This window comes from Mucilaginibacter sp. (assembly GCF_028288225.1).
Classification (GTDB): Bacteria; Bacteroidota; Bacteroidia; order Sphingobacteriales; family Sphingobacteriaceae; genus Mucilaginibacter.
In genome coordinates, this window is the sequence record NZ_JAQBOC010000017.1 from 1 (window position 1) to 57,671 (window position 57,671).

General features: G+C 39.7%; 51 protein-coding genes (1 of these 51 running past the window's edge). 25 read left to right on the top strand and 26 right to left on the bottom strand.

What is annotated here, in order from left to right; genetic code table 11:
• The 6 genes from JWQ54_RS04385 to JWQ54_RS04410 all read right to left on the bottom strand — a co-directional run.
• Positions 1 to 151 (bottom strand): bL21 family ribosomal protein (locus JWQ54_RS04385; RefSeq protein ID WP_299581394.1); only part of this gene is annotated, 151 nt, incomplete at its 3' end.
• Positions 152 to 223: 72 nt separating this feature from the next.
• On the bottom strand, positions 224 to 730 hold the full coding sequence (locus tag JWQ54_RS04390; protein ID WP_299580792.1) for a hypothetical protein: 507 nt from the start codon (positions 728 to 730) through the stop codon (positions 224 to 226).
• Between the two features lie 61 nt (positions 731 to 791).
• Positions 792 to 2,165 (bottom strand): dicarboxylate/amino acid:cation symporter, encoded by a 1,374-nt coding sequence (locus JWQ54_RS04395; protein WP_299580795.1) that lies wholly within the window; start codon positions 2,163 to 2,165, stop codon positions 792 to 794.
• A gap of 125 nt (positions 2,166 to 2,290) precedes the next feature.
• Positions 2,291 to 2,611, bottom strand: coding sequence for a YbjQ family protein (locus JWQ54_RS04400; protein WP_299580797.1), 321 nt, complete (start codon positions 2,609 to 2,611; stop codon positions 2,291 to 2,293).
• Between the two features lie 46 nt (positions 2,612 to 2,657).
• A complete protein-coding gene (locus JWQ54_RS04405; protein ID WP_299580799.1) occupies positions 2,658 to 4,379 on the bottom strand; it encodes a GMC family oxidoreductase in 1,722 nt (573 codons plus the stop codon).
• 111 nt (positions 4,380 to 4,490) lie between these two features.
• A complete protein-coding gene (locus tag JWQ54_RS04410; RefSeq protein WP_299580803.1) occupies positions 4,491 to 5,357 on the bottom strand; it encodes a sugar phosphate isomerase/epimerase in 867 nt (288 codons plus the stop codon).
• Between the two features lie 136 nt (positions 5,358 to 5,493).
• Here JWQ54_RS04410 and JWQ54_RS04415 point away from each other — a divergent pair, with 136 nt between their 5' ends.
• Complete coding sequence (locus JWQ54_RS04415) at positions 5,494 to 6,321, top strand: MOSC N-terminal beta barrel domain-containing protein (protein WP_299580806.1); 828 nt, start codon at positions 5,494 to 5,496, stop codon at positions 6,319 to 6,321.
• A gap of 21 nt (positions 6,322 to 6,342) precedes the next feature.
• On the opposite strand, the gene JWQ54_RS04420 is transcribed toward JWQ54_RS04415, so the two are convergent.
• On the bottom strand, positions 6,343 to 7,629 hold the full coding sequence (locus tag JWQ54_RS04420) for a hypothetical protein (RefSeq protein WP_299580809.1): 1,287 nt from the start codon (positions 7,627 to 7,629) through the stop codon (positions 6,343 to 6,345).
• A gap of 168 nt (positions 7,630 to 7,797) precedes the next feature.
• Between JWQ54_RS04420 and JWQ54_RS04425 the strand changes: the two genes are divergently transcribed.
• A complete protein-coding gene (locus JWQ54_RS04425; protein WP_299580812.1) occupies positions 7,798 to 8,235 on the top strand; it encodes an Rrf2 family transcriptional regulator in 438 nt (145 codons plus the stop codon).
• A gap of 123 nt (positions 8,236 to 8,358) precedes the next feature.
• On the opposite strand, the gene JWQ54_RS04430 is transcribed toward JWQ54_RS04425, so the two are convergent.
• Entirely contained in the window at positions 8,359 to 11,133 is a 2,775-nt protein-coding gene (locus tag JWQ54_RS04430; protein ID WP_299580815.1) for a TonB-dependent receptor, read from the bottom strand.
• A 492-nt stretch (positions 11,134 to 11,625) separates the two neighbouring features.
• Between JWQ54_RS04430 and JWQ54_RS04435 the strand changes: the two genes are divergently transcribed.
• The 6 genes from JWQ54_RS04435 (at position 11,626) to JWQ54_RS04460 (ending at position 19,023) form a co-directional block, all read left to right on the top strand.
• Positions 11,626 to 13,719, top strand: a complete 2,094-nt coding sequence (locus JWQ54_RS04435) for a nitrite reductase (protein WP_299580818.1) — start codon at positions 11,626 to 11,628, stop codon at positions 13,717 to 13,719.
• The gene (gene cobA, locus JWQ54_RS04440; RefSeq protein ID WP_299580821.1) at positions 13,716 to 14,507 is read left to right on the top strand and encodes a uroporphyrinogen-III C-methyltransferase; all 792 of its coding nucleotides are present in this window, start codon (positions 13,716 to 13,718) and stop codon (positions 14,505 to 14,507) included. The genes JWQ54_RS04435 and cobA overlap by 4 nt, the downstream gene beginning before the upstream one ends.
• A complete protein-coding gene (locus tag JWQ54_RS04445) occupies positions 14,485 to 15,990 on the top strand; it encodes a TSUP family transporter (protein ID WP_299580824.1) in 1,506 nt (501 codons plus the stop codon). The genes cobA and JWQ54_RS04445 overlap by 23 nt, the downstream gene beginning before the upstream one ends.
• 4 nt (positions 15,991 to 15,994) lie before the next feature.
• Positions 15,995 to 16,714, top strand: a complete 720-nt coding sequence (locus JWQ54_RS04450) for a phosphoadenylyl-sulfate reductase (protein ID WP_299580827.1) — start codon at positions 15,995 to 15,997, stop codon at positions 16,712 to 16,714.
• Positions 16,711 to 17,616, top strand: coding sequence for a sulfate adenylyltransferase subunit CysD (gene cysD, locus JWQ54_RS04455; protein ID WP_299580829.1), 906 nt, complete (start codon positions 16,711 to 16,713; stop codon positions 17,614 to 17,616). The genes JWQ54_RS04450 and cysD overlap by 4 nt, the downstream gene beginning before the upstream one ends.
• A gap of 153 nt (positions 17,617 to 17,769) precedes the next feature.
• Positions 17,770 to 19,023 (top strand): GTP-binding protein, encoded by a 1,254-nt coding sequence (locus JWQ54_RS04460; RefSeq protein ID WP_299580831.1) that lies wholly within the window; start codon positions 17,770 to 17,772, stop codon positions 19,021 to 19,023.
• Between the two features lie 88 nt (positions 19,024 to 19,111).
• Here the strand turns inward: JWQ54_RS04460 and msrA are convergent, their stop codons facing one another.
• Positions 19,112 to 19,765: a peptide-methionine (S)-S-oxide reductase MsrA gene (gene msrA, locus JWQ54_RS04465; protein WP_299580834.1), complete on the bottom strand. Its 654-nt coding sequence runs from the start codon at positions 19,763 to 19,765 to the stop codon at positions 19,112 to 19,114.
• Positions 19,766 to 19,975: 210 nt separating this feature from the next.
• Complete coding sequence (locus JWQ54_RS04470; protein WP_299580837.1) at positions 19,976 to 20,212, bottom strand: DUF3820 family protein; 237 nt, start codon at positions 20,210 to 20,212, stop codon at positions 19,976 to 19,978.
• Between the two features lie 134 nt (positions 20,213 to 20,346).
• Between JWQ54_RS04470 and JWQ54_RS04475 the strand changes: the two genes are divergently transcribed.
• Entirely contained in the window at positions 20,347 to 20,574 is a 228-nt protein-coding gene (locus tag JWQ54_RS04475) for a hypothetical protein (protein WP_299580840.1), read from the top strand.
• Between the two features lie 122 nt (positions 20,575 to 20,696).
• On the opposite strand, the gene JWQ54_RS04480 is transcribed toward JWQ54_RS04475, so the two are convergent.
• Positions 20,697 to 21,428: a hypothetical protein gene (locus tag JWQ54_RS04480; RefSeq protein ID WP_299580843.1), complete on the bottom strand. Its 732-nt coding sequence runs from the start codon at positions 21,426 to 21,428 to the stop codon at positions 20,697 to 20,699.
• Positions 21,429 to 21,837: 409 nt separating this feature from the next.
• Here JWQ54_RS04480 and JWQ54_RS04485 point away from each other — a divergent pair, with 409 nt between their 5' ends.
• Both JWQ54_RS04485 and JWQ54_RS04490 read left to right on the top strand, forming a co-directional pair.
• Positions 21,838 to 23,130 carry a PQQ-dependent sugar dehydrogenase gene (locus JWQ54_RS04485; protein ID WP_299580846.1) on the top strand — a complete coding sequence of 431 codons (1,293 nt, stop codon included), beginning with the start codon at positions 21,838 to 21,840 and terminating at the stop codon, positions 23,128 to 23,130.
• Positions 23,130 to 23,558 (top strand): cytochrome c, encoded by a 429-nt coding sequence (locus tag JWQ54_RS04490; protein ID WP_299580849.1) that lies wholly within the window; start codon positions 23,130 to 23,132, stop codon positions 23,556 to 23,558. The genes JWQ54_RS04485 and JWQ54_RS04490 overlap by 1 nt, the downstream gene beginning before the upstream one ends.
• Positions 23,559 to 23,640: 82 nt before the next feature.
• On the opposite strand, the gene JWQ54_RS04495 is transcribed toward JWQ54_RS04490, so the two are convergent.
• The gene (locus JWQ54_RS04495; RefSeq protein ID WP_299580852.1) at positions 23,641 to 24,162 is read right to left on the bottom strand and encodes a hypothetical protein; all 522 of its coding nucleotides are present in this window, start codon (positions 24,160 to 24,162) and stop codon (positions 23,641 to 23,643) included.
• A 436-nt stretch (positions 24,163 to 24,598) separates the two neighbouring features.
• On the opposite strand from JWQ54_RS04495, the gene JWQ54_RS04500 reads away from it, so the two are divergent.
• The 6 genes from JWQ54_RS04500 (at position 24,599) to rseP (ending at position 31,586) form a co-directional block, all read left to right on the top strand.
• On the top strand, positions 24,599 to 25,549 hold the full coding sequence (locus tag JWQ54_RS04500) for a glycosyltransferase family 2 protein (protein WP_299580855.1): 951 nt from the start codon (positions 24,599 to 24,601) through the stop codon (positions 25,547 to 25,549).
• Positions 25,550 to 25,765: 216 nt separating this feature from the next.
• The gene (locus JWQ54_RS04505; protein WP_299580858.1) at positions 25,766 to 26,734 is read left to right on the top strand and encodes a glycosyltransferase; all 969 of its coding nucleotides are present in this window, start codon (positions 25,766 to 25,768) and stop codon (positions 26,732 to 26,734) included.
• A gap of 6 nt (positions 26,735 to 26,740) precedes the next feature.
• The gene (locus tag JWQ54_RS04510; protein WP_299580861.1) at positions 26,741 to 27,442 is read left to right on the top strand and encodes a hypothetical protein; all 702 of its coding nucleotides are present in this window, start codon (positions 26,741 to 26,743) and stop codon (positions 27,440 to 27,442) included.
• Between the two features lie 2 nt (positions 27,443 to 27,444).
• Positions 27,445 to 28,950 (top strand): GH3 auxin-responsive promoter family protein, encoded by a 1,506-nt coding sequence (locus JWQ54_RS04515; RefSeq protein WP_299580864.1) that lies wholly within the window; start codon positions 27,445 to 27,447, stop codon positions 28,948 to 28,950.
• 76 nt (positions 28,951 to 29,026) lie between these two features.
• On the top strand, positions 29,027 to 30,241 hold the full coding sequence (locus tag JWQ54_RS04520; RefSeq protein WP_299580867.1) for a 1-deoxy-D-xylulose-5-phosphate reductoisomerase: 1,215 nt from the start codon (positions 29,027 to 29,029) through the stop codon (positions 30,239 to 30,241).
• A gap of 13 nt (positions 30,242 to 30,254) precedes the next feature.
• Positions 30,255 to 31,586, top strand: coding sequence for an RIP metalloprotease RseP (gene rseP, locus JWQ54_RS04525; RefSeq protein ID WP_299580870.1), 1,332 nt, complete (start codon positions 30,255 to 30,257; stop codon positions 31,584 to 31,586).
• 96 nt (positions 31,587 to 31,682) lie between these two features.
• On the opposite strand, the gene JWQ54_RS04530 is transcribed toward rseP, so the two are convergent.
• The 5 genes from JWQ54_RS04530 to JWQ54_RS04550 all read right to left on the bottom strand — a co-directional run bounded on the left by JWQ54_RS04530 (position 31,683) and on the right by JWQ54_RS04550 (position 36,949).
• The gene (locus JWQ54_RS04530) at positions 31,683 to 32,237 is read right to left on the bottom strand and encodes a DUF4199 domain-containing protein (RefSeq protein ID WP_299580873.1); all 555 of its coding nucleotides are present in this window, start codon (positions 32,235 to 32,237) and stop codon (positions 31,683 to 31,685) included.
• Between the two features lie 93 nt (positions 32,238 to 32,330).
• Positions 32,331 to 32,912 (bottom strand): DUF4199 domain-containing protein, encoded by a 582-nt coding sequence (locus JWQ54_RS04535; RefSeq protein ID WP_299580876.1) that lies wholly within the window; start codon positions 32,910 to 32,912, stop codon positions 32,331 to 32,333.
• Positions 32,913 to 32,934: 22 nt separating this feature from the next.
• A complete protein-coding gene (locus JWQ54_RS04540) occupies positions 32,935 to 33,603 on the bottom strand; it encodes a hypothetical protein (RefSeq protein WP_299580879.1) in 669 nt (222 codons plus the stop codon).
• A gap of 4 nt (positions 33,604 to 33,607) precedes the next feature.
• Complete coding sequence (locus JWQ54_RS04545; RefSeq protein WP_299580882.1) at positions 33,608 to 34,861, bottom strand: dihydroorotase family protein; 1,254 nt, start codon at positions 34,859 to 34,861, stop codon at positions 33,608 to 33,610.
• Between the two features lie 33 nt (positions 34,862 to 34,894).
• On the bottom strand, positions 34,895 to 36,949 hold the full coding sequence (locus JWQ54_RS04550; protein ID WP_299580885.1) for a BatA domain-containing protein: 2,055 nt from the start codon (positions 36,947 to 36,949) through the stop codon (positions 34,895 to 34,897).
• A 429-nt stretch (positions 36,950 to 37,378) separates the two neighbouring features.
• On the opposite strand from JWQ54_RS04550, the gene JWQ54_RS04555 reads away from it, so the two are divergent.
• Positions 37,379 to 38,131: a DUF72 domain-containing protein gene (locus JWQ54_RS04555; RefSeq protein WP_299580889.1), complete on the top strand. Its 753-nt coding sequence runs from the start codon at positions 37,379 to 37,381 to the stop codon at positions 38,129 to 38,131.
• A gap of 106 nt (positions 38,132 to 38,237) precedes the next feature.
• On the opposite strand, the gene JWQ54_RS04560 is transcribed toward JWQ54_RS04555, so the two are convergent.
• The 9 genes from JWQ54_RS04560 to JWQ54_RS04600 form a co-directional block, all read right to left on the bottom strand.
• On the bottom strand, positions 38,238 to 38,984 hold the full coding sequence (locus tag JWQ54_RS04560) for a hypothetical protein (RefSeq protein WP_299580892.1): 747 nt from the start codon (positions 38,982 to 38,984) through the stop codon (positions 38,238 to 38,240).
• A 7-nt stretch (positions 38,985 to 38,991) separates the two neighbouring features.
• Complete coding sequence (locus JWQ54_RS04565; RefSeq protein ID WP_299580895.1) at positions 38,992 to 41,298, bottom strand: family 20 glycosylhydrolase; 2,307 nt, start codon at positions 41,296 to 41,298, stop codon at positions 38,992 to 38,994.
• 143 nt (positions 41,299 to 41,441) lie between these two features.
• Positions 41,442 to 41,567 carry a 30S ribosomal protein THX gene (locus tag JWQ54_RS04570; RefSeq protein WP_299580898.1) on the bottom strand — a complete coding sequence of 42 codons (126 nt, stop codon included), beginning with the start codon at positions 41,565 to 41,567 and terminating at the stop codon, positions 41,442 to 41,444.
• 180 nt (positions 41,568 to 41,747) lie between these two features.
• Entirely contained in the window at positions 41,748 to 42,704 is a 957-nt protein-coding gene (gene trxB / locus JWQ54_RS04575; protein WP_299580901.1) for a thioredoxin-disulfide reductase, read from the bottom strand.
• Positions 42,705 to 42,858: 154 nt separating this feature from the next.
• Positions 42,859 to 43,884 carry a hypothetical protein gene (locus JWQ54_RS04580; RefSeq protein ID WP_299580904.1) on the bottom strand — a complete coding sequence of 342 codons (1,026 nt, stop codon included), beginning with the start codon at positions 43,882 to 43,884 and terminating at the stop codon, positions 42,859 to 42,861.
• The gene (locus JWQ54_RS04585) at positions 43,884 to 45,059 is read right to left on the bottom strand and encodes a dipeptidase (RefSeq protein WP_299580907.1); all 1,176 of its coding nucleotides are present in this window, start codon (positions 45,057 to 45,059) and stop codon (positions 43,884 to 43,886) included. The genes JWQ54_RS04580 and JWQ54_RS04585 overlap by 1 nt, the downstream gene beginning before the upstream one ends.
• Before the next feature lie 25 nt (positions 45,060 to 45,084).
• On the bottom strand, positions 45,085 to 45,669 hold the full coding sequence (locus tag JWQ54_RS04590) for a hypothetical protein (protein WP_299580910.1): 585 nt from the start codon (positions 45,667 to 45,669) through the stop codon (positions 45,085 to 45,087).
• A gap of 21 nt (positions 45,670 to 45,690) precedes the next feature.
• Positions 45,691 to 46,122, bottom strand: a complete 432-nt coding sequence (locus JWQ54_RS04595) for a DUF3592 domain-containing protein (RefSeq protein ID WP_299580912.1) — start codon at positions 46,120 to 46,122, stop codon at positions 45,691 to 45,693.
• A gap of 128 nt (positions 46,123 to 46,250) precedes the next feature.
• Positions 46,251 to 47,879: an acyl-CoA carboxylase subunit beta gene (locus tag JWQ54_RS04600; RefSeq protein ID WP_299580915.1), complete on the bottom strand. Its 1,629-nt coding sequence runs from the start codon at positions 47,877 to 47,879 to the stop codon at positions 46,251 to 46,253.
• Positions 47,880 to 48,072: 193 nt separating this feature from the next.
• On the opposite strand from JWQ54_RS04600, the gene JWQ54_RS04605 reads away from it, so the two are divergent.
• The 7 genes from JWQ54_RS04605 to JWQ54_RS04635 all read left to right on the top strand — a co-directional run.
• Positions 48,073 to 49,560, top strand: coding sequence for an MFS transporter (locus JWQ54_RS04605; protein ID WP_299580918.1), 1,488 nt, complete (start codon positions 48,073 to 48,075; stop codon positions 49,558 to 49,560).
• Positions 49,561 to 49,672: 112 nt separating this feature from the next.
• Positions 49,673 to 50,404, top strand: a complete 732-nt coding sequence (locus JWQ54_RS04610) for a polyprenol monophosphomannose synthase (protein WP_299580921.1) — start codon at positions 49,673 to 49,675, stop codon at positions 50,402 to 50,404.
• A gap of 106 nt (positions 50,405 to 50,510) precedes the next feature.
• The gene (ruvB, locus tag JWQ54_RS04615) at positions 50,511 to 51,533 is read left to right on the top strand and encodes a Holliday junction branch migration DNA helicase RuvB (protein ID WP_299580924.1); all 1,023 of its coding nucleotides are present in this window, start codon (positions 50,511 to 50,513) and stop codon (positions 51,531 to 51,533) included.
• 138 nt (positions 51,534 to 51,671) lie between these two features.
• Positions 51,672 to 52,235 carry an RNA polymerase sigma-70 factor gene (locus JWQ54_RS04620; protein WP_299580927.1) on the top strand — a complete coding sequence of 188 codons (564 nt, stop codon included), beginning with the start codon at positions 51,672 to 51,674 and terminating at the stop codon, positions 52,233 to 52,235.
• 364 nt (positions 52,236 to 52,599) lie between these two features.
• A complete protein-coding gene (locus JWQ54_RS04625) occupies positions 52,600 to 53,061 on the top strand; it encodes a hypothetical protein (RefSeq protein WP_299580930.1) in 462 nt (153 codons plus the stop codon).
• Positions 53,062 to 53,483: 422 nt separating this feature from the next.
• Positions 53,484 to 54,641: a FecR family protein gene (locus JWQ54_RS04630; protein WP_299580933.1), complete on the top strand. Its 1,158-nt coding sequence runs from the start codon at positions 53,484 to 53,486 to the stop codon at positions 54,639 to 54,641.
• Positions 54,642 to 54,957: 316 nt separating this feature from the next.
• Positions 54,958 to 57,671 carry the 5' portion of a TonB-dependent receptor gene (locus JWQ54_RS04635; protein WP_299580936.1) on the top strand. Its footprint extends 688 nt past the window's final position, so only the first 2,714 of its 3,402 coding nucleotides appear in the window; its start codon is at positions 54,958 to 54,960; its stop codon lies beyond the right edge, outside the window.

Sequence of the window (57,671 nt, forward strand, 5' to 3'; positions counted from 1 at the left end):
AACCTAATTTAAATTTACCTTCGTTTTCAGCTAACAATACATTGTCAAATTCAATACTAGCGCCCTCATCACCCTGTAACCTGTGTACAAAGATCTGCTGGTCTTTTGCAACTTTAAATTGCTGTCCTGCTATACTTACTATTGCGTACATTGTTTGTTAATTATTGTTTTAAAATTCGAGGTGCAAATATAGGAATACATATTGCAATAAACAACACCTCAATTACTTTTTCTTTCTATCTTCAGCATCTGCCAAAACGTGCATAATTTCATTTATCAGGTTTTTATTGGCGTCCTTTAACCGCGAGTCGCCATCAAATGCATCATCAAACAATACCTTTTTACTTTTACGCTGGTAGTTGAACTCAATGTAGTAACGCACCGGTTTTGCACTTTTGTATTTTGAAGTATCGCCAAGTTCATTTGAAGGAAAATCCCAGAAACCAAGGTCGGCAGCTTTTCTGTGCAAATAAAGCAGATCGCTTTTTGTGAGTAGCAGGTTCATTTTCACCAGCGAATCATGCTTGTTTAAATATTGGTATGCCCCTGTTTTTGAATCGTACTTATTTAAAAGGCTATCGCTTGTGCCATATTGAATAACGAATGAATTAAACTCGGTAAATTTATAAGGCGCATTTTTTATCATCCGGCCATAATAGTACACGCAATACATCAAAAATGGCACAGCTATGGTTAAAATAAGGAATATTTTTTTTGCTTTATCAGACATGGATATTAGTTGATTAGAGATTAGTTAATTAGAGATTAGATATATTGTTATTAAATTAATGTCATTCTTTCAATTCGTTTTCCCATTTACTCACTACTGCAGTAGCCATGGCGTTTCCTAATACATTGGTTGCTGATCTTCCCATATCAAGTAAGGGATCGATACCGATAATTAATGCCAACCCTGCTTCGGGGATGTTAAACATGGGCAATGTACCCGCAATAACAACCAGAGACGCCCTTGGAACACCTGCTACGCCTTTGCTGGTAAGCATCAGTATAAGTAGCATGGTTACTTGTTGTCCTAATGATAAATGCATGTTATATGCCTGCGCCAGGAATAATGAGGCAAAGGTCATATACATCATAGAACCATCAAGGTTAAATGAATAACCGAGCGGCAAAACAAAACTTACTATTTTGTTATTGCAGCCAAAACGTTCCAGTTCAAGCAATACTTTTGGATAGGCTGCTTCGCTGGTTGATGTACTAAAAGCTATCAGCATGGCATCTTTTATTCTGCTCACCAAAGTAAAAACCCGCTGGCGCAATACCAAAAAACCGGCAAAAATAATCACCATCCAAAGTACTGTGAGCGAGAAATAAAACTCTCCTATAAATATTGCATAGGTTGATAAGATCCCCAATCCTTGCTTCGCTATAATGGCCGTAATGGCCCCAAATACAGCTAAAGGCGCAAGCATCATTACATAACCGGTTATTTTTAATATTATGTGTGCTATGGCATCCATAGCTTTAATAACAATCTCGCCTTTTTCACCAATTGCGGCAGTGGCTATCCCAAAGAAGATAGAGAACACAACAATTTGCAGGATCTCATTATTAGTCATCGCCTCAAAAAAGCTTCTGGGGAACACATGATCAACAAAATCTTTTAAAGAGATCCCTGATTTTTTAATGCCAGTGGCTAAATGACTATCGGGTAAACGCAAATGCATTTCTATTCCAGGCTGAAAAAGATTTACCAGTAGCATACCTAATAGTAACGAAACCAATGTGGCACTTAAAAACCACAACAATGTTTTGCCGCCTATCCGGCCAACAGCTTTAATATCACCTACCTTTGCCACCCCAACCACTAATGTAGAAAACACCAGCGGGCCAACAATCATTTTTATCAGGTTCAGAAAGATCTTACTTAAAATATTAAACCCTTCCAGTTTATCTTCGCGCAGATCGTCACTGGCTTTACGAAGAGAGACCTGAACTGTCCGGTTGGATTTTAACAGCTTAAAATCAGCTGTTGTACTATCCTTTAAAGTAGCTAAGCGAGCATCAATAACTTTGATATTAGCTTCGGCAGCGCTTATGCGGGTATTAATGGTATTTATTACGTACACATTATACAGGTAACCGGCTATTACCCCCGAAATAAGAGCAATAAAAATATAGAGCGTAAGTTTGCTTTTTTGCATAGCGCTTATTGAGCCTGCAAAAGTAGCAATTTGAGTTGATTAAGTTGATTAGGAGAGTGGTTGATTAAGTTAATACTTTCCTAACTCAATCAACCTATTCAACTTAACCAACTCAATCAACTAAACTATATCTTCTCCACAACTACAGCAGTTCCATAAGCCAATACCTCTGTTACACCCTGCAATACCTCGTTGGCATCATAACGCATATTTATAACAGCATTGGCGCCATGCTGCTGTGCATGCTGGATCATAAGCTGATAGGCTTCTTCCCGGGCGGTTTCGCAAAGTTCAGTATAGATGGTGTTCCTGCCGCCAAATATGGTTTGAAGTCCACCCATAAAATTGCCGCCCAGACCGCGCGATCGAACAGTGATCCCTCTTATAATCCCTAATTGCTGGGTTATTTTATATCCTTCTAAGGTTGTACTTGTGGTTACTAACATGTTTTTGAGGTTTATTTAGTTTGATGCGTTTTGATCAGAATTGTTTCTAAAGATTACCTTTTTTTATTTCATTAACTGCATAATTTGCTGCACGGGCAGTTATTGCCATAAAGGTAAGCGACGGATTTTGTGTTCCGGTTGATGTCATACAAGCACCATCAGTAACAAAAACATTCGGACAGGCATGCAATTGGTTCCACTGGTTTAAAAGCGATGTTTTAGGGTCGCGCCCCATCCGCACGCCACCTACTTCATGGATGTCAAGTCCGGGAGCTTGCCTGCTATCATTAGGATTAATGTTTTTACAGCCAGCTTTGTCGAGCATTTCCGCCCCCTGCTGCAAAAAGTCTTCCATTGATTTTTCGTCATTATCATCATAATCAACAGAGATGGTTAGCAATGGGATCCCCCAATCATCTTTCTGATCCTTATTTAAATAAACACGATTCGTTTCCTTCGGGATGGTTTCTCCCTGCATCATCATATAAATACCCCAGTCCCCCGCTTCTGAAATTGCGTCTTTGTAGGCCCCTCCTACCTGTTGCCCTTCGGTATGATGTCCCCAACCCCCTCGTGTAGCAGTATAAAATACCATATATCCCCTCAAAAAATCTGTTTCCTGCTTTCGCACATTCCTAAAATTAGGCATCATCACAGCAGTAGGCCGCCTTCCGTAATAGTAAGAATCTTCATACCCTTCCATCCTGGCTGATAATGAACCCCGGTAGTTCTGAAATGCGATGTATTTACCCAGCAAGCCATTATCATTACCTAACCCATTTGGGAAACGTGATGATTTGGAATTGAGTAATATTAAATTGGTATTTAATGCCGCCGCGTTAACAAAAATTATTTTGGCAAAGTATTCGGTTGCCTGTTTGGTATGTGCATCAATCACCCTAACTCCTGTGGCTTTCTTTTTTTTATCGTCGTAAATTATGGAGTGCACTACAGAATCAGGCAAAATAGTCAGGTTCCCGGTTTTGTTTGCTGTGGGCAAGGTTGATGAGTTTGAGCTAAAATAGCCACCAAACGGGCATCCCCGCTGGCAAAGATTCCGGGCCTGGCATTGCCCTCTGCCCTGTTCCAGGTGCACTTCTTTAGGTTTTGTTAAATGTGCACATCTTCCAATAATTACATTCCTGTCTTTGTAATTATCCATTATTCTTTTCTGCATCACTTTTTCTACAACATTCATTTCCCACGGGGGTAAAAATTCACCATCCGGCAAGGTTTCCAATCCATCATGATTACCGCTTATCCCGGCAAAACTTTCAACATAGCTATACCATGGTGCAATGTCGTCGTATCTTATGGGCCAGTCGACAGCAAAGCCATCACGGGCGGGGCCTTCAAAATCATACTTGCTCCAGCGCTGGGTTTGCCTTGCCCATAACAGCGACTTACCCCCAACCTGGTAACCGCGGATCCAATCGAATGGTTTTTGCTGGATATACGGGTGCTCCTTATCTTTTACAAAAAAATGCTCCGTACTTTCATCAAAGGCATAACAGCGGTTAACCACTGGGTTTTCTTCTTTTACCTTTAAAGGCATATAACCATGGTGTTTAAAATCCCACGGATTTTTAGTGGCCGTTGGGTAATCCTTTAAATGCACCACATTTTTGCCGCGCTCTAAAACCAGCGTTTTTAACCCACCCTGGCAAAGCTCTTTAGCAGCCCAGCCACCGCTAATACCTGAGCCAATAACAATGGCATCATAAGTATGATCGGGTGTAGCCTTATAATTAAAATCGGATGATATCATAAGCAACGTATTTAGTAAATGGGCGGTTTAAAATAGGAAAATAGTCTTATGTTCTAAGATAAAAGGTTTTTTTGTTAATAACCACAGGTTAAATGGTATATAACTAACAACCTATTCGGTTAAACTTTTTAAATAGGCAATACTTGCAGGAACTTGCTCTATAATATTATTACTCTCATCTTCAATATAATAATGTTGTATTCCGGCTTTTTTTGCTGCTTTTAATATTGCAGGGATATCCATTTGCCCGGTGCCCAGTGCAACATCATTGTCCTGTGAGGTGCCGCCGGAAAGATCCCCTTTTACGCCTTTTTTAAGATCTTTTAAGTGCATCAGTTTAAAACGGCCGGGGTATTTATAAAGCAATTTCGCAGGATCCTGTCCTGGGAAAAATGCCCACAAAACATCCAATTCAAAACTCACATATTCAGGGTTGGTTTGCTCAACAAGCAGATCGAACAGCGTACCGGTTTTGTATGGTTCAAATTCAAACCCGTGGTTGTGATACACAAACGATAAACCATATTGCTCTTTAAGTAACTTTCCGGTTCTGTTAAAATCGTCGATTGCCCGTTGTGCTTCTTCTGGCGTAAATGTGCCTTTATGTGGGATTCCTGCAACTCTAACATAATCAGCGCCTAAAGCTTTTGCGTTTTGAGCAACCTGCGTAGTTTTATTAATAAAATCTTCATAACCCACTCCAAATGAAGAACATTTTAAACCTCTCTCATCAAGCAACACCCTTAGTTCGGGAGCGGTTTTGCCAAAAAGATTTGAAAACTCAATATCTGTAAACCCATTTGCTTTAATCATATCAAGGGTTGACGGCACATCCTTTTCAAAATATTTGCGATAGGTGTAGGAAACTACTCCCGGTTTTTGAGGGAATAATAATTGTGCATAGATCTTATCCGTTGAAAAGAAACAGGCAAGCAAAACAGCTATCAGTTTGATGCGATTTAAAGAGTTGGTTTTCATAAATTGGATTGAAAAAGAATGATCAAATATAAAATAATCTTAAAATGCAAGGCATACTTTACTTTATGAAATTGAAATATTCAAACTAAATTATTTAGCGCAGTTAATTTTAGACGTCCTTTTTATAAATTTGAAAATGTTGCAGGTAAGCGAACTATACATTTATCCAATAAAGTCACTTGCGGGAATTGCTGTTAAAAAAGCACGGATCACCGCGAAAGGTTTTGAATACGACAGGCGATATTTGCTGGTTGACAAAAACAATCGCTTTTTAACTCAACGGGAGTATCCGCAAATGTCCCAATTGCAGCCCTCAATTGAAAATACCGGATTACGTATAGCCCATAAAACAAATAATACGTCAATAACAATTCCTTTAACACCTTTGCCTTCCGCAAATCGTACTGAGGTGGTTATTTGGGATGATACATGCATTGCCGAATTTGTAAGCGATGAAGCAGACAGATGGTTTAGTGAAATGCTGGAAATAAATTGCCGTTTGGTTTATATGCCTGATGATACTAAACGCATAGTTGATCAGCGGTACGCGCCCGAAAATGCAGTCACTTCTTTTTCGGACGCTTATCCGTTTTTAATTATTGGGCGGGCATCGCTTGATGATCTTAATAGCCGCCTTGCTGAAGCTTTACCCATGAACCGTTTCAGGCCAAATATAGTTTTTACTGGTGGTGAGCCTTTTGAAGAAGATCAGTACGGCCATTTTTCAATTGGCAATGTTGATTTTTATGGAGTAAAACTTTGTGCCCGATGCATTATTACCACTATTAACCAGGAAACCGCAAAAAAAGGAAAAGAACCTTTAAAAACTTTGGCATCTTATCGGTTTAGAGATAACAAGATATTGTTCGGGCAGAACCTTGTACATGAAGGCGAAGGAGAGATTGGTGTAGGTGATGAACTGATGCTTTTGCAGGAACATGTTGAGGAACGATTTTTTATATAAAATTCCCATCCCTTGCTAAACTTATTTTTTGAAAAAGTAAAGATAATTGTTATTGCCGGCAACAATGTTACCATTATTTGCCACTATATAATCACTGCTAGTAGATCCATTACTGGAGAACAATTTAATAAAGCTGTTAACACCGTTAATCGTGTATAATTGATAACCATCACTAAAATATACAACGCCATTTACAACTTCAATGTTTTTTATAGGTAAGTTGTTGGTTATAAAAAGATGATTAAATGACGTGCCATTGTTTTTAGAAAAAAACACGCCGTTATTATTGTCATTTCTGCCTTTGTATATCCATCCCGTCGTATTATCGATGTAGAGTGATTGGATTACCTCGCCATAATGGCTGTCGGTGTCATATTGCCTTGTCCAGGTGGCACCCTTGTCTGTTGATTTAAAGGCACCCAGAGCGTCGGCGTTTATCCAAAAATCGCCATTATTGGCCTCACAGGGGTCTGTAAGCGGGGCTATAGGTTCCCCTAAACGCAGTTTACTCCAGGTTGTTCCGTTATTTTCTGACAAATAGATAGTTCCGGTGTTAGCGGTGTAAAACAACTTGCCGCCCGGTGTATAATTCATATCTACAAATGATTCAAATGAGGCCAGGGGCGATCCTATAAACTTCCAGGTGTCGCCAGCATCTCCGGAATAATAAATCCCCTCGTTCAACGCAGCGGCTACCAGTTGTGTTTTACTGTCTGATTTTATCGATACAATGTTATGTTTATTCCCTAAACTCTTGGCGGCATTCCAACTGATGCCGTTATCGTCTGAATACCTTAAGTACTGCCCTTCTGTAAAACTGGCAAATAATCTACCGCTGCTTAGCCTACAAAATTTCATAGCGCTAACAAATGGCACACACGCTACCGGATGCCACCCCTGTGCAGGGGCAACCCCGGTAAAATTAAGCACTAGCGAATCGATCCTTTTTTTATCAGGATCAAGCAACGTAGCTTTTAAGGTTTGAGCGCCTGTATTCCCGGCAAGGCGGTACATATACCGGCAAATACCATCTGAATTCATATACCCCTGTATTGGCAGATCATCATTACATCCCGAGCCGCGGAACTCAATAAAATAAGTATTTAATGCGATCCCGTTTTTAGTTGCCTTCAATTTTATTGTATCAGAAAGAATCCTTCCAATCGTATCTTCCTGATTATTTCCACCTGCTATTTCAAATTTCACTTTATTGTCATCCCCGGTTGTGATTGGCCCTGGTATCTTGCTTTTTGAGCATCCTGCAATAATTGAAACTAATAAAATTAAGGCGGGTAGATACAACTTCATGCAATAGCGGTTTAGCATTGCAAATATAATATTAATTTTGAGCCGCAAATCATATTCAAAACTTAGCTTAAAATAAAACATTTATCTTTACGTGACAGGTATGGAGGTATTTGCAATATTAAACAACACAAATTCTTTTACTTATCTTTGTATGCGCTATTTTTAAATATGCTATCGAAAAAAACAAAGTATGCAATTAAGGCCCTGGTAGTACTGGGGAAAAATGCAGATAAACCGCCAATGCAAATATCAAAGATTGCAGAGGAGGAACGGATCCCCAAAAAATTTCTTGAACAGATCCTTCTGGATTTGCGCAATGCAGGTTTCCTTTACAGTAAAAAAGGTGCGGGCGGTGGCTATAGCCTTAATAAAGACCCCAAGGACATATATCTTGTCCAAATAATGCGGATTACCGATGGCCCTATAGCTATGGTACCATGCGCCAGTCTTAACTTTTACCACAAATGTGATGAGTGCCACCAGGAAACAACCTGCGGCATCCGCGATGTATTTATTGAGGTTAGGGATGCTACCGTAAAAATATTATCAGAAACCAGCATTGCTGATGTAATAAGCCGCGAGAGTACGCTGCTGTTGAATGTGTGAGCTTAAGTAAACTTAGTTCATCCTAAAATTACGAGATCAACCGATAACCATAAAAGACTTATAAAAAAGCAAAGCCGCCCAATAATTTTGTGCGGCTTTGCTTTTACTATTTATAAATAATTCCTAAAAGTTAAATCCGATCCTTGCAAATAAACGGCGTCCATTTTGTCCCATTTGCACAGCATCAAAAGGTCCGCCGGTCTCATTATTATAAGCATAGCCCTTAGCAGCAAGTACAGCCCCAAGTTCAGGATGTACATTGAATATATTATCGCTGCCTATTGAAACATGAGCTGATTTACTTAATTTATAAGTAAAATAAAGATCACTGACAACCTTCCCGCTATAATTATACTGATCAGGCACTGTTGTGTTGGCATCAGCGTCCAAAGGCACAACGGGATGGATCCCATCAAAGTTTTGACCGTATCCAAGCAATACTATTTTACCAAAATAAGTAAAACGTGTGCCAACGGTTAAGCTCTTATACCCATATTCCGGGTTTAATGAAAGCTTTTGCGGAGGCGCTGACGCTAAAATAAATTTCTGCTCCCTGTCGCTTAAAAATGTTTGCTTTAACAGATCAGTACCACTCAATTTTGAGGGATAATTAATTTTATTGATCTTCATGTGCTGAAAGTTGCCTGCGAACAAGACCCGGATCCGGTTATCCCCTATTTTTTTGTTATACTCAATTACTACATCCAAACCGGTATTTGTAGTATTTACAGCGTTAGCAAAAAACTGGGCTGCAGAAACGTGCAAGGCATTAAGCGCAGCTAAAAGTGTTGGGTCGAGCGTATTGTCGCTTGCGCTAAATTGCCCCGAAAGAACAACACGGTCTTTAACTTTTATTAAATAGCCATCGGTAGTGATACTTAATTCAGGGATGGGTTTATAGGTAAACCCTATCCCGGCGTTGGTTGATGTTTCCTGTTTAAGGTTGGGAATGCCGGCTGCCTTTGTAATAGGGCTATAATTTGGTGCAATTTTCACTTCAGAAATAACGCCGCCCTGGACATTGGTAAATGACGAGCTGTAGTTGATCTGTTGCAAAGATGGCGCACGGAAACCTGTACCCACAGAACCGCGAATGTTAAAATTATCAGTTATTTTATAACGTGTAGCAAACTTGGTGCTGTAGTTAAATCCAAAATCGCTATAATGTTCAAGCCTGTTTGCATAATCTATTAGCCATTTTTTGGTAATATCCGCTTCCAGATCAAGATAAATACCTTCAACAGACCGATGGGCATTTACAGCATCCGTTGGCTGATAGCCCGGGAATCCCTGTGAACCTGTAGCTTTGGCTTCATTATAATTTGAATAGGAATCTGGCTCACCTGCGTTAATTTTATAACGCTCGTACCTGTATTCGGCGCCTGCGCCAATATTTAAACCTGCAAATACATCATTCAAATGTTTGCTAAAGTTTAAGTTGGTTGTATTTTGCAAAAACTGTGAACCGCCATCGTCAAAATGGGTCTTATCAGCACCTAATGAAGCATTAAAGGTTTTATCACCAAAAAAATGAAATGAGTTATTACCTATATTATTACTCAGGTCCCAGTCTACATCCTTCCCGACAGTTCCTTTTAATCCCAATGCCAAAGATGCATCAGTGTTGTGTGTTTGTATAATAGGATTGTAATAGCTATCGCCATCAGGTGTATTAATTATGATACCCGGTACAGGTATAAGATTTCCACTTGCATCAGTTGGAAAACGCCCCGGCGAACCCGAAAAGTTCCTGGTAAATGCATAGTCATCAGAATTTTTACGGCTGTATCCGCCAAAACTGTAAAAAGTTGTACGGGTTCCGGCAATTGGCAACTCATTATTAAAAAACAAATCAAAACTATTTGCCGAACCATCACCATTGGCGCGTCTTACATTATTAAGCGGTAGTGCTTTAGGGTTTGAAAAAGCGGTGTCATGCGTTTGGCGGTAGGTTTTGCCGTTGTTGGCATAGTCCGCAGAGAAATTTATGAATCCATTGTTTTTTCCTAATGCTATGCCATAGTTAGCGTCAAACGCAACAGCATTGCCATCAATTGCTCCGCCATGCGGATACTGGCCTTTTGCAAGCGCATTGCGGCTGTTAAACTCCGGATCGTAGTAACCTGAATAACCACCATTTATGGTAAACTCATTTACAGTCTTTTTCAACACAAGGTTAATTACACCGGCAATTGCATCTGATCCATATTGTGCTGATGCGCCATCGCGAAGAATTTCAACCCTGTCAATTGCAGCAGCAGGGATCGAGCTAAGGTCGGTACCAGAATTACCGCGACCTCTTGTGCCGAATACCGAAACAAAAGCGGTTTGATGCCTGCGTTTACCGTTTATCAGCACTAAAGTTTGATCGGGGCCCAAACCTCTCAATGTTCCTAACTCAACGTGATCGGCACCATCTGAGCCGGATTGTTTGTTATAATTAAAGGACGGCGCAGAGTAATTTAAAATGTCCGTTATATCAAGCCTTCCTGTACTCACCGATGCCTTTGCAATATTAACTACATCAACCGGCACTGCTGTTTCAAGCTTAACTCGCCCGGCGGAACGTGTGCCTATCAAAACAACTTCGCTAAGTGTATTAATATCCTTTTCCATTTTAATATCAACAGTAAGGTTGTTACCCACAGTAATGGTTAAAGGTTTATACCCCGTGTATGAAAATACCAATTGGTCACTGGCAGAAGCCGAAATTGTAAACTGTCCGTTTGCGTCCGTAGAAGTACCGATTGAACTTCCTTTAATTCGTACAGAGGCGCCTGGTATAGCCTCTTTACTGGCGGCATCAGTAACAGTGCCTTTAATAGTTGATTTTTGTGCAAAAGCAACTCCTGTTCCCAAACAGATAATTGCAAGAATAATAAGTAAATGTTTTTTCATAAAAATAATTAATAATAGACGAGATTGATTTTTATGTAAGATAGGGATAATTATATATTTTTTATAATAGTAGCCTTTTTATTAAATTATTGACAAGACGTTTTAAATATATCTGTCAAGTTATAAAAACGACAGGCTTATTTATTTTATAGAACAACTGAAATCAACAACTGCCTTTTAAAGAAATAATTCATAAAAATATATTATGCCTCTATTATTTAATAGCTTCATAATACTATCCGGAGGCAGAGATTATGTAATATAAAGGTAAAAATCACCTTTTTTTAAATAAATACTACAACTTCCGTATAGTATATCTATATTTGTCCATACAAAAAGATGAGAACGACAATTTATAACTACGGTAAGGCTATGATGTATTGTCATATGTACGGCAATTAATAGGGCTTATTGCTATTTATATTTAAAATATAAGCCTCTTTAGCCCAAGCCAAAGGGGTTTTTTTATACTACAAAACTAATAACAGTATTATGCAAAGCTTTCGAACCGAATTGGAGAACCCGGTAGTTGAAAAAGACATCATCGATCTTGAAAAAAAGATCAGGGCTTTTCGCGAAGGTAAGATCCACGACGAAAAATTCAGGAGTCTGCGTTTAGCGCGTGGCATTTATGGGCAAAGGCAGCCGGGTGTGCAAATGGTACGCATTAAGCTTCCTTTTGGTAAAGTAACTTTTAAACAACTGCTGCGCATTGCCGATATTTCTGACAAGTATGCAAGTCACAACCTCCATTTAACCACCCGCCAGGATATCCAGATCCACTATGTAAGTCTTGACCGTACGCCGCAATTATGGGCCGAATTGGAGCAGGATGATATTACCCTGCGCGAAGCTTGCGGCAACACGGTAAGAAACGTTACCGCCTCGCCTACTGCAGGTATTGACCCGCTTGAGCCTTTTGATGTATCGCCTTACGCGCACGCTACATTCGAATATTTTTTGCGCAACCCGGTTTGCCAGGAAATGGGGCGTAAATTCAAGATCGCTTTTTCGTCAAGTGAAGCGGATACTGCTTTTTCGTATATCCATGATATTGGTGTAATTCCTAAAATAAACGCAGCTGGTGAACGTGGCTTTAAAGTAATGCTTGGTGGTGGTTTAGGTGCACAGCCATTACTGGCGAGTATTGTTGAGGATTTTTTACCGGAGGACGAACTGATCCCTTATATAGAAGCTATAATCCGTGTTTTTGATCGACATGGCGAACGCAACAACCGCAATAAGGCCCGTTTAAAATACCTTATTCAGAAAATAGGATTAACAGAAGTGTTGACATTGGCCGAAGCAGAAAGGACAGCATTAAAAGTAAAAAGATATGTAGTTAACAGGCATGCTTTAACTGAGCCGTCCATCCCCGCAGAATCAACCTTTAATGATGTTACTATAAATAATCCATTGCGGTATGAACAATGGCTCATAACTAATGTGTTTGAACAAAAACAACCAGGTTTTTACGGCGTATACATAAAAGTACCTGTAGGTGATATCCCTTCTGATAAGGCCCGTAAGCTGGTTGCCTTGCTTGAGCCATTGGTAGCCAATGAGATCCGCATAACTCAAAACCAGGGCTTGTTGCTCAAATACGTCCGGAAAGAAGCGTTGCCTGTATTATATAATGGCTTAACTGAGTTAGATCTGTCTGCACCGGGTTTTGATAGCATTGCTGATGTAACCACGTGTCCCGGTACTGATACCTGTAACCTGGGAATTTCAAACAGCATGACACTTTCGCGCGTGCTGGAAGATGTGATCTATAACGAATATGAAGACCTGATATATAATCGTGAAATAAAAATAAAAATAAGCGGTTGTATGAACTCATGCGGTCAGCATGGTTTGGCACACATTGGTTTTCATGGCAGCTCATTAAAAGCCGGAGTTAAAGTATTACCATCTGTACAAGTACTTTTAGGCGGCGGCACCGTTGGCGATGGCGTTGGCCGTGCGGCTGAAAAAGTAATAAAGGTTCCGGCTAAACGTGCAACGCATGTTTTAAGGGCTGTGCTTGATGATTATAAAGTGAATGCCCTACCCGATGAGACCTTCCACGCCTATTACGACAGGAAAACGAAGGATTATTTTTATCAGTTATTAAAACCGCTTGCTGATTTGACTACCCTAACCGAAGATGAATTTGTTGATTGGGGCCACCAGGAAACTTTTGCAACCGCTATTGGTGTTGGCGAGTGTGCCGGGGTTATTATCGACCTTGTAGCAACTTTGCTTTATGAGTCTGACGAAAAATTTGGATGGGCCAATGAAGCATTTGCCGACGGCAGGTGGGCCGATGCCATCTACCATGCTTATAACACATTTATAAGTTCTGCCAAGGCATTATTGCTTGATAAAAGCATTAATACCAGCACACAGACAGGCGTTATAAAGGAATTTGATAATAACTATATAAGCACCGGCGAAATACAAATAGATGGCAGTTTTAGTGACCTGGTATTACAGATCAATAAAAATGAACCATCAGAAGCGTTTGCAACTGCATATTTGCAGCAAGCTGGCGAATTTTTAAATACCGTTAAAATAAAAAGAGAGGAATTGGTACAGTCATGATTACAACATCCACAGGGAAAAATATAAACGAACCACGTATTACACTTGTTGGCGCCGGCCCCGGTGATACAGAGCTGATAACCCTTAAAGGAGTTAAAGCGTTGCAAACTGCTGATGTTGTTTTATATGATGCATTGGTTAACGAAGAACTACTGGATTTTGCACCCGCACATGCTGTGAGAGTATATGTAGGCAAGCGTTCCGGCGATCACTCCTACTCGCAGGACGCGGTTAATAAGCTGATGATTGACTATGCTATTAACTATGGGCATGTAGTCAGGCTTAAAGGCGGCGACCCATTTGTTTTTGGGCGCGGTTTTGAAGAATTGGATTATGCAGCCTCATACAGCATTCCGGCGCAGGTTATACCTGGCATTTCCAGCTCAATTGGCGTTCCGGGCATGCAGCAGATCCCGGTAACACACCGCGGCTTAAGCGAAAGCTTTTGGGTAGTGACAGGTACTACTGCCAGTGGAAATGTTTCAAATGATGTTTATGAAGCTGCCCGTACCAACGCTACCGTTGTTGTTTTAATGGGGATCCATAAACTGGAAGAAATTACTGCTATCTTTAAAAAAGAAGGCAAAAACAAACTGCCGGTTGCCGTAATTCAAAGCGGAACCACCAAAGACGAAAAAGTTGCTATTGGTATAGTAGATACTATTGTTGAAGTTGTAGAAGAGAAGAAGATCACATCTCCCGCCTTAATTGTTTTTGGCGAAGTAGTATCTTTACATCCGGCATATCAACCTATTAAAGAGTTTTATGACATTATTGCCGAAGAATAGCAGGTTAACCGTTCAGGATGAAAGTACAATAGGCAACCCGTTGTTTCCCGTATTTTTAAAACTGAATGATTTGCATACGGTACTTATTGGAGCCGGTAATGTTGGTTTAGAAAAACTGACAGCCATACTGCACAATAGTCCGGATGCGACTGTGACTGTTATTGCTTTGGAAATTTTGCCGCAGATACATGTGCTGGCTTCTGAATATAGAGACCTGAAGATTGTGCAAAAATCTTTTTCTGATAATGACCTGGACAACGCCGACCTGGTAATTGCGGCTACTAACGATAGTGAATTAAATAATTTTATCAGGCAATCGGCACATGACAGGAAATTGCTTATAAATGTTGCCGATAAACCTGAGCTTTGCGATTTTTATCTTGGCTCTATTGTTCAAAAAGGTGACTTGAAAATTGCCATCTCAACAAACGGAAAATCTCCAACTATTGCTAAGCGCATTAAAGAGGTTTTAAATGAAGGATTGCCTGATGAACTGGATACTACCTTGCAGCAAATGAGCAAACTGCGTAACTCGCTCAATGGCGACTTTGCTTACAAGGTGCGTAAATTAAATAAAGTAACTTCGGTACTGGTTGCGCCTAAAGCAGCTGAGAAAAAGAATTTTATATGGCTGATATGGGGTACAATTATTTTATCCCTGGTAATTGCCGTTACCGCTTTATGGTTTAACGAGCCTGGTTTCCGGACGTATGCACAAACAATTAACCCAATTTTTTATTACTTTTTGGGAGCAGGTTTTGTTTTTGCCCTAATTGATGGAGCCATAGGTATGTCATACGGAGTAACGTCAACAACGTTTTCTTTATCAATGGGCATCCCCCCTGCTTCGGCAAGCATGGGTGTGCATTTATCAGAGATAATGAGCAACGGAATTGCCGGCTGGATGCATTACCGCATGGGTAACATCAATTGGAAACTTTTTAAAATGCTGCTGATTCCGGGAATTATAGGTGCGGTAACAGGTGCCTACTTACTTTCATCGTTAGAGCATTATAGTCGGTATACAAAACCGTTTGTATCCTTGTATACCTTAATACTTGGTTTTGTTATTCTTTCAAAAGCATTTAAAACCGGTGTTAAAAAATCGCACGAAAAAATAAAAAAGATCCCCTTACTGGGTTTGGGTGGTGGTTTTATTGATGCGGTTGGCGGCGGCGGCTGGGGTTCAATCGTATTATCAACTCTAATTGCCGGTGGCAGACATCCCCGTTTTTCGTTAGGAACGGTTAAATTATCAAGGTTTTTTATAGCTCTGATGAGCTCTATAACGTTTATTACTATGCTAAACAGCAACCATTGGGAAGCGGTTGCCGGCCTGGTAATAGGGAGTGCCGTAGCATCACCTATTGCAGCAAAGATCTCGAACCGTATTTCGGCAAAGGCCATTATGATTGCGGTGGCGGTGATAGTAATAATAATAAGTATAAAAAGTATAGTGGCCTTTATAACTAAGGTTTTATAATAAGATGAGCAAGCTGGCAGAACATATAAAGCAGGAAATAACAGGACTTAACCCGGTGGAAGCATTAACGCTTTTGTCTGACATTTTTCATGATGAAATAGTTTTTTCAACTAGTTTTGGCTGGGAAGACCAGGTGATAACACACATGATATTTGCCAATAACCTGCCCATTAAAGTTTTTACGCTCGAGACAGGAAGGCTGTTTCCTGAAACTTATTATGTTTGGAACCGCACTATGGAGATTTACGGAAAGCCTGTACATGCTTACTATCCGCAAACCCAACTGGTTGAACAAATGGTGAGCACAAAAGGGCCAAGCAGCTTTTACGAGTCTGTTGAAAATCGTAAGGAATGTTGCGGGATCCGTAAAATAGAGCCATTAAAGCGGGCTCTGGCAGGTAATAAATGCTGGATAACAGGGATCCGTGCAGAGCAATCGAAAAACCGGCATTTTATGGAAAATGTGGAATGGGATGACCAAAATAATCTTGTAAAATTTCACCCTATTTATAGCTGGACTTTAGACGAAGTAAAAGAATATATTAAAAAATACAACATACCTTACAACACCCTGCATGACAGGGGGTTCCCAAGCATTGGTTGCGCTCCATGCACAAGAGCTGTTCAACCGGGCGAAGATTTCAGGGCAGGCAGATGGTGGTGGGAAGACCAGAGTAAAAAAGAGTGTGGATTACATGGGGTTAATGAAGTTATTGAAAAATGAGTAAACATCAGTTAGATTATTTGGATGAGTTGGAGGCAGAAGCCATTTATATTCTGCGTGAGGTAGCCGGTCAGTTTGAAAAACCTGCCCTGCTGTTTTCGGGTGGAAAAGATTCTATTACATTGGTACGCCTGGCAGAAAAAGCGTTCAGGCCAGGAAAATTTCCCTTCCCATTGGTACACATTGATACCGGCCATAACTTTATCGAAACCATTGAATACCGTGATAAAATGATCAAACGCATTGGCGAAAAGCTGATCATTGGCCATGTGCAGGATTCAATTGACGAAGGTAAAGTGGTTGAGCAAAAAGGTAAAAATGCCAGTAGGAATGCACTGCAAACGGTTACCCTTCTTGATACCATTGCTAAACATGGTTTCGACGCCTGTATCGGTGGCGCCCGCCGGGACGAGGAAAAAGCCAGGGCAAAAGAACGTATTTTTTCTGTAAGGGATGAGTTTGGCCAGTGGGACCCAAAACGCCAGCGCCCCGAGCTTTGGAATATTTTTAACGGCAAGATCCATAAAGGAGAAAACGTTAGGGTGTTCCCTATCAGCAACTGGACCGAGCTTGATGTTTGGAACTACATTCGCAGGGAAAAGATTGAATTGCCATCTATCTACTTTGCACATGAGCGCGAGGTAATTACCCGCAATGGACAGTTGATGGCCGCATCTCCATTTTTAAATATGGATGATGAAGATATTATTGAAAAACGCAACGTGCGATTCCGTACCGTAGGCGATATGACTTGTACTGCAGCTGTAGAATCGTACGCCTACCAGATTGATGATATTATCGATGAGATAAGCGAATCGAAAATTAGCGAGCGAGGTGCCCGCATGGACGATAAAGTAAGCGAAGCCGCCATGGAAGACCGTAAAAAAGGCGGATATTTTTAATGTCTGATTTCGGATGTTCGATTTCGGATTTAAAGAGTGGTAATATAATTTACTAAATCAACTTAAATTGAAAATCGAATTCCAAATCAAAGACAAATTTCAAATCAAGAAAAATAAATCCGAAATCGAACATCCGAATTCCGAAATAATACAATGGATATATTAAAATTTATAACAGCAGGCAGTGTTGATGATGGTAAAAGTACCCTTATAGGGAGACTGCTTTATGATAGTGAATCTATTTTAGCCGATCAGTTAGAGGCATTGCATCGTTCAAACCGTAAAAATGATGATGGAAGCATCGATCTTGCCATTTTAACCGACGGTTTGAAAGCCGAACGTGAGCAAGGTATTACTATTGATGTTGCCTATAAGTACTTTCAAACAGACAAACGTAAATTCATTATTGCCGACACCCCGGGCCATATACAATATACCCGCAATATGGTTACTGGTGCTTCAAACGCAAACCTTGCTATTATTTTGGTTGATGCCCGTAAAGGTGTTATTGAGCAAACTATCCGCCACTCTTACCTGGTTTCTTTATTGGGTATTCAGCAAGTGGTAGTTTGTATTAACAAAATGGATATGGTTCAATATAGTGAAGCAACCTATGAAACCATTGTAAATGATTATAAGGCGCTTGCTTACAAAGTTGGACTAAAAAATGTAAAATATATCCCTGTAAGTGCCTTAAAAGGCGATAATATTGTTCATGCGTCATCAAACATGAAATGGTACGAAGGCAAGAGCCTGTTGCCATTTTTAGAAACCATTGAAATAAAGGTTGATGACAGCACTGCACATGCACGTTTCCCTGTTCAATGGGTTGTGAGGCCGCAAACCGAAGAACTGCATGATTATCGCGGCTATGCAGGCCGTGTTTCAAGCGGATCATTTAAAGTAAACGATAAGGTAACTGTGTTACCATCTGGCTTTCACTCAACTATTGAAAAAATAGAGTTGCTTGATAAAGAGCCATCTGAAGCTTTTGCAGGCATGTCTGTTACTATTCATTTAAAAGACGAGATTGATATTAGTCGCGGAGATATTTTGGTAAATACAGGATACCAGCCAGAAGTTTCACAACTGATTGAGGCCGATCTGTGCTGGATGGATACCCGCGCTTTGGATCCTACGCTTACTTATTTTATACAGCATAATAGCAAAGTAACCCGCTGCAAGATCCGGGAGATCCTTTATAAGGTGAACATCAATACCCTTGAAAAAGAATTTAATGAAGATTTTAAGCTGAATGACATCGGCCGCGTCATCCTCAAAACGGCCGAGCCATTAGCCTTTGATCTTTATCAGAATAACAAAGCTAACGGCGGCGCCATAATTATTGATAGCCGTACCAATGTAACTGTTGGTGCTTTGATGCTGAGGGCAATTGCTGAGGATTAGTTGAGAGGATTAGTTAATTAGAGATTAGAGACCAGTTAAATTTAAGATACCAACTGATCTCTGATCTCCAGCCTCTAATCTCTGACACTTACTTCTGAAACTCCGGTTTTAACTCAGCTTTTTCTGCTTTCCTGAATTTCAAAACTTTCGGCACTGATACGTTGGCAATGTATGAACTGCCCTGGTTAAGCCTGTAATAACCCTGGTGATATTTCTCGGCGGGATAAAATACCTTATACTGCACTACCTGGGTTACAATTGCAGCAGGGTAATGCTTGCTTTCATTTATCTTTTTTATAGTAGCCTGTAAAATATTCTTTTCTTCGGGCGTACGATAAAATGCTATTGAACGATAATCAGTTCCTTCATCCGGCCCCTGGCGGTTCAGCTCTGTTGGGTCGTGCGCAAAAAAGAACGCATTTGCCAAAGTTGCATAGCTGATCACTTTAGGATCATAATAAACCTGCACACTTTCAGCATGCCCTGTTTGCTGGGAGCTTACATCCTCGTAACTTGGGTTTTTAGTTGTACCGCCCGCATAACCGGAAACTACCTTGTTTACGCCTTTAAGCTCTGACATCGCCTCGCTCATGCTCCAAAAACAGCCTCCGCCAAATGTGGCTACTTCCTCGTCTGCTGCAGGCTTTGGTAAATTTGCAAATTCCTTGCCGCTCCCTGGCTGGCCATTAACACAGCCGGCAAATAATAATACTGCGGCTGCATATAAAATAATTCGTTTCATACAATTTTAAAGTTAATAAGTAAATATACGTTAGTGCTTGTTGGTTGGATGGTCATTGTTGAGTAAAGTTGATTGAGTTAGATTATGTTGAATGAGCTTTTGATAGTCTGTCGTAAAAAATTAAAAAAACCTTACAACAATTAATAACTTTCATATCAATGCCTCAATTTAGGCCAACTCAATCAACCTAATAAACTCAATCCAACTTAATCAACCCCTCACCGCCCTCTTCACTTTAAAAATAATATCGGTCAGCCCATTGATCTTTATCTCATAAACGGTAGCCAGCATCATACCTAACTTTCCGGGCGGAAAACCTTTGTTGTGCATCCATTCCAGGTACGATATAGGTATATCACTTATCAAAGTGCCTTTATATTTGCCAAAAGGCATTTTTGTTTGTACTATCTCAACAAGTATTTTAGAATCGGGCCTGATATTTTCCACTTTGTAAAGATAGATATAATAGTTAATGGCATAACCTTGTCAAATACCATCTGCATCATAAACGGATAATAACCCAATTGTGACACACAATTTGAATTAAATAAAGTTATACATGATACACTTATAAACTAATTATGAAACAACAATTTGCAGCAATACTTACAGGTTCTGATTCGCCGGTTGATGGAATAGTAAAAAAAATTGATTTTGATGGATTTCCAGATGCTTATAAATTTGAATCGATCGACAACAGCCTCCATCTCATCATTGCCAAAGATGATGATGATAAATGGATTCGTCTTGCGGGTACTGAACCTTATTTAGGCAGCTGGATTGAGGAGCTTGCCCGGCAAATAATTTAATACGATTTAAGAATTTAAAGGATTAACAAGATAAAGAAAGAAAAAGAAAACTTACGAAGCTTTAAAAACTTCGCAAGTTGATTGCCAAAAACCTTACTAATCTTTCAAATCCTTAAACCGTGTTAATACCTGGCCTGCCTATGCGACATACCGATTGGTCGTGAATTACCGGCAAAGTGCTCATTACCTCCCCTGTTATCCCAGTTTTGGGTTGATGGCCTGGCAGACCTGCCCCGTCCATCATAACGTCCGCCATTGTTTTGACCTGACTGGTCGAAGCTACCCTGCCCACTGTTTCCATAATGATTCCCCCTGTTATAATTACCACCACGATTATCAAAATGATTATCATTTCTACGGTAAGCATCACGATCAAAATGATTATTACGGGTATAGCCGCCGCCATAACCGCCATAATGGTTGTTGTTATTAAAATGTCTCCATTCAGCTACTTCACGGCCATTATATCTTGATCTGTAATAGTCATTGCGAATAAACGGGCGGTGCTCACGTATTGCAAACCGGCGTCCGCTTCTCCAACTGTAATTACGGTATGTGCCGGGTAAATATGCACAGGTTATCCAGTTATCACCGTTATAATAGTAATAGCTTTGTGCGTTAACATTATAATAAGCGTCAACATCAGGCAGGTAATAGTAATCATCATCGTTACTATCGTCATAAACTTGTTCTGGTTGGTCATAAACCCGCTGTTGAACCAGTACCGGAACGCGGGTATAAATTACAGGACGAGGCTCAAAATTTAAACCTACACGAATCCTTATTTGTGCATTTGCTGTATTATAAATTAAGCCACTTAATGCTATTGCTGATAATATTGCTAATTTTTTCATAGTGCTAATTGTTTTTTGGTGATGAATAGATCATTAGCTTGTTTTCTCATCTGCTGCTAATGATTTTTTCATATCGTTAATTTTTATATAGCTAGGACAGCAAAATCAGGCTATGGTTTAATTGTTATCAAATAACCTATTACACCCCAGTATATGTTTAAAATTAAATTTTGATTATTATCGATTTCAAATGATTTAATTTTGTTTACAACGCTATATTCCAGTTCAAGCCATATTTTATATTTCATTATTTGAACTTTTATTTAACAAACAACAAGGCGGCTAATTAAATAATTAGTATTGTTTTCCCTTATTATAAGGATGTTGTCACACCAATTCTACAAAACAGGTTTACCATTTTACAGTTGTTTATTTTAACTTTGATCAACTAAAACTAACTCTTATGAAAATGAAGAAATTATTTATCTTTCTATTGCCTGCGATTGCAGTAGCAGGATTAATACTATTTAACGCATGTAAAAGTCCGGATACTAAAAACACCAGTGCCGATAGTACCAATACTGCAGGAAACACTGGCAACCCTCCTTCAGCCAATGCCGGTTTAACCTTGCCAACTGGCTTTAGCGCTGCTGCAATAGCCGAAAACTTAGGTAGCGCGAGGCACCTGGTAGTAACCCCGCAAAATGATATTTATGTTCACTTAGCCGATGCCAAAAATGGTAAGGGAATTTTAGTTTTACATGAAGATGGCAGTAAAGCCACAGAAAAATCAAGTTTCGCTAATTATGGCGGTACCGGGATCGCAATTAAGGGTGGATACCTTTATGCATCTTCAAATAGTGATATCTATCGCTATAAATTGAATGATAAAAATGAAGTAATTGATCCGGCTAAGCCTGAAACGATAGTAACTGGTTTAACAAATAAACGGATGCATAATTCAAAATCTATTGTGCTTGATAATGATGGCAATATTTATGTTAACATCGGCGCCTACTCCAACATTTGCAGCGATTATGATAAAGATAAAAAGGGTTGCCCTGTTTTAGTGGATGCAGCCGGGATCTGGCAGTTTAAAGCTGACAAGCCTGATCAAAAACAAAGTGATGGCATCCACTATGCCACCGGACTAAGAAATGTGGTTGGGCTTGACTGGAACCAGCAGGATAACCAGCTTTTTGTAATGCAGCATGGCCGCGACGCCCTGCATGATCTTTATCCTAATTTATATACTGCAAAGCAATCTGCCGACTTGCCTGCAGAATGTATGTTTGCACTGAAAAAAGGTGATAATGCAGGCTGGCCATATTTATATTATGACTGGATGCAACACAAAAAAATGGTTGGTCCTGAGTATGGCGGCGATGGTAAAAAAGAAGCAGACAGCAAATACCTGGAACCTGCAGCGGCTTACCCAGGTCACTTTGCCCCTGATGGTTTATTATTTTATACCGGCAATCAATTCCCCGAGAAATATAAAAATGGCGCTTTCATAGCTTTCCATGGCTCATGGAACCGCGCACCTGAACCACAGGAAGGTTACTGCGTGGCGTTTCAGCCTTTTAAAGATGGAAAGCCCGATGGTAAATATGAAATTTTTGCTGACGGTTTTGCAGGCCCGAACAAATCACCCGACGGAGCGCTTCACCGCCCATGCGGATTGGCACAAGGCCCGGATGGTTCACTTTATGTAACAGACGATCAAAAAGGAACACTTTACAAAATCAATTACAAAAAATAATGAAGTTTAAAATAATCTATTTAATATTAGCGGCATCCTTATTTGTATTTAATTTAAATGCGCAGGTAAGGCATGCTAAAAAAAGTATTAGCCCAGGTTCAGCCATGGCGAGGGGTAAAATTATTTACACCAGTATTTGTTTAAGCTGCCACATGGCTGGCGGTACAGGCGTTCCGCACCTTAATCCACCACTAATAAATACAACATATGTATTAGGAGATAAAGCAAAGCTGATAAAAATTGTGTTGAATGGCTTTAATGAAGATGTTGAGATAAACGGCCAAACCTACTCAAACACGATGACCCCGCATAGCGATTTAAAAGATCAGCAAATTGCCGATGTTTTAACATATGTGCGTAAAAGCTTTGGTAATAAGGCAAGTGCAATAAGCGCCGTTGAAGTAAAAAAGGTTAGGGCAGCTAAATAAATTGATTTCACTGAATTATGGAAGACGATTACACCGGTAAAAAAATAAATCGGTGTAATCTTTTTCAATCAGTGAAACCACTTTACTCCACTAAAGTATACCGGTATGCATTGTTTAGCTGCATTTTGGCGGTTACACGTTTAATGCTATCCTCAATTTTTTCCCTGTCGCTTTTTTCGGTCACTATTTCAAAGGCTTTGTTATAGGCTTTTAGTGCTTTTTCCAGGTGTCTGTTTTTCTCTGCAGATAAGCCAAGCAAATCATATATTTCAGCAATATCAACCCCCGGAGTTATTAAAGCTTTTTCGGCAATAAGGGCTACCTGTTTTTCCATATTTAAAAAAACAACAAGGTGCAGGTAATGAAAATAATTACCAGGAAAAGCAGGCTCAATCTCCATGCAGGTTTTAAAATGATAACCTGCTGTTTGGTAGTCTTCTAAGTCGTAATAATATATTTTTCCAAGCTGATGATGCGCCCGGGCGTACAAAGGGTCGTTACTTACAATTTCATTTAGCAGCTGCAAAGCTTTAGGCGTTTTGCCATAGTTTAGCTTATCGGTAGCCTGTAAATACTTTTCTTCAATTGTATAATAGGTGTTCATAAAATCTTAATAATATCTTGAGGTTCACAGTTAAGTAAACCCTTAAGTTTCTGTCTAATGTCTAAATAATAATTTTGTCTTTGCAGGTTGATGTAAACCAGGACTAGAAAGGCGTATTTAATGCACTCCTCTTCTGCTGTGCACCCACGGGCCGCATAAAGTTTTTATTGCAGAAATAATTAAGGCGTTGCATCGTTTTAATTTTTACAAAGATAGCCACAATTTATAAAAATCACAAGATTGAAGATCATAGAGCAACTACTGAAAATTCTATTAACATAATCCCTAAATAGTCGGAAGCCGAAACAAACCGGCGCAATCATAAAAATCAAATCGGTGCAATCATTTCAACAATCAGTGTAATCAAACTAAACTCTTTTTTATATTTTTGCGGATGATACGGAAGATACCTTATCTCCGGTCCCATCCCTAATAAATGGATATATCAGTAGTAGTACCGCTTTTCAACGAAATAGAATCATTACCCGAGCTTACCTCATGGATAAGCAGCGTGATGGACGATAACCGCTTTACTTACGAGGTGATCCTTGTAGACGATGGTAGCAACGATGGTTCCTGGGAAATGATCAGGAAGCTTAATACAGGCAATCCCTTTATTAAAGGCATTAAGTTCAGGCGTAATTATGGCAAGTCGGCGGCTTTAAATACCGGCTTTGAGGCTGCAAATGGCGATGTAATTATTACCATGGATGCTGATCTGCAGGATAGCCCGGATGAGATCCCTGAACTTTACCGGCGCATTGTAGAAGAGAAATATGATCTTATTTCAGGCTGGAAAGCAAAAAGGCATGACCCATTAAGCAAAACCATCCCAACAAAATTATTTAATGCCGCAACGCGCCGTATGTCGGGCATTCATAACCTGCACGATTTTAACTGTGGTTTGAAAGCTTACCGCAAAACTGTAGTTAAAAACATTGAGGTTTATGGCGAAATGCACCGGTACATCCCGGTTATAGCCAAGTGGGCAGGCTTTAGTAAAATTGGTGAACAGATAGTTGAACACAGGCCCCGTAAATATGGTAAAACTAAATTTGGCATTAGCCGTTTCATAAACGGGTTGTTAGATTTAATGTCGATATTTTTTGTTGGCAAATTTGGCAAACGCCCTATGCACTTTTTTGGCACAATGGGTACCTTGAGCTTTTTTGCAGGTATGATCTGCGCAATTTGGATTATATGGGAAAAGCTTTCAAACTTAGCTCACAACATAAAACCACGACAGCCTACTGATAACCCCTTGTTTTATATAGCCCTGGTTGCCGTAATATTAGGTGCTCAACTATTTTTAACCGGCTTTGTGGCCGAACTGGTAGCCCGCAGCGCCCACGAACGGAATAAATACCAGGTAGAGGAAGTTATTTGATGTGCGAATTTGCAGATATGCAAATGTGCGGATGAGAAAAACGAAATCGATGTGCGAATGTGCAAATATGCAAATGTGCGGATGAGAAAAAATATCTTGATGTTAAAAAAATTAATTTGGCTGTTTATGTTTGCAGTAATAAAAATCGATCGATCTATTCTTCATTACTTTTTCATCCGCACATCCGCACATCCATAATCCGCACATTAACAAAACATGTTTTTCTCCATCATCATACCATTATACAATCGTCCGCAGGAGATAAAAGAACTGCTGGAAACCCTTACGCTGCAAACATATAAGCGGTTTGAGGTTTTAGTGATTGAAGATGGTTCGAAAGATGATGCTGCAGATATTGTTAAAAGCTTTGCCGGTAAGCTTGATGTTAAATATTTTGTGAAGCCAAATGAAGGTCAGGGTTTTACCCGAAACTACGGTTTTGAACGTGCCAAAGGCGATTATTTTATAATTTTCGATTCGGATTGCCTGATCCCTGAGGATTATTTACAGATAGTTAACGATTCGCTTACCGTAAATCCTTTAGATGCCTACGGTGGCCCGGATGCTTCACACCCCTCTTTTACCCCTGTTCAAAAAGCCATAAGTTACTCCATGACATCTCCATTTACAACCGGGGGCATTCGTGGTAATAAAAAAGGAATAGGTCAATTTCATCCCCGCAGCTTTAATATGGGCATCTCCAGGCAGGTATGGGAAAAAGCAGGAGGTTTTATCATCACCCGCTCTGGTGAGGATATTGAGTACAGTATCCGCATTCATTCTATGGGGTTTAAGATCGGCCTGATACCCGAGGCTAAAGTTTATCATAAACGACGCACTAACTTTTTACAATTTTATAAGCAGATCCACTTTTTTGGGCGCGCGCGGATCAATGTTTACAAATTCTTCCCGGGCGAACTTAAAGCGGTACATTTTTTCCCGGCAGTATTTACCCTGTCATTATTATTTACATTAATTGCAAACATATTTAACTGGCAATTAGCACAGTTATGTAATTTTGTGTTGTTGCTTATAATTTTGTTGATATTTTTTCACTCCTGGGTTAAAAATAAGTCAGCAAAAATTGCATTTTTGAGCTTAATAGCTTCCTTCATCCAGTTAATAGCCTACGGGTTAGGTTTTATGCAGGATTTTTGGAAACGGATAATATTAAAATTGTCTTAATTATATATGTATCATCCATTTTCGGTAACCGAAACACTAAGTATAGCATGGCATATTCTGAAAAAGAATTTTGCCACTATTGCTGTGTATACCTTGGTCGTCTTCGTTATAGTTGGTGGTTCGGGTTTTGTTATATACAACTTGTTAAATGATGAAGTTTTAACGTCAATAGGTATTGTACTTTTACTAATTGGTATCAGCTTCCTCTTTTTAGGTTTTATCAAGCTGATCTTTCAACTTATTGACAAGGAGTTTTATGATTTTGATTTTGCCGATATTGTACCAAAAGTAAAAATGCTGATTAGCTATATTATTTTATTGGTTATTGTAAGCACACTTGCCGTATTTATGACAAATGCAATAAAATACCTGGGCGATGGTATTGTACAGAGTATTTTAGGGATAGGCATTTTTTTATTTATACAGTTTTTCTTTCTTTTCTATTTCCCCATTTGCGCCTGCTTTATCGTTGATGATCAGTCGGGTCCTTTTGAATCGGTCGCGCAAAGTTTTAACCTGATAAAAGGAAATTTCGTTAAGTACTTTTTATTATTTTTGTTAATTGAAGCGATGGTGTTAATAGGCTCACTTACCCGCATAGGAATGATATTTGTTATACCATTTGTAAACATTCTCTTAGTAGTGGCCTATCGCAAACTGGTTTACAGCCATTTGGATGTAGACGATGAAATTACCGAAACGCTTTAATTATGGGATTAAAGGCAGCATTAAGCAAACCTTTTGCCGCAATAGTAAATAGCCGGTTAAACAAGCTCCGCAAAAACGCAGTAGCACTTCAGCAAAAAACGTTAGGGCAACTTATTGGCAAAGCAAAACATACTGCTTTTGGTAAGGATCATCATTTTGGGCAGGTCAGCAATTATGATGATTTCAAAAAAAATGTACCAATCCGCGATTACGAACAACTAAGGCCATATATTGACCGGATTACCAAAGGCGAAGAAAATGTGTTGTGGCCGGGTAAGCCCGCTTATCTTTCAAAAACCTCAGGCACAACATCGGGTGTTAAATATATCCCCATTTCAAAAGAGAGTATGCCCGAGCATATTAAAGCTGCCCGTAATGCCTTATTGAGTTATATTCATGAAACCGGCAATGCTGATTTTGTTGATGGAAAACTGATCTTTTTGCAGGGCAGCCCGGTGCTTGACGTTAAAGCAGGCATTGCTACCGGAAGGCTCTCGGGTATTGTTGCCCACCATGTACCCGCTTACCTGCAAAAAAACCGCATGCCCAGCTACGGGATTAATTGCATTGATGACTGGGAGCAAAAGGTAGATGCCATAGTTGAAGAAACCAGGAACCAGGATATGCGCCTGATCTCGGGCATCCCGCCCTGGTGCCAGATGTATTTCGACAGACTTTCGTCAGTATCGGGTGGTAAAAAAATAAAAGACATTTTCCCGAACTTCAAATTGTTTGTACACGGCGGCGTTAACTACGAGCCCTACCGCGCGCGTATGGAAGAAAGCATAGGTTTTAAAATTGATTCGATTGAAACCTACCCGGCATCTGAAGGCTTTATTGCCTTCCAGGATTCGCAGAAGGAAAAAGGTTTATTACTGATGGTGGATTCAGGGATCTTTTATGAGTTTATCCCTACTGATGAATACTTTAACGAAAGCCCAACCAGAATCAGCTTAAAAGATATTGAACTTGATAAAAACTATGCTTTAATACTTAACACCAGCGCCGGTTTATGGGGTTATAGCCTGGGTGACACCATTAAGTTTGTATCAAAAGATCCCTATAAAATAGTTGTCACCGGGCGTATTAAACATTATATCTCGGCTTTTGGCGAGCATGTAATTGGGGAAGAGGTTGAGCAAGCATTAATGAGCGTAGCTAATGAGCAAGGTGTTGATATCACTGAGTTTACAGTTGCGCCGCAGGTAAACCCGCCACAAGGTGGACTGCCTTATCATGAATGGTTTGTTGAGTTTGGGACAGCCCCTAAAGACCTGGAAGCCTTTTCGTTAGCGGTAGACAAGGTATTGCAGCAAAAAAATATTTACTATTTTGACTTAATTAAGGGTAACATTTTGCACCCTTTGGTAATCCAAACACTTAAAAAAGATACCTTTATAAACTATATGCGATCGCAGGGTAAACTTGGCGGACAGAATAAAGTGCCAAGGCTCTCAAATGACAGGAAGATTGCAGATGAGTTGAAAGAATATATAAATAAAAACTAAACAAAAGGGATGTCATTGGCAGACATTCGAAGGGTGAGCGGAGCGGCCTTTGTCCGCGTGCTTCGAGTGCTTCAGCATGACATCCAATTACATTAAAGATATAGTATTGAGTAATAAAAAAAACATAGCCATATTAGGCTCCACTGGCAGCATCGGTACGCAATCCCTTGAGGTTATTGGCAATAATCCTGAACTTTTCAGGGCTTATTTGCTAACAGCCCAAAGTAATGCTGATCTGTTAATTGCACAAGCACTGCAATTTGACCCGGAATATGTTGTTATCTGTGATCAAAGCAAATATCAATATGTAAAAGATGCACTTGAAAATACTACTGTAAAAGTATTAGGCGGGATTAAAGCCATTATAGACACAGTTACCCATCCCGATATTCATATTGTGTTAACAGCTATGGTTGGTTTTTCCGGGCTTGAACCAACTATTGCAGCAATAAAAGCCGGAAAAGACATCGCGTTAGCAAATAAAGAAACCCTTGTTGTAGCAGGTGAGTTGGTTACGGGACTCGCCAAAAAACATGACGTTAAGATCTTGCCTGTAGATTCTGAGCACTCGGCCATATTTCAGTGCCTTGCGGGTGAAGAAGACAATAAGATAGAAAAGATCATATTGACTGCATCCGGTGGGCCGTTCAGGAGCAAATCTTTGTCGTTTTTAGAGCATGTTACCCGCGAAGATGCCCTTAAGCATCCAAATTGGGTAATGGGCGCTAAAATAACTATTGACTCTGCATCGTTAATGAATAAAGGGCTTGAAGTAATTGAAGCTAAGTGGCTGTTTGATTTGGAAGCCGGTCAGATTGATGTAATTGTTCATCCTCAATCCATTATCCATTCAATGGTACAGTTTCAGGACGGATCTATAAAGGCGCAAATGGGTTTGCCCGACATGAAACTGCCCATACAATATGCGCTTACCTATCCTAAGCGGGTAAAAAACGATTTTAAACGGTTTGACTTTTTAAGTTACCCAAATCTTACGTTTGAAAAACCAGATTTGGAAACATTCCGTAATTTAGCTTTAGCATATGAAGCATTAAAACAGGGTGGCAATATGCCTTGCATAATTAATGCCGCAAATGAGGTTGCCGTTGCTGGTTTTTTAAACAAAAGCATTGGCTTTTTAGCTATGAGTGAAGTAATTGAACAATGTATGCAACACATTGCCTTTAAGAAGAGTCCTGATTTGGACGACTATTTGAATACTGATAAAGAAACACGCATCTTTGCGCAAAATTTAATACATCAAATGCCGTTAAAAGCATTGCAATTTTAATATAAATATATAAATGAGTATAGTGATCATGGTAGGCCAGTTAATCCTGGGCCTGTCTATTTTAGTAATCCTTCATGAACTTGGCCATTTTTTGGCTGCCCGTGCTTTCGGAATTAAAGTAGAAAAGTTTTACCTGTTTTTTGATGCATGGAACTTTAGTCTTGTTAAATTTAATTATAAAGGTGTTGAATATGGCATCGGCTGGCTACCACTTGGCGGCTATGTGAAAATTGCCGGTATGATTGATGAATCAATGGATACTGAACAACTTGCAGGTCCGCCGCAGCCCTGGGAGTTCCGTTCAAAACCGGCATGGCAGCGCTTAATAGTAATGCTTGGAGGCATAATTGTAAATATATTCCTTGGAATCCTGATATTTTGGGTACTAACCATCAAATATGGGGAAAGCTATACGCCAAATAATGATGTTCAATACGGTATTGTACCCGGAAAAATAGGTTTAAGAATTGGTTTGCTCCCCGGCGACAAAATAACGGCTATAAACGGCAAAACAGTTGTACGTTTTGAAGAGCTCACCAGCACCGAAGTAATATTGGGCAATACAGATCTGACGGTACAACGCGGTGACCAAACTTTACATGTTAAAGTTCCGGGTAATTTGATAAATGATCTCTCTGATATGGGGATGGAGCAATTTATCAGCAGGGCACCACGGTTTAAATTTTCAGTTGAATCGGTTTCCCCTAAAACTGGGGCGCAACAGGCCGGTATACTTAAAGGTGATAGCATAGTTGCCATTAATTCAACCAAAATTGCTTTTTTTGACGAATTGCAGGCACAATTACAGCAATACAAAAACAAGCAGGTTCAATTAACGATAAAACGTGGAGATAGCGTTTATCAAAAAAATGCACATATTGACCTTTCTGGTGTTTTAGGATTTTTTCCTAAGGCTGACCTTCCCCCGCAGAAAAGGTTAACCTATGGTTTTTTTGGCTCATTGCCGGTAGGCGCAACAAAAGCATGGGGTACGTTTACTGATAATGCCAAAGGCCTTGGTAAAGTATTTAAGGGCGAAGTTAAGTTTAACAAAGCTGTTAGCGGCCCTGTAGCTATTGCAACCATGTTTGGTTCGCATATAGACTGGATCCGTTTCTGGAGCCTGGTTGGCTTTTTATCAATGGTACTGGCTTTAACCAATTTATTGCCTATCCCGGCGCTTGATGGCGGCCATGCATTATTCCTGGTAATTGAAATGATAAAAGGTAAGCCGCTTAGTGATAAGTTTTTAGAACGCGCACAGATAGTTGGCTTTGTAATACTTATAACCTTAATGGTATTTGTATTTGGCAACGATATAGTGAAGCAGATTGTGAAAAAATAAGACGATCGATTTCTATAAGATATATTACCCAAAAATACAAAACCGGCCGCTTCAATCGAAACGGCCGGTTTTGTATTATAAACTTTATTGCAATCGCTAAACAACCGGATCTGTATAATTATCGCTGCTTTGCTCAATATCTAAAATTGAACGTTCTTTTTTAAATATTGCAGCGCCTATCAAAGCAATAATTGCACCTATAAAAATTGAACCAATTACTGCTCCGATAGCACCAAACAAGGTTCCATATTTTTTGGTGATAGCCATTGCGCTGTCAACCTGTTCACTTGACAAACCTTTACTCTCCATTTTTGTCTGTGCATCAGCCAAACTTTGTTCAAACACTTGCGGGCTTAAAAAGGTGAGGTAAACATAAATAAATATAGCACCCAATAATCCTGCAAATATCGAAAATAAAAATCCCCCCATAAACCCTTCGCCATAAGTTAAAAAACCTCCTAATTGATCCCGGTATTCCTTTTGTGCCATTAATAAAAACACAATAAACGGGATGAAAGCTAAATATCTTGCCGGGGAGTTTTGATCAATGTTTAAAAATTGAAAGGCATAAGTAATTACAATTGAGGTTAACACGTTGATGATTGCCCACTTAAATGCTAAATTGGTTGAACTTGGTTTTACATTTTCCATTTTGAATTGGTTTGGTTATTTTTTAATAAAATTAAACAATAATTCCAAAATGGAATATAAAATCATTGATTGATAAGTAATTAATTTTCGTGATTATTGGTTGGGATTGATGTATTCAGGCGGGTCCTTTTTAAAAAGCGACCCAAAGATCAGCGCTAAAAGAAATATAAATAAGATAGAGATAACTATTCCCTGGATAGTACTGCCTACAGATGTATTTTGCTGTTGGGTAAAATCCTTTTTCATCTCAGCTATATCTTTATCAATAATCTTTTGATCATTACCCCTTTGTTTTAAAATATCAGCCTTCGCATTTATCGCAGCAGTTTGTGTTTTTTGAATACCGTTAGGTTCAACAAACCTATCAAAAATTATACTTTTACCTATAAATTGCACCAGGTATGCAATTAAAAACATTGTAAATATACCTGTGGTGGCCTGTTTGAATGTCCAATATCCTCCAACGCTTTTCCTTGCATTAAAGCAGATGAATACAACACAAAAGATGGGTATAAATACAGAGAAAATTATTGGGACAGCTACAAAGAGTACTGGTGATTTTGTAATTGATGTAATAAAATAATAGGATAGTATGCTAAGCCCGGTTATGATAAGGCCTAATAGTAAACCGCTTTTAACCCCGTTTATTTTTATTCGTTGTTCAATATCATTCATTATTATAATGGGTTTATACAGCTTATCTGAAACTGATCAATATTTCTAATACAGCCATGTCAAATTCCTTGTCTACTGCATTATCAGCTATGTTATTTTTCACTTCTGTTGATGGAGCGGTATTTTGAAAAAAGCACATGATAGGGTAAAATAATTCTTTCAATTCTGAATCTTCCGGAAGCTTTACGGCTACTTTATGGATTTCATCAACCGGGCTTTCCATTAAAACCTGGTGCGCTATAACCGGCTCATAGATCCTGTATTCATCCTGAAACTCATCCTCATCAACTAATAAAAATTCTTTTAAGTAATCTTCCAGTCCGGGTTCAATTTCTTCGTCCTCACACTCATTTAAATAAAGCAGCAGGTTTAAAAGCTCGGTACCCCTGTCAAGTGTATCCTCTTCAATGGCTTCCCATTCGGGTGTATCTAAATAGTCTTCTTCCAGCTTTTTAACATCAGCGCTAAAGAAATTTATCATCAACAAATCAAAAAACACTTCGCGTAATGCTTCCAGTTGCTGGTAATCGTCAAATACTTCATCCAGCATGGCCACTTTGCTCATAAAGTCTTCTTCCGAATCAAACACTTCGCCAAGTACATCGGCAAATGGAGCAGCATTAAAGCTGCTATATTTCGAAAAAGCCGTTAAAGCGGCTTCAATGGCTGTTTCTACTTTTTGGTCTATCATGTTTTTATTGTTTATACAGATGATTGTTATTACAGGTTAACAATACTTTCCCTTTTAAGTGCTGCCCTATAAAGGGCGAGTTATATGATTTTGATCTGTTATTTTTCTTGTTGTATTCCCATTCTTCGTCCGTGTCAAACAACACCAGGTTGGCATCTTGTCCTTCAGCAATAATCGCTGCATCAACATTTAATATTTCACGGGGATTCACCGCAAGTTTTTGAATGATGAGCTCAAGGTCCAGCCCTGCTTTCAGTGCAAGGGTAAGCGCTGTTTGCAAGCCTATGATCCCAAACTCGGCCATTTCAAATTCAACATCTTTAAATTCTACCTCATGTGGGGTATGCTGTGAAACTATAGCATCGATGGTGCCGTCTTTAAGGCCTTTCAGCAAAGAATTTACGTCATCGCGGGTACGTAATGGCGGTTTAACCTTATAAAGGCTGTCGAAGCCCATAAGCGCCTCATCCGTAAGCACCAAATGATGTGCGGCAACATCGCAGGTTACTTCCAGGCCTTTCCGTTTGGCTTCTCTGATCAGCTCAACCGAGCGGGTTGTTGATATGGTAGTGAAATGAATGCGTGAACCTGTATACTCGGCAAGGTAAAGGTCCCTTGCAATCATTAGCTCTTCTGCCAATGGCGGGATCCCTTTCATGCCCAACAGTGTGCTTATCTCGCCCTCATTAACTTTTGCTTTTCCTGCTATAGCAGTATCTTCCGGATATGATAGTATCAGCGCATCAAAGCCTTGTGCATATAATAAGGCCCGTTCCATAAGCCCTGCGTCCTGTACGGGCCTGTTACCATCAGTAAATGCTTTGGCTCCGCTTAAAAACATATCATACATTTCGGCCAGGTCTTTGCCTTCGCGCTTGTGTGATATGGCGCCCAACGGATACACATCAACCAAATTCCTTTTGGCCCGGTTCATTAAATATTCTATCTCGGCTTTTGAATGTACCGGCGGAATAGTATTTGGCATTAGGGCTATCCCTGTAAAGCCACCGGCAGCCGCAGCGGCGGTACCCGTATGCAGATCTTCTTTTGTTTCAAGGCCAAGCTCACCAACATTACAGTTCAGATCAAAAAAACCGGGAGATACGTATTTACCTTCTGCTTCTACTAATTCCGCATCGGCTTCCAGTCCGGGGGCTATTTTGCTGATCACTCCTTTCTCAATTAAAATATCAACAACCTGTTGATTAAAGGGTGAGTTAGGATCAATAATTGTTGCGGATTTAATAAGCAAATTCATTTACTATGCTTTAAAAGGTGGGTTTTTATCCATTTAAACCGGTTGCTTAACACTGCGCTGATCTGTTTTGTAAAACCTTACCAGCAGTATTTCGGCGCCCAGAAAAATCAATGCCAAAATTATACAAAGTTTCCATAATTGTAAGCCGAAATTTGTTTCAGTTACATTCCCCTTTAATGAGGCCTTGCCACCCTCTATTATTTCGTCAGCTTGCGGTATCAATTTAGCCAATTCAACGCTGCTTAAATAGCTCAGGTCTGATTCGCTCCTGTTATCATTAAAGGCTATCACAGCTACAGTGCTATCAACTTTTTTCAGGTCGTAAATGCCGGTCTCATGCAATTGGTCGGCAACGTAAATCAAGGTGCTTCCCTCCTGTTGTTTGGTATCAGGGATTATACTTTTTGTATCCTTAACCAGCTTAAGCAATTGTTTTTCATTAGTTTGAACCGGCAGGGTTTCTATAGTTTCATCACGCCCCAAGGTATAAAATAAAGGCTGATCATGCCCGCTTAACAGTGCTATCCTGAACATTAGGGGCACGAACAGCGCATGCCTGGACAGATTGCTAAAATCATCATTTAATGCAACGGCTGAAATATATACCTTTCCTTTGCCGCTGGTATATCCTGCCCAAAAGATTTTACCTCCGGGTAATGTCATTAAATTTTCGGCCCGATTAACAGTTGATGAACTTACCTGGTAATATTTTTTTACAACCGGCAGATTGGGATTTTGCGGGAAGCCTTCAAATATGTTTTTAAATACCTGGCTTTGCAGGTTCAGGCTGGATACTTTGATATCTTCAGTTAATAACTTTTCGGGATAGGCAGCATTCATAGGTTGTAATAACGATTGATAACTGCTTAAATCAGCATCTTCTGAAGGAAAAACAACCAGCGTTCCTCCCTTGCTCACGTAAGTTTTTAGTTGCTGCGATAAGCCCGTTGATATTGCATCTATATCGCTTAAAATAATTAATGGAAAAGTGTTTAAAGCAGCATAATCTATATTACCATCGGGTACCCGTTTAGCCGCAAAAAAAGGATCGGAAGCAAATATTGCTTTTAAATATGGGTTTACCGTGCCACCATCTACCAATAAAACAGGCATTTGCTGTTTTACATTAAATGAGAAGTAAAATTGGTTATCAAAAGTAACCGGGTTATCCTGCAGGGTTATTTCGGCACGCTGCCAGCCAGCCTTTAATCCGGAAAACACCAGTGTATCATATTGTACCGACCGTTCTTTGACCGTATAACTGCCCAAAGCTTTTTGCTCACCATTTATTGAAAGTTTAAGCGGAATCTTTTCTGCTTGTTTATCTGCATAATTATGAAGCCGCACAACCAACTTTTCACTTTCACCCGGGCGGTGTATAGCACTTAGCAAGGCGACAGAGTCAACTGCTACATTCGGCAGGGTACTGGCCTTTAGCTGTACCAAACTGAGGTGTAAACTGGTATCAGCTTTAACAGCTTGTGGCGCTGACATGTTTTTTTGAAAATCGGATATTAAATAAACCGACCTTACCCCATTCCTATGCATGTCCAGCAAGCTTTGCTGCCGGCTGATTATTTGTTGCAAACTGCGGCTTTGCGGACTTATCTTAACAGCATCAACCGCATCATTAAATTCATCACGACTCAATAAACGCTGGTGCTTGCCTTCAAAATCCTGGGTAAGTAGTTGAAAGCTATCGTTAATATTATAGGCTGATGCTATTTCCTTAGCGCGGCGTTTAGCTTCGTCAAGCAAGGTACCTTCACGGTTAAGGGTTTGCATGGAGTATGAGTTATCAACAAATATGCTTACCGTTTGCAATTTGCCTGCATTAACCGCGTTTTTACCGGGAATATAAGGCCTTGCAAATGCAAAAACCAAAAAAGACAAAGCCAAAAGTCTTGAAGCGAGGATCAGACGTTCTTTTAAGTTTCTGCGGTGCGATTGCTGTTCCTGTACATCCTTTAAAAACTGCACATTACTGAAATATACTTTATGATACCTGCGAAAATTAAACAGGTGCACAAGTACAGGTATGGCCAGTGTGAGCAATGCAAATAAGAAGACGGGATATAAAAAATGCATATTCTGGCGCTGGATTGGCACTACACAAATTTACAAAAAATATAAAAAACTTTACCCATAAATACCCTGAATGTGAATAAATACTTTCTTTTTTAGCGCAACTTTTTTCTTTCTTTGTAGTATTCCAAACGGCGTTTAGGCGATTATTGGTTTAATAAAATATCGACCTAAAAAAAATCTATCGCTCTGTATTACTACTACTTGTTTTGGTTTTGGTTTACTGTTTTTATTTAGTGTATCACTACCCGGAACAAAACCTGTATCAATACCCGTATCACTACCTGCATTTAGCATTAGCGCAAATTGTTATTAATCAACACTTTATACACCTTAAATCAATGCTCAAAAAACGGATTGATTTATGTACCGTTTTGTATACCGTTTAAAACAAAATTTGCCTCTGTTTCTTTTTATAAAAAAGGCTAAATTATGGCGGATTGGCACATTGGCTGTTCAGGGTTTCATTATAAAGACTGGAAAGGGCCATTTTATCCGGTGGATCTGCCTCAGCGTAAATGGTTTGATTATTACTGCGAACACTTTAGCACCATTGAGCTTAATGTTACTTTTTACCGTTTTCCGCAACTATCATTTTTACAAAACTGGTATCAGAAAGCACCGGCAGATTTCCGGTTTGCAGTAAAAGCGCCGCGGGCAATTACCCATTATAAAAAGTTTAATGATACTACCGACATGATCACCAGTTTTTACGATACTATTAATGATGGTCTGCAGGAGAAACTTGGACCTGTTTTATTCCAGATGCCGCCAAGTTATAATTATACAGAAGAAAAACTTGATAAAATTATAACCAGCCTCAATCCATCATTTAAAAACGTATTGGAGCTACGTCATGTAAGCTGGTGGCGCGAGGATATTTATAAAAAGCTGGCTGAACACAACATCACTTTTTGCGGCATGAGCCACCCCACCCTGCCTGATGATGTTATTGAAAATACCGATGTGGTTTATTACCGGTTTCACGGAGTACCTGATCTTTATCGTTCCCGTTATTCAATAGAGTTTTTACAAAAGATTGTGAACGAGATTAAACAATGTAAAAGTGTTAAAGAGGCATGGTGTTATTTTAACAACGATTATGATGCAATTGGCGTTTTTAATGCAAGGGAATTAGAAGGATTAGTGACCAGGAGAGCTTCGCCCGCGAAGAAAATCCGTTAAAAACTTGTTTCAGCACCTCACTTGCTAAGTGGCCAGCATATTGGCGAACTGTCCTGTGAGGCGCCGAAACAAGTTCAGCATGACGTTTTGAGGTAGCGGCTATATTTTAATTATCATCACTATTATGCCTTCTATGTTTCTTTTTTGATTTTTTGGTGTTTGTTTTTTTCTTTTCAGTTTCCTTCTTTTTAACTGGCTCTTTAACAATCTGGTTGGGTTCACCACTTACTTTGGTTGAATCTTTACTCAGCTGCTTTATGGTAAACTCATTATTGCGTAATCCATACTCAAACTGGCGTTTTGCAGCCGTTACCTTAGCTGCTTTGGTATTGCCATCATAAATGGGAAACTCACGGATCAGCTTCCCATCTTTAATATAAAAATTATCATCGCCACGGTAACCGGCCCTTTGTGATTTTGTTAGTTTTGGAAAATCCAGCTTATGAGCACCGCTATTATTATATTCAAAGGCATAAATAGTGGTGTAATTTATGGTATCGTTTCCTTTAGCCTGGATCAGTATTTCAGGATTACCATCAAGATCCATATCTGAGTTATAGGCATCCACAATGTCGCCATCCAGGTCGCCGGTTGTAGTAATAAACTTAGCAGCAGCCGAATCAGAATGCAAGATCTCAAATGCACCTGTTTTAGTTGAACCACGCCCCCAGCTTAATACATCATAGTCCTGCCCGGGCGATACTTCAATCAATTCATGATACCTGAAAGGCGCCATCACAACCGGCTTTTTAGGCACTGCAACCGTACTTTCAGGTTTCTTATCTTCCGAGCAGCTTACCATTAAAATGCTGCCAATCAGCATTACAAAGCAATAACGGTATTTGTAAATCATAAAATATTTAATTAAACATCATATCGGGCGTTACCTCGCCTTTAGGTTTATCGGGATTAGTCATAAACACTTTTAAACTACCATTGCTTGCAACATCAAAATATTTTATGGTGATTTTGTGATATCCTTTTTGTAAAGGCACCGCTCCACCCTGGTCAAATACACCATGTTTACCATCATTATCAACAACCGGCTGATCATCAACTAATAAAGCTGACCCATTTGCCGAAGCTGTTGAAAACCCGTAAACGCCATCGCTATCAATACGGAATAAGCCCGTATATATTATGCCATATCCCTTTATATTTTTCTTAAATTCCGATGTGTTGAAGCTAACGGCCACACCGCTATCAATAACGGCGGCATTATTTAACTCACTTACACTGTTAAATACGCCCGTGTATAATTTATATTTTAGTCCTTTATTGGTGTTTTGTCCGTTGATAGCTGGTAAAGGCGCTTTGTTATACATTATTGCGCGGGTTACCTGGCTGCGTTTACCCGATGGTGTGATAACAATAGTTTTCAGCTCGCGGTATTGATCAGCCGGTATATTGTAGGTCATGGGGACAGTATATTCCATATCGGTTTCGCGCGGGTTGTAGCCGTCAATGGTGTAATAAACTTTTGCACCCTCAACAGAACTTTTTAGCTTCACGTTCAGCTGGTTGCCAAACATAATTGTGTCCTTTGTACCAATTGCGGTTGGTACCCTGTAATCAAAATTGTTTTTATCAAACCACGCCAGGTGACCCGGCAGGCGGGTATCGGCAAAATCAGTATAGTTTTTATTAGCCAACGGGGTCCATGCTACTTCTGAAAGTGCAAGTACCCTCGGCAATATCATGTACTCAACTTTGTTATCCGTAGGGATGTACTCTGTCCACAAATTAGCCTGCACACCCAATATGTATTTTTGCTGATCGGCAGTCAGTTCAGCAGGTGTTGGGTTATAGCTGTATATTTTTGTTAAAGGCTCGCTGCCGCCAATGCTTAGTGGCTCATTTTCCTTTCCCTGCGCATGGTCAATATAAAGGCCTGCACTTCCGGGTGTCATTACCACGTTATGGTTTTGTTTGGCAGCGGCTATTCCGCCCTGCTCACCTCTCCAGCTCATTACTGTAGCATTTGGCGACAGGCCGCCTTCCAGTATCTCATCCCAACCGATAATGCTGCGGCCCTTTGAGTTCACAAATTTTTCAATCCGTTGTATAAAATAGCTCTGCAGTTCTTCTTCATCTTTAAGCTTAAGCTTTTTAATCAGTTTTTGGCAAAATTCAGATTTTTTCCAGGCATCTTTTGGTACCTCATCTCCACCAACATGGATATACTTAGATGGAAACAGCGCCATTACCTCGGTTAAAACATCCTGTAGAAAGTTAAATGTTTTGTCTGATGGTTCATATATATTATGGAATACACCCCAAGTTTCAGCCACTTTGTAAATGGTTAATGATGGATCACAGCTAAACTCAGGATAGGCTGCCAAAACAGCTTCTGAGTGGCCCGGCATTTCAATTTCAGGAACAACGTTTATATAGCGGTCTGACGCATATTTTACTACATCACGGATCTGCTCCTGGGTGTAGTAACCTCCATAAGGTGTGTTATCGAACTGTTGTGGAGTGCGTTCGCGGTAATGGCCAATAACCGTTTGTGCACGCCGACTGCTGATCTGTGTTAATTTGGGATATTTTTTTATTTCGATGCGCCATCCCTGGTCATCAGTTAAATGCCAGTGAAAGTTATTCAGCTTGTAGGCAGCCATCACGTCAAGATATTTTTTAACAAACTCAACCGAGAAGAAATGACGGCTCACATCAAGCATTAAGCCGCGATACCCAAACCGGGGATAATCGTCAATCTGCACGCAAGGGAGTTTCGCAACTGCGCCTTTGTTAGCAGGTATTAACTGTATTAATGATTGGATGCCATAAAAAAGGCCTGCTTCTTTACCTGTTATTGTTATTTGCTGTGGTGTTATAGTGAGGTTATAACCACCTGCGGGTATATTATCAGCACCTTTTGAGGTAAGTACAATGCTGTTTGCTGCAGCTGAACCGGTATTTGGTTGAAGTTGTATTTTAAGGTTCTCTCTATTTTGAAGATAATCCTTAAAAAAAACAACTGCTTTATTATCAATGCTATCGGCTAACAGGGTAGTTTCCCGGCTCAGCACAAACTCACCAGCTGACTTTTTAACAGAGACCGGGGCAGGTATAATAACCATATAAGGGTCATTATCCTGTGCGCTTACCACTCCGGTAAAAAGGCCCATAAAAACACATAGCGATATAAAAATCTTTTTATACATACAGTAAAATTTTATTGGTTTAGTTACGAGGTGGTGAAGATAACAGATTTTGGAAAAAAACATCCATTTACAGGTGTAAAAAATCTGTATCTAAGTGAATTTATAATAAAAAAGCCACCCACTTTAATTTGGATGGCCTTAGTTTATTTCTTTTCTTCAGCAACAACTGCCTCAGCAGGCTTAGTCTTTTTCTGGTCGTGAGGCCGGGTTTTACCGTATGAGCCCATTGCTATTTTTCCTTTTCGAGTTTTTTTATCGCCTTTTCCCATGGTTGATTAATTGATTTTCGCTGATTTATAGCTTCCTGCAATGTATAACTTTATAATCGATAAAGTTGTTTTAATTAATTCCTCTGCGTCCGAAAGCCTTAATATGATCTCTGCTTTTTCACCTAATTTCTAATATTCGGTCACTGATCACTAACCTCAACTAATCTCTGGTCACTAACCTCAAGCAGTTACCACATGTTCTTTAGCTGCCAGGTAGCGCTCGGCATCAATTGCCGCCATACAGCCGCTGCCGGCTGCTGTTACTGCCTGGCGGTAAATATGATCCTGGGCATCGCCGCAACAAAATACACCTTCAATATTGGTGGTTGTTGCACCGGGGGTGGTTTTTATATAACCGGTTTCGTCCATGTGGATCCAGCCTTTAAAAATCTCTGTATTAGGGTGATGACCTATCGCCACAAAAAATCCCGACACCTTTAAAGTGGTTTCTTCGTTTGTTTTGTTGTTAATTACGGTAACACCGGTAACACTTTGGCCGTCGCCAACAATTTCTTTGGTTTCGGTATTATATAAGATCTCGATGTTTGGCGTATTCAGTACACGGTGCATCATTGCTTTTGATGCCCTGAACTCATCCCTGCGGACGATCATGGTTACCTTGCGGCATAATTTCGCCAAATAGGTTGCTTCTTCAGCAGCTGTATCACCTGCTCCTACTATAGCTACATCTTCCCCTTTAAAAAAGAAGCCATCGCAGGTAGCACATGCCGAAACACCAAATCCGCTGTATTTTTGCTCTGATTCCAGTCCAAGCCATTTAGCTGATGCACCTGTTGAAATGATAACAGTATCAGCTGTTATGGTTTTGCGCTCATCAACTACCACTTTATGCGGAAGGGTTGAAAAGTCAACCGAGCTAACATAGCCAAAACGGATATCGGTACCTAAACGTTCAGCCTGTTTGCGAAAGTTCTCCATCATCTCCGGACCCATTATGCCTTCAGGGTAACCAGGATAATTTTCAACGTCAGTAGTTTGGGTAAGTTGACCGCCGGCAAGCAGCCCTGTATACATAACCGGTTTTAAATCGGCGCGTGAAGCATAAATAGCAGCAGTATAACCCGCCGGGCCTGAGCCTATGATCAGGCATTTAACATGTTCGATATCTGAAGACATTTTGTTTTTTAAAATTGAAGCTCAAAGGTAAGAAAAAAGAGGCTTTTATTGGTCAGCTATATGCCATCATTTAACCGTGCTCAGGAAGGTGCCCTGAATTAAAACTGCATGTTAAAAATGTTTATCTCTTTATTCAATCTTCAAACTGTTGACTTTAATTATTTTTCGGATCGGGATCGCTTGGCCAAACACTATGTTCCTCTACTAAGCCATTGTGATCTTCAATAGACATTCCATTTCCAACTTCTTTTGCCAACGAAATGCGATAGAGAATAGCCAGCGAATACTTATTTTCTTCCCTCGAAAATAAAAGTTTGTATTTTACCTCCTGGGGATTGCCATCGTGAAATTCAGGGATAAACCTCGGAATGGTTGCTAAGGCAGGCAATAAAATGTTATTAATTCTGTCAGGTAATGAAGACCGGATCAATTTTGGATCTTTTACTTCTCCATTTTGGGCAATGATGATCTCTGTTTCGACCGACCATGCTCTAAGCGTGTCGGGGATTTTCAAGCTTTTCCTTAAGTATTTATTAAGGTCCCCCTGAAAACAGGCGAGCTTAATATGAGCGATCTGTTTTAAGAGTTTACCATTTTTATATAACTGTGTCACTAATGGCGTTTTTATCGTGTCGTAGCCATAAAAATTCCATTCACCATCCTTTTTATCATCAATATATTCCCCTTCCTCAAGCACATAATCACTAATATATTTATGGTATCGGCGATAATTACCGTTCAACTTGTTGTTTTTGTATATATAGGAACAACGCTTAACGTTCTTTTTATTAAATTCCACCCACATTCCTGTTTTGTTGCCATTTAAAAAATAACTTACCTCGCTCACATAATTATTCGTGTCAGCGCGCACAGCTCCTTTAAGATTATCTGGTATTGTTTCCTTTTTATAGAATACAAATTTTCCGTTAGGTATGGTCAATAATGAATCTTTATAGTTTCCTCTCATCAAAATGGTATCCCTCATACTGTATTTCTGTGCGGAATAATCTGAATCCGCGTTTTTCCTGATAAGCATGTAACTAACTGCCTTATGCCACTCAACGTCAAAATTCCCTTTTGAGTCAACATATACTTTGTGAATCTGTGCTGTACAATTTACTACTATAAGCAAACTCAATGCAATCAAACAACAAAACTTCATCTGTGTATATTTTTTCATTATTTCCCCGTATTCGCCTTAAACACCCTTAAAAAATTACCACCTAATATTTTATCAATATCTTTTTCAGAATAACCCGACTTCAATAATTCTTCAGTAATTTTAGGGTAATCCGAAACGCTATCCATACCAAGCGGGTATGATTCGGCACCATCAAAGTCTGAGCCTATGCCCACATGATCTACCCCTATTAGTTTCACTATGTAATCAATATGTTTGATCAACATGCTTAACGGTGGCCTGATCTTGTCCGACTCGCTTTTATAAATCGCATTCAGCCTGATATTAGCCAGGTCGCCCTCATGGTAAATTTTGGTAAGGGAGTCCAACTCTGCTTTATGCTGATGCAAAAAGGCTGCAACTTTGGGCGTATAAGTGCTATCAACAAAGCCGCTATAGAAATTCACAAAAACCACTCCACCGTTTTTTGCAAGGGCTTTCAACTGCGCATCTTTCATGTTACGCCTGCTCGGGTCAAGGCTGTAAGCACAACTGTGCGATGCAATTACCGGCTTGGTACTGGTAGCAATTACATCGTAAAAAGTTTGTTCGCCAACATGCGATACATCAACCATTACACCCAACTCATTCAAGTGCCTTACTATTTGTTTTCCATAATCAGTTAATCCTAAATGCTTTAATGAATCTTTCTTAGTAACCTCATCCCTTGCCGAGGTTGCCCATGACGTGCTGTTGTTCCAGGTAAGGGTTAAATAGTTCATGCCGCGTTTGGCCAGGCTGTCGATATAATCTATCCTGTCCTCAATCATGTGGCCGCCCTCTACACCTATCATGGCAGCCATTTTTTGCTGTTTTACAGCTGCTAAAAGTTCTTTGGAGTTATGAACAAGTGTTATTTTATCCGGGTTACGGGCAATCAATGCATACAATGAATCAATCTCGCGGTTTGCAAAAGCGTAAGCTGTGCCTTTTCCATATTCCTCGCCGCACCAGATAGAAAAGATCTGACCATCAAGTCCGCCTTGCTTTGCACGTACCAAATCGAAATTACCGGAGCTTTGCAGCTTACCAACATCCTGTTTAGTTATTAAGATGTTTGAAAGGATATCGTTGTGCGTATCAACTAAAATTGCTTTTTGATGGATTTGATTTGGCGTTTGAGCGTAGGCTTTTGTAATCAGCAGCAGGATGAACGGTAAGAGTAATTTTTTCATGTTTAAATATAAAATGAATATTGTTTTAAATAGCCCCGTGAACACCAAAATCAAATAATTGGTGCGTTGTTAAATTGACTTTAGCTTCCCAATAATAATTTCCACCTTCATACACGTGATAATATTCGGTCAGCCAATCGTTACCATCCTTTTTTATGTTTTCATCCCAAAAGCAATTTAAAAGGATTATTTTCTCCCCATTGCCATTGGTCAGCCCAAAATATTGACGTGCATATTTTTCAAGGTGGCTGTATACATTTGGCCCGCGTACAAACCTAACCGCTGGTAATTTTTTAACAAACTGTTTTAAATCCTTTCGCAAAAGTGTTTCGGCTAATACAATATCATCTACGTTTGGCGTAAAGCGTTGGAATTGATTAAATGTGTCATTTTTTAAGGAATCGTTATAAACAGAATAAACTACGCCGCCTGATCTTTTCAAACTTATCCATGGTGATGTATACCTCGCATTAAAAATTGCTCCTTCGAAATCGTCACCGGCTACATTGATTGAATAGTCTGTTACCATTTTAACTCTTGTGACTTTTTGTGCTGACACAGCTGAAGCAAAAAACAAAACTGCCATGAAAAGAACTAATTTATTTGTCATGATTCTTGTTTTTTGACTTTGTTACCGTAAAGAATGGTATTGGTTTATAAAAAAATAGATAATTACTCCAATTATAAGTGTAGCCCCTATACCTATAAAAATGGGTCCCAATAATGCGCTTTTCATATCATCAATCATAAAATGTTTATAATCAGCTTTATCGTATATAACGTTCACCTTATCACCCACTTTATATGCAGCCGGACTACTGCCAATATCATATTTTTCGGTTATCCATTCTTTATCAGCAGTTACAAACCTTATTATAGGATAGTACATTGTGGATCTCGCACCTGATCCCGTGCCCCAGCTTGTTTCTATATCAAATACAACACCCTCAACCTTAACACCTGATTTAATTAACTTTTCGCGCTCATTAAGCTTACCGATTCCAAAAACCGTTAAAAAAGCTCCACCGGCAAGCAGTATTAATTCATCATAATTAACGTTCATAACTAAGATTTATAGGATTTTAAGATTAATTATCATGTACAGAACATTTAAGACGCGACGCATCGCGTCTCCTGCGACCATAATATTTATTCATCCGCACATCCAAAATTCGCACATCCGCACATCACCTACGTTTGTATTATCCCTACGTTAAACGCCCGTTCAATTGGTGCATGATTAGCAGCCTCAATTCCCATGGAAATCACTTTCCGTGTATCAAGCGGATCAATAATACCGTCAACCCAAAGCCTTGCCGAGGCATAATACGGGGTTGTTTGTGCATTGTAGCGGTCGGTGGTTTCTTTTAATAACTGGTCTTCTTTTTCCTGGTTAACATCTTCGCCGTTGGCTTTTAATCCGGCCGCCTGCATTTGTACCAATACTTTAGCAGCCTGACCACCACCCATTACGGCTATTTTGGCAGTCGGCCATGCATAAATAAGTCGCGGATCATAAGCTTTTCCGCACATAGCATAATTGCCTGCGCCGTAGGAGTTGCCTATTACTATAGTGAATTTTGGCACCACTGAATTAGCAACCGCATTTACCATTTTAGCACCGTCCTTAATAATTCCGCCATGTTCGGCCCGGCTACCTACCATAAAGCCTGTAACATCCTGTAAAAACACAAGCGGAATCTTCTTTTGGTTACAGTTCATTATAAATCGGGTGGCTTTATCGGCAGAATCTGAATAGATCACGCCACCAAACTGCATTTCACCTTTTTTTGACTTGATAACTTTACGCTGATTGGCAACAATGCCAACTGCCCAGCCATCAACGCGACCCAGACCGCAAATTATTGATTGCCCAAAACCCGCCTTATATTCTTCAAATTCCGAGTCATCCAGTAAGCGCAATATAACCTCATTCATATCATAAGCCGCTTCCCTGCTGATGGGTAGGATCCCATAAATATCTTTTGGATCAAACTTTGGTGTTGATGCTTTTATCCTGTCGAAACCGGCTTTTGGGAAATCGCCGGTCATGCTCATTATTTTGCGGATAGAATCAAGGCAAGCCTTATCATTTGGATGTTTGTAATCTGTAACGCCTGAGATTTCACATTGCGTGGTAGCACCGCCAAGGGTTTCATTATCCACATCCTCCCCAATTGCTGATTTTACCAAATATGATCCGGCCAAAAATACTGAGCCTGTACCCTCAACTATCATAGCCTCATCGCTCATAATTGGCAGATAGGCACCGCCAGCCACACATGAGCCCATTATTGCTGCAATCTGGATAATGCCCATGCTGCTCATTATAGCATTGTTGCGGAAGATGCGCCCAAAATGTTCCTTGTCCGGGAAGATCTCATCCTGTAAAGGCAAATAAACACCGGCAGAATCAACCAAATAAATAATTGGGAGCCTGTTTTCCATTGCAATTTCCTGGGCACGCAAATTCTTTTTGGCAGTTATGGGGAACCATGCACCCGCTTTAACGGTAGCATCATTGGCAACAATTACACATTGTCTGCCCGATACATAACCGATGCCACATACCACCCCGCCCGAGGGGCAGCCCCCATGTTCAGCATACATACCTTCGCCCACAAATGCACCAAGCTCAAGCCAGGGTTTCCCTTTATCCAAAAGGTAAGCTACGCGTTCGCGGGCCAGCATTTTACCTTTTTCTTTTTGTTTGGCCGCTGCTTTTTCACCGCCGCCTAAGTGTACTTTTTTAAGCCGGGTGTTAAGTTCATAAACAAGCTGCTTATTTATATCTTCATTTTTATTAAACTGGATGTCCATACTTGGTTTTTACAGGAAAATGTAATTTTAGGCAAAATTGGGCAGTAAAGCTTATTTGGAGTTAAAATTGTTTTTAATAATCTTTAAAACGCTTTATAAACAAAATATTAACATCCTTTTTTGTAACAGTTTCAGTATTAAATTCTGATTTAAGGGAATTATATTACTTTAGCGCAATTTTTAGTTATAATATATGCAGGAAACAGCAACTGTTACAAAGCCAGCCAAATCCAGATTTCCGCGAAGCGTTCCTTTTATTATAGGCAATGAAGCGGCAGAACGCTTTAGCTTTTATGGGATGCGGTCCGTACTCAGTCTTTTTTTGGTAAAACAATTTTTTAACCCTACAGATAGTGTGGCGTTAACAGAGCAGGCTAACGCCCATGCCAATAAATTACATCATTTATTTGTGATGGTGGCTTATGCTTTGCCATTTGTAGGCGGCATGATAGCCGACTGGTTTACCGGCAAATACAAACTTATTTTATATGTGTCGATGATTTACTGTGTCGGGCATTTAATGTTGGCTACGTTCGATGGTGGCCTTGGTGGTTTTGAACTGGGTTTGCTTGTAGTTGCCGTTGGCGCTGGTGGCATTAAATCATGCGTATCAGCCAACGTTGGCGACCAGTTTGATGCTACCAACCAGGATTTACTATCAAAAGTTTACGGCTGGTTCTATTTCAGTATCAATGCCGGCTCTATGATTTCAACCGTTGCCATCCCCTGGACTTATGATCACTTTGGCCCCAAGTGGGCTTTCGGTATTCCCGGGCTCCTTATGGCGCTGGCTACCATCATATTTTTTTCGGGCCGTAAAAAGTATGTAAAGGTTCCCCCGCAGGGCGTCAACCGCAATAACCTGGTATTTATAACCTGGTATGCGTTAACTCATTTGAGCCAACGCATACCGGGGCAATCCATGCTCGATGTTGCCAAAGGCCCGTACGACCCCGAGCGCGTTGAAGGTGTTAAGGCAGTTTACCGGGTTATGGCGGTATTCTTTTTCGCGCTGGCATTTTGGGCAGTTTGGGATCAGTGTTTGTCTGAATGGACGCTGTATGCCGAAAAAATGAATCGTGTTATTAACCTTGGGTTTACAAAAGTTACCGTGCTGCCCGGTCAGCTATCTACGGTTAATACGGTATTCCTGCTGCTATTCATTCCCCTCTTTAACTATGTAATATATCCGTGGCTTGATAAGCGCGGATTAAAAACCACTCCATTACGCAGGCTTGGTACGGGGTTGGTATTAACGGCTTTATCATTTGTTGTTATCGCTTTTATCCATAATGGTATCCAGCATGGCGAAAAGCCATCAATATTTTGGGAGGTGCTGGCATTTATGATACTTTCAGCGGCCGAAGTATTGGTATCTATCACCGGACTGGAGTATGCTTATACCCACTCACCAAAATCAATGAAGAGCACTATGACGGGCATCTGGTTCCTGGTAGTATCATTCGGTAATCTTATTACCGCCCTTGTTAATGGTCTTATTGAAGATGGCGGCTGGTGGGCCAAAAACCTTCGGGGTGCAAACTACGAATGGTTTTTTGTAACGTTTATCGGTGTATTTATAATAGTATTCCTGTTTGTTTCGCCGCGGTTGAAAGAACGCAATTACATTACAGATCCATATATTGATAACCAGGCAATTGCAGAAGCAAATAACCTGTAAATCAGCGCACCTATAAAAAAGCAGTAGAGTAACAATTACTTTACTGCTTTTTTATTTTAAATGAAGATGAAAATCAAGTATTTTCGCCAATTGTTTATCTAAATATTTCCGGGTGCCTGATAGCATAGTAATTATTCCAACTTATAATGAAAAAGAGAATATTGAGCGGATGATCCGTAAGGTGTTCTCACTTCCTCATGATTTTCATATCCTTGTTATTGACGATGGCTCGCCCGATGGTACGCAGATTATTGTGAAACAATTGCAGCTTGAATTTTCGGAAAGACTTTTTTTAGAAGAGCGCGCCGGCAAGCAAGGACTGGGTACCGCATATATCCACGGCTTTAAATGGAGTATAGCTTATCAATACGATTATATTTTTGAGATGGATGCTGATTTTTCACATAACCCTGATGATCTGCTCAAATTAAGACAGGCCTGTATTGATGGTGCCGATGCGGTAATAGGCTCGCGCTATATTAATGGAGTAAATGTAGTTAACTGGCCAATGAGCCGCGTGCTGATGAGCTATTTTGCATCGGTATACGTTAGATTTATAACCGGCATTGATGTTAGGGATGCTACAGCCGGTTTTATGTGCTATAAACGTAAAGTATTAGAAACTATCCAGCTAAATAAAATAAAGTTTGTTGGTTACGCATTCCAGATAGAAATGAAATATACCACCATAAAGCATGGCTTTAAACTGGTTGAGGTGCCTATTATATTTACAGACCGTACATTGGGTACTTCAAAAATGTCGACAAGCATTTTCAGAGAAGCTTTTTTTGGAGTAATCCAAATGAAGATCAATTCCATATTCAGAAAATATCCGGAAGGATAGAGATTAGAGGTCAGAGTTTAGAGATTAGTTAAGTAATTTCGCTCTTATTTAATAGTTTTGACCATATAACTAATCTCTGGTTTCTAATCTCTAATCACTGCGAAGCATGAACGAACATCTTGATCCCGACCGCGAACGCCTCTCTCCTGCCGAACGTGATATTGAAAAAGTTCTCCGGCCGCAGGTATTTGAGGATTTTACCGGTCAGCATAAAATATTAGCCAATTTAAAAATATTTGTACAGGCTGCCCGCCAGCGTGGCGAAGCGCTTGATCATGTGCTGCTGCATGGCCCTCCCGGTCTGGGCAAAACCACGCTTTCATATATTATTGCAAATGAGATGGGGGTTGGTATCAAGATAACCTCCGGCCCGGTATTGGATAAACCCGGTGATCTGGCGGGCTTATTAACCAACCTTGAAACAGGAGACATTTTATTTATAGATGAGATTCACAGGCTTAGTCCGCTTGTTGAAGAGTACTTGTACTCGGCAATGGAGGATTTCAAGATAGATATTATGCTGGAGAGCGGCCCAAATGCACGCTCAGTGCAAATCTCCCTAAATCCTTTTACGCTGGTTGGCGCTACCACACGTTCAGGTTTACTTACTGCACCCTTGCGTGCAAGATTTGGCATAAATTCGCGACTGGAGTATTACGATGCTAAATTATTAACTACCATAGTATTGCGCTCAGCATCTATATTAAAAACACCAATCAGCGATGAGGGCGCTTATGAAATTGCCCGCCGGAGCCGCGGTACCCCGCGTATTGCCAATGCATTATTACGCCGCACCCGTGATTTTGCCCAGATAAAAGGGGATGGCAATATTGACACAGGCATTGCCAAATATGCTTTAAATGCACTTAATGTGGATGAACATGGTTTGGATGAAATGGATAATAAGATCCTGACCACTATTATCGATAAATTTAAAGGCGGACCCGTGGGCCTGAAAACTATAGCAACTGCTGTAGGAGAAGACGAAGGCACAATTGAAGAAGTATATGAGCCTTTTTTGATCCAGGAAGGCTTTTTAATGCGTACTGCCCGCGGCCGCGAAGCAACCGAAAATGCTTATAAGCATTTGGGTAAAATAAAAACAGGAGGAAATCCTTCGCTGTTTTAACCAATAGTTATTACATTTGAAATTATAAACCAATTTGCCTGGTGAAAAACTTTATTCTAATTGAGTAAGTATACCTTATTCCCTATAGATTCTCTTTTTGCGGGCAAACAATATTTAATAATATAATTGCTTTTTATTTTGAATATCTACGATTATAATATTCTTAATGATAAGGAACTGACCGGCTTGCTTCAGCAGAACGATGAGCATGCCTTTACCCAAATTTATAACAGGTATTGGTCAAAGCTGTTTGCTATTGCAGCCAACAAGATAAGGGAACTTGACGAAGCCGAAGAAATTGTACAGGATATATTTGTTTCGTTGTGGAAAAGGAGGAATGAATTAGGTGCAATCAATACACTAAGCTCCTACCTTGCCGTATCTGTAAAGTATCGTGTAATTAAAATTTTAGATAAACGAAATCATCAGCAAAAATACGCTGCCTACCGCCACCACGCCGTAAATATTACAGATGATTCAACCCAGCAATGGCTTGAATTTGAAGAGTTAAAAAGTCGCCTCGCAGGCTTCGTAGCCGAACTGCCCGAGAAATGCCGGTTGGTGTATCAGCTAAGCCGGGAATCGGGCTACCCGCAAAGAAAAATAGCGTCAAAATTGGGCATTTCCGAAAAAACAGTTGAGGCTCATTTAGGCAAGGCATTAAAAACGCTCCGTGCCAGGCTGAGCCAGTTCCTGCTGTAATATCCATCTTACAAAAAAAACCGAAAAAATATTTAACACTGCCATTATCGTTACGTTTACCTGCATCCCGATCAATTCCACAACTGGTCGTCTAATCCCAAAACCGCCCTGGTAACGTGGATTATAAGAATATTTTTTTAATTCCTTTGGATTGAAGTCAGATTAAACTCAAGGTAACCGGTTAAAGGACCTCAGTAAAAGTGAAAAAACAGAATTGAAATTAATTGCGCGTATTTAATGGTGCGTTAATGACACCGACGATAAGCCGAAACTGGTATTTATACCGTTACTAAGAATTAACTAAACTCGGACAAAATCATTACAGCAAACTCATACCTTTAGGCCTTTAAGTTATAATTTAATTATGTTTAATTTATTCAAGAAAAAACAAATACCTTCTATTAATCATCAACATAAAAATTTACTCATTTCTCTTCCTTTAAATTGGAAATATGAATTTGAGGAAGGGGATCAGGAAGCTTGTTTTGATCCAAAATCTCAAAGCACCTTGCGTCTTAATGTTATTAAGGTAACTCCTCCTGAAGGAAAGACCCCTGAAGAAAATATAAAAGATCTAACCGTTAATCAACCATATGTCACTACTTCAAAAGGATATCTTTTAACCAAGCCCGCTTATAGGGAGTCTCTCGAAGATGGTAACAATATTACTCTTGTGACATGGAAATTGATAAATTACGATGGCGACGAAAAAACAATAGCCGTTCTCAGCTATACTGTTTTATCAGAAGAAAAAGATTCGGAACAAGAAAAAGAGATTTTTAACCTATTAGAAAATTCTCTACAAAATTCTGAATTGTTAAATTAGGTAAGTCCCCGTAAACGGGCATCATCACCTATGTGTAGCCCCTATTGGGCAATTTCCTGACTATTTCATGGATGATTTGAATAAATTCCATAGATCTAAAGTTTGGCGGTCTATGCCATGACCAAAGCCGCAGTCGAAATACCGGCCAAAAGACTTTTAGTCCTGTAACTTCGTTTTTTTAACTGGTACCAACTGTTTTGCAGATAGTTTCCTTTTAACAAATGTGTTGACCGGTGATGCAGCGGGCACCAATATTGCTGCAAGTGCCACTAAAACTAATTTACGCCAACTTTTTATTTGTCACATCAACCTGACACAAAAATGTAACGTCAACTTTGCTTATTCACAATATTAAAAATATTTCACATTACACTAAGGGATTTCTATCACCCGGCGGACTTACTATTAAACACACCCGCTGAATGGAAGACCGCTACCTGGAATTAGCAAAAAAATGGCTGGACAATACCATAACCTCTGTTGAACAGGCAGAGTTTGCGGCGTGGTATAATGCCGATCAGGATAGGCCTGTTAATATTCCGTCAGCATTTGCAGAAAGCGAAGAAGTATTAAGGGAACGGATCTTAGATAAAATAAACCGGGATATTAAAAAAAACGATAAACGGTTTAAAATAATAATACCAACCTGGCTGCGGGTGGCAGCAGGGCTATTGCTATTTGCCGGGGGCTTTACTTGCTACTACGAGCATACTCATTCGCCGGTTAAGCACCCCGCTCTTGCCCGTCAAAAACCTCAATTAAAAAATGATGCAAGCCCTGGAGGTAATAAAGCTATTCTAACGCTTTCTAATGGCACAAAAATAAATTTGAATGATGTTAAAAACGGGGTTTTAGCCAGCCAGGGTAAAACTATATTAAAAAAAGATAAAGACGGCCGGATCATCTATGAAGCCCCGCAGAATAAAGCAAAAGACTCATCATCTATATATAATACCGTTACCATTCCCAAAGGTGGCCAGTTCCAGATAGTATTGAGCGATGGCAGTAAAGTATGGCTTAATTCAGCCTCATCCATCACATTTCCTACCACCTTCTCAAAAACAGAAAGAAGAGTTACTATAACCGGCGAGGTGTATTTTGAGATTGCCAAAAACAAACATCTGCCATTTAGGGTTGTAGCCGGCAAACAAACAGTTGAAGTATTAGGAACCCACTTTAACATTAATGCTTACTCAGACGAAAATGCAATTAAAACCACCCTTATTGAGGGAAGCGTAAAAGTATCGGCTGATTTCCAAACAGCTATTCTAAAGCCCGAGCAACAATCGAGCATTTTATACAATAAACCAGGTAAAATCAATATAACCAATGTTGACACGGATGATGTACTTGCCTGGACAAACGGTAATTTTCAGTTTGAAAAAGCCGAAATACCATTAATAATGCGTGAAGCTGCCCGATGGTATGATGTAGATATAAAATATGAAGGTGAGCTGCCGCGGCGGCGTTTTACAGGAAGCATATCGCGCAATGTAAACCTGTCTGAATTATTGAAAATATTAAAATATACCGGTATAAATTTTAAAATAGAAGGTAAAACTATAATAGTTACTTCTTAATACCGCACCTATAAACTATTGAAAAACAATATTGCCGGGTTAACCAGCCAGGCAAAAAAAATGGCATTACCGTTGAAGGAATGCTATGCCTATGCGTGAATCAATCAATTATTAACCATAAAAATAAATTCAATGAGAAACTTAATACTTAGATCCCCCTGAAATTTGAGGTGTTTTTTTTATGGAGTACATAAAAAATATCAGATAAAAAAAGTCCGGGAAGCGTTGGAGCGCTTACCCGGGCCAATATCTGGGTTACCTCTATCCACAATCGCGAAATTGAAATATAAGTTTTTAACCCAAACACAACAAAACTATGAAATTTAATTTTATGGTGGTGCCTTTTAAAAGATACCATCTATTCAAAATTTTATTAGCTATGAAGCTAACTGCTGTTTTAATTTTTACAGCTCTTTTGAATGTAAGCGCCAAAACTTATAGTCAGAATATTAATATCCATGAGAATAACATATCTGTGGAGAAGATATTGAAACTGATTAAAAAGCAAAGCGGTTATAGTTATTTTTATGACGAAGACGCTGTAGCTAAAACATCAAAAGTAAATATTAACGTTAACAATGTTACCGTTGAAGAAGCACTTGACATGTGTTTTAAAAATCAACCTTTAACATATAAAATTTTCCAGCAAACCATTGTTGTAAAAGCTAAAGATGATCCAAAAGCAGAGTCAATTGTGGCTCAAAAAGTGCAGGGAACGGTAAGTGATGCAAAGGGACCGCTGCCGGGTGTTAATGTAAAGGTAAAAGGCACAACCATTGGCACAGTAACTGACGTTAATGGTAAATATGTTTTAAATAGTGTAGATGGTAGCGCAACACTTGTATTCACCTTTGTTGGTTATAATACGCTGGAAGTACCCATTAACAACCGCGAAACTATTGATGTAAAGTTAACTGAAAGCCAAAAAGCGTTAAGCGAGGTTGTGGTTGTAGGTTACGGAACCTCAAAAAGAGTTGACCTTACCGGCTCGGTAGGAAGTATAAATGAAAAACAATTACAGGAACGCCCTGCACAAAACCTTGAACAAGAACTTGCCGGTAAAATTGCCGGCGTTAACGTTTCAACCAATTCAGGTGCTCCGGGTGGTGGCACAAAGATCCGGATCCGTGGTTACAGTTCGATAAATTCAAGCACTGATCCCCTGTACGTTGTTGATGGGGTAGTTTGGACAGAAGGCGGAGCTTCTATTAACCCTAATGACGTAGCCTCGGTTGATGTATTGAAAGATGCTTCATCAACGGCTATTTATGGTACACGTGGTGCAAATGGCGTAATATTGATAACTACCAAAAGAGGCAGCAAAAAAAATGGCGGCACAGTAAGCTATGATGCCTATGGAAGCGTTGGCGTTTTAGCCAGAAAATTGAAAGTGCTTAATGCAAAGCAATTTTTGGCTGTTGAAGATCAGTCATACGCGAACATAAAAAAATATGATCCGGAGGGCTGGGCAGCAGGCAATTATGCCAGTGACGATCCAACGCTTATCCGTACAAATCTGATTGGCAAGTTATTCGACTCAAATTTAAACCCGCTTTATAACGTGGACTGGCAGGATGCAACAACACGTCACGCTTTCAGTCAAAACCATAATGTATCATTCACAGATGGAAATGAAACCATGAATTACGGTCTGTTTTTAAACTATGGAGATGATGAAGGGATTATTATCAACAGCTATCAAAAACGTTATAATGTTCGTTTAACGTTTGATAACCAGGTAAAACCCTGGTTAAAAGTTGGAGCCACATTAAATTATGATAACCGGGTAACCCGTACCCAGGATGATGGCACAGGCGGTAATAATATTCCGCGGATGCTTGTTGAAATGCCATCAATTATCCCTATAAAGTACCCTGATGGAAGTTATGGCAAAAGAACCGACTATCCTAATATGGAGGGCGGTGATAACCCTGTGGCCCAGGCAAATGAAATTATTTCATTACATTATAATCGTGTTTTTAGCGGCAATGGATATCTCAATATAAATTTTTTTCCAGGTCTTGATTTTCGTACAACCATTGGTGTAACAACATCAAGCAATACCGAACCCCATTCACAATCTGGCCTGGTTGGTGGTTCAACAGCTAATCAAACTTATAGTTCAGCCTCTATAAACCAGTGGAATAATACTTTTTGGCAGTGGGAAAATCATATTACTTACAACAAAAAATTCAACAATGTACATTCTATAAATGTTGTGTTAGGTGTTGAGCGCCAAAATTTCCAGCAGTTAAGCTCATATGGTTCAACCCAGGGTCTTTCTGATAATTACTACCAGTATTACAACCTTGGTGCAGGTTCAATACCCGGCATCCCAACGTCAAATTATGATGCATGGCAAATGCAATCGTTTTTTGGCAGGTTAAACTACAGTTATAAAGATAAATACTTGTTAACGGTAACAGGCCGCGATGATGGTTCATCCCGTTTTGGTTCAAAAACCAAATATGGATTTTTCCCTTCTGCAGCTGTGGCATGGAGGGTATCGCAGGAGGATTTTTTAAAGGATAACAAAACCATATCTGATCTAAAGCTAAGGCTGAGCTATGGCCTGACAGGAAACTCCGAAATTGGTGAATACCGCTCGCTGGCTAATATCAACACAAACAATTATCCATTTGGCGGTGCTCAATCTATCGGCACCAGTTTAACCAGCATTGGAAATGATAACCTGCAATGGGAAAAAACCTCCGAATATGATTTTGGTGTTTCTTTCGGCTTATTTAATAACCGGATTAACGTAGAAGCTGATGCTTATTTAAAAAAGACAAAAGCCTTATTGCTTAACGCTCCTTTACCCGAAACAAGCGGTTTTACCAGTGTTTATAAAAACATTGGCAGCATTGAAAACAAAGGTATAGAGCTTACAATAAATACAGTTAACGTAAAAGCGGAAAACTTTAGCTGGAACAGTAGTTTTAATATCTCCTTCTTAAAGAATAAAATATTAAACCTGGGCGAAAGTAACGATGACATCTTCCTTGACCCTACTTTTCTCTCACAATTTAA

Bases quoted from the DNA above. Each gene is read 5' to 3' on its own strand.
- JWQ54_RS04505 (WP_299580858.1), top strand. From the start codon at position 25,766: ATGTTTTTCTCCATCATCATACCATTATACAATCGTCCGCAGGAGATA.
- JWQ54_RS04540 (WP_299580879.1), bottom strand. From the start codon at position 33,603: ATGATAGACCAAAAAGTAGAAACAGCCATTGAAGCCGCTTTAACGGCT.
- ruvB (WP_299580924.1), top strand. From the start codon at position 50,511: ATGAACGAACATCTTGATCCCGACCGCGAACGCCTCTCTCCTGCCGAA.
- msrA (WP_299580834.1), bottom strand. From the start codon at position 19,765: ATGAAACGAATTATTTTATATGCAGCCGCAGTATTATTATTTGCCGGC.
- JWQ54_RS04515 (WP_299580864.1), top strand. From the start codon at position 27,445: ATGGGATTAAAGGCAGCATTAAGCAAACCTTTTGCCGCAATAGTAAAT.
- JWQ54_RS04430 (WP_299580815.1), bottom strand. From the start codon at position 11,133: ATGAAAAAACATTTACTTATTATTCTTGCAATTATCTGTTTGGGAACA.
- JWQ54_RS04580 (WP_299580904.1), bottom strand. From the start codon at position 43,884: ATGAAAAAATATACACAGATGAAGTTTTGTTGTTTGATTGCATTGAGT.
- JWQ54_RS04585 (WP_299580907.1), bottom strand. From the start codon at position 45,059: ATGAAAAAATTACTCTTACCGTTCATCCTGCTGCTGATTACAAAAGCC.
- JWQ54_RS04395 (WP_299580795.1), bottom strand. From the start codon at position 2,165: ATGCAAAAAAGCAAACTTACGCTCTATATTTTTATTGCTCTTATTTCG.
- JWQ54_RS04415 (WP_299580806.1), top strand. From the start codon at position 5,494: ATGTTGCAGGTAAGCGAACTATACATTTATCCAATAAAGTCACTTGCG.
- JWQ54_RS04460 (WP_299580831.1), top strand. From the start codon at position 17,770: ATGGATATATTAAAATTTATAACAGCAGGCAGTGTTGATGATGGTAAA.
- cysD (WP_299580829.1), top strand. From the start codon at position 16,711: ATGAGTAAACATCAGTTAGATTATTTGGATGAGTTGGAGGCAGAAGCC.
- JWQ54_RS04450 (WP_299580827.1), top strand. From the start codon at position 15,995: ATGAGCAAGCTGGCAGAACATATAAAGCAGGAAATAACAGGACTTAAC.
- JWQ54_RS04410 (WP_299580803.1), bottom strand. From the start codon at position 5,357: ATGAAAACCAACTCTTTAAATCGCATCAAACTGATAGCTGTTTTGCTT.
- JWQ54_RS04530 (WP_299580873.1), bottom strand. From the start codon at position 32,237: ATGGAAAATGTAAAACCAAGTTCAACCAATTTAGCATTTAAGTGGGCA.
- JWQ54_RS04600 (WP_299580915.1), bottom strand. From the start codon at position 47,879: ATGGACATCCAGTTTAATAAAAATGAAGATATAAATAAGCAGCTTGTT.
- trxB (WP_299580901.1), bottom strand. From the start codon at position 42,704: ATGTCTTCAGATATCGAACATGTTAAATGCCTGATCATAGGCTCAGGC.
- JWQ54_RS04425 (WP_299580812.1), top strand. From the start codon at position 7,798: ATGCTATCGAAAAAAACAAAGTATGCAATTAAGGCCCTGGTAGTACTG.
- JWQ54_RS04605 (WP_299580918.1), top strand. From the start codon at position 48,073: ATGCAGGAAACAGCAACTGTTACAAAGCCAGCCAAATCCAGATTTCCG.
- JWQ54_RS04545 (WP_299580882.1), bottom strand. From the start codon at position 34,861: ATGAATTTGCTTATTAAATCCGCAACAATTATTGATCCTAACTCACCC.
- JWQ54_RS04405 (WP_299580799.1), bottom strand. From the start codon at position 4,379: ATGATATCATCCGATTTTAATTATAAGGCTACACCCGATCATACTTAT.
- JWQ54_RS04625 (WP_299580930.1), top strand. From the start codon at position 52,600: ATGTTTAATTTATTCAAGAAAAAACAAATACCTTCTATTAATCATCAA.
- JWQ54_RS04490 (WP_299580849.1), top strand. From the start codon at position 23,130: ATGAAGTTTAAAATAATCTATTTAATATTAGCGGCATCCTTATTTGTA.
- JWQ54_RS04400 (WP_299580797.1), bottom strand. From the start codon at position 2,611: ATGTTAGTAACCACAAGTACAACCTTAGAAGGATATAAAATAACCCAG.
- JWQ54_RS04500 (WP_299580855.1), top strand. From the start codon at position 24,599: ATGGATATATCAGTAGTAGTACCGCTTTTCAACGAAATAGAATCATTA.
- JWQ54_RS04565 (WP_299580895.1), bottom strand. From the start codon at position 41,298: ATGTATAAAAAGATTTTTATATCGCTATGTGTTTTTATGGGCCTTTTT.
- JWQ54_RS04570 (WP_299580898.1), bottom strand. From the start codon at position 41,567: ATGGGAAAAGGCGATAAAAAAACTCGAAAAGGAAAAATAGCAATGGGC.
- JWQ54_RS04590 (WP_299580910.1), bottom strand. From the start codon at position 45,669: ATGACAAATAAATTAGTTCTTTTCATGGCAGTTTTGTTTTTTGCTTCA.
- JWQ54_RS04435 (WP_299580818.1), top strand. From the start codon at position 11,626: ATGCAAAGCTTTCGAACCGAATTGGAGAACCCGGTAGTTGAAAAAGAC.
- cobA (WP_299580821.1), top strand. From the start codon at position 13,716: ATGATTACAACATCCACAGGGAAAAATATAAACGAACCACGTATTACA.
- JWQ54_RS04595 (WP_299580912.1), bottom strand. From the start codon at position 46,122: ATGAACGTTAATTATGATGAATTAATACTGCTTGCCGGTGGAGCTTTT.
- JWQ54_RS04520 (WP_299580867.1), top strand. From the start codon at position 29,027: ATGACATCCAATTACATTAAAGATATAGTATTGAGTAATAAAAAAAAC.
- JWQ54_RS04420 (WP_299580809.1), bottom strand. From the start codon at position 7,629: ATGAAGTTGTATCTACCCGCCTTAATTTTATTAGTTTCAATTATTGCA.
- JWQ54_RS04475 (WP_299580840.1), top strand. From the start codon at position 20,347: ATGAAACAACAATTTGCAGCAATACTTACAGGTTCTGATTCGCCGGTT.
- rseP (WP_299580870.1), top strand. From the start codon at position 30,255: ATGAGTATAGTGATCATGGTAGGCCAGTTAATCCTGGGCCTGTCTATT.
- JWQ54_RS04560 (WP_299580892.1), bottom strand. From the start codon at position 38,984: ATGATTTACAAATACCGTTATTGCTTTGTAATGCTGATTGGCAGCATT.
- JWQ54_RS04495 (WP_299580852.1), bottom strand. From the start codon at position 24,162: ATGAACACCTATTATACAATTGAAGAAAAGTATTTACAGGCTACCGAT.
- JWQ54_RS04550 (WP_299580885.1), bottom strand. From the start codon at position 36,949: ATGCATTTTTTATATCCCGTCTTCTTATTTGCATTGCTCACACTGGCC.
- JWQ54_RS04485 (WP_299580846.1), top strand. From the start codon at position 21,838: ATGAAGAAATTATTTATCTTTCTATTGCCTGCGATTGCAGTAGCAGGA.
- JWQ54_RS04445 (WP_299580824.1), top strand. From the start codon at position 14,485: ATGACATTATTGCCGAAGAATAGCAGGTTAACCGTTCAGGATGAAAGT.
- JWQ54_RS04390 (WP_299580792.1), bottom strand. From the start codon at position 730: ATGTCTGATAAAGCAAAAAAAATATTCCTTATTTTAACCATAGCTGTG.
- JWQ54_RS04480 (WP_299580843.1), bottom strand. From the start codon at position 21,428: ATGAAAAAATTAGCAATATTATCAGCAATAGCATTAAGTGGCTTAATT.
- JWQ54_RS04510 (WP_299580861.1), top strand. From the start codon at position 26,741: ATGTATCATCCATTTTCGGTAACCGAAACACTAAGTATAGCATGGCAT.
- JWQ54_RS04555 (WP_299580889.1), top strand. From the start codon at position 37,379: ATGGCGGATTGGCACATTGGCTGTTCAGGGTTTCATTATAAAGACTGG.
- JWQ54_RS04535 (WP_299580876.1), bottom strand. From the start codon at position 32,912: ATGAATGATATTGAACAACGAATAAAAATAAACGGGGTTAAAAGCGGT.
- JWQ54_RS04630 (WP_299580933.1), top strand. From the start codon at position 53,484: ATGGAAGACCGCTACCTGGAATTAGCAAAAAAATGGCTGGACAATACC.